At 61.9% G+C, this 56,802-nt stretch carries 50 protein-coding genes, 2 tRNA genes and 1 pseudogene (1 of these 53 only partly in view); 28 read left to right on the top strand and 25 right to left on the bottom strand.

The features are described from left to right. Positions 1 to 12: 12 nt before the first annotated feature. The 4 genes from KHO33_RS06895 to KHO33_RS06880 form a co-directional block, all read right to left on the bottom strand. Positions 13 to 1,239, bottom strand: coding sequence for an alpha/beta hydrolase family protein (locus KHO33_RS06895; RefSeq protein ID WP_054034606.1), 1,227 nt, complete (start codon positions 1,237 to 1,239; stop codon positions 13 to 15). A 141-nt stretch (positions 1,240 to 1,380) separates the two neighbouring features. After that, entirely contained in the window at positions 1,381 to 3,711 is a 2,331-nt protein-coding gene (locus tag KHO33_RS06890) for a condensation domain-containing protein (protein WP_200564483.1), read from the bottom strand. A 3-nt stretch (positions 3,712 to 3,714) separates the two neighbouring features. After that, on the bottom strand, positions 3,715 to 13,602 hold the full coding sequence (locus KHO33_RS06885) for a non-ribosomal peptide synthetase/type I polyketide synthase (protein WP_236062559.1): 9,888 nt from the start codon (positions 13,600 to 13,602) through the stop codon (positions 3,715 to 3,717). Between the two features lie 549 nt (positions 13,603 to 14,151). Next, complete coding sequence (locus KHO33_RS06880) at positions 14,152 to 14,862, bottom strand: 4'-phosphopantetheinyl transferase family protein (protein ID WP_200564485.1); 711 nt, start codon at positions 14,860 to 14,862, stop codon at positions 14,152 to 14,154. 202 nt (positions 14,863 to 15,064) lie between these two features. Between KHO33_RS06880 and KHO33_RS06875 the strand changes: the two are divergent. Together KHO33_RS06875 and KHO33_RS06870 are read left to right on the top strand one after the other, a co-directional pair. Further along, positions 15,065 to 15,320: pseudogene (locus tag KHO33_RS06875) on the top strand (hypothetical protein); the annotation flags it as partial. A gap of 204 nt (positions 15,321 to 15,524) precedes the next feature. Beyond that, complete coding sequence (locus tag KHO33_RS06870; RefSeq protein ID WP_054034604.1) at positions 15,525 to 16,469, top strand: glycosyltransferase family 2 protein; 945 nt, start codon at positions 15,525 to 15,527, stop codon at positions 16,467 to 16,469. A gap of 387 nt (positions 16,470 to 16,856) precedes the next feature. Here KHO33_RS06870 and KHO33_RS06865 read toward each other — a convergent pair whose 3' ends face one another. Beyond that, positions 16,857 to 17,591: a Crp/Fnr family transcriptional regulator gene (locus KHO33_RS06865; protein ID WP_054034603.1), complete on the bottom strand. Its 735-nt coding sequence runs from the start codon at positions 17,589 to 17,591 to the stop codon at positions 16,857 to 16,859. Positions 17,592 to 18,753: 1,162 nt separating this feature from the next. Between KHO33_RS06865 and KHO33_RS06860 the strand changes: the two genes are divergently transcribed. From KHO33_RS06860 to lepB, 5 genes are all read left to right on the top strand, one after another. Beyond that, positions 18,754 to 19,287: a GNAT family N-acetyltransferase gene (locus KHO33_RS06860; RefSeq protein ID WP_054034695.1), complete on the top strand. Its 534-nt coding sequence runs from the start codon at positions 18,754 to 18,756 to the stop codon at positions 19,285 to 19,287. A gap of 304 nt (positions 19,288 to 19,591) precedes the next feature. Continuing rightward, on the top strand, positions 19,592 to 21,130 hold the full coding sequence (locus tag KHO33_RS06855) for a mannose-1-phosphate guanylyltransferase/mannose-6-phosphate isomerase (protein WP_054034602.1): 1,539 nt from the start codon (positions 19,592 to 19,594) through the stop codon (positions 21,128 to 21,130). Positions 21,131 to 21,511: 381 nt separating this feature from the next. Then, the gene (locus KHO33_RS06850; RefSeq protein WP_200564486.1) at positions 21,512 to 22,228 is read left to right on the top strand and encodes a FadR/GntR family transcriptional regulator; all 717 of its coding nucleotides are present in this window, start codon (positions 21,512 to 21,514) and stop codon (positions 22,226 to 22,228) included. A 141-nt stretch (positions 22,229 to 22,369) separates the two neighbouring features. Next, positions 22,370 to 23,368: a Gfo/Idh/MocA family protein gene (locus tag KHO33_RS06845; protein WP_200564487.1), complete on the top strand. Its 999-nt coding sequence runs from the start codon at positions 22,370 to 22,372 to the stop codon at positions 23,366 to 23,368. 118 nt (positions 23,369 to 23,486) lie between these two features. Continuing rightward, complete coding sequence (gene lepB, locus KHO33_RS06840; protein ID WP_054034601.1) at positions 23,487 to 24,185, top strand: signal peptidase I; 699 nt, start codon at positions 23,487 to 23,489, stop codon at positions 24,183 to 24,185. 37 nt (positions 24,186 to 24,222) lie between these two features. Here the strand turns inward: lepB and KHO33_RS06835 are convergent, their stop codons facing one another. The 7 genes from KHO33_RS06835 to KHO33_RS06805 form a co-directional block, all read right to left on the bottom strand. Next, entirely contained in the window at positions 24,223 to 24,882 is a 660-nt protein-coding gene (locus tag KHO33_RS06835) for an amino acid ABC transporter permease (RefSeq protein WP_054034600.1), read from the bottom strand. 107 nt (positions 24,883 to 24,989) lie between these two features. Then, a complete protein-coding gene (locus KHO33_RS06830) occupies positions 24,990 to 25,784 on the bottom strand; it encodes a cystine ABC transporter substrate-binding protein (protein ID WP_054034599.1) in 795 nt (264 codons plus the stop codon). A gap of 115 nt (positions 25,785 to 25,899) precedes the next feature. Then, a complete protein-coding gene (locus tag KHO33_RS06825; RefSeq protein ID WP_234476839.1) occupies positions 25,900 to 26,877 on the bottom strand; it encodes a quinone-dependent dihydroorotate dehydrogenase in 978 nt (325 codons plus the stop codon). 162 nt (positions 26,878 to 27,039) lie between these two features. After that, on the bottom strand, positions 27,040 to 27,861 hold the full coding sequence (locus KHO33_RS06820; protein ID WP_093632564.1) for an arginyltransferase: 822 nt from the start codon (positions 27,859 to 27,861) through the stop codon (positions 27,040 to 27,042). 116 nt (positions 27,862 to 27,977) lie between these two features. Then, positions 27,978 to 28,715: a leucyl/phenylalanyl-tRNA--protein transferase gene (gene aat / locus KHO33_RS06815; RefSeq protein WP_054034598.1), complete on the bottom strand. Its 738-nt coding sequence runs from the start codon at positions 28,713 to 28,715 to the stop codon at positions 27,978 to 27,980. 9 nt (positions 28,716 to 28,724) lie between these two features. After that, on the bottom strand, positions 28,725 to 29,270 hold the full coding sequence (locus KHO33_RS06810; RefSeq protein ID WP_093632565.1) for an NUDIX hydrolase: 546 nt from the start codon (positions 29,268 to 29,270) through the stop codon (positions 28,725 to 28,727). A gap of 319 nt (positions 29,271 to 29,589) precedes the next feature. Beyond that, positions 29,590 to 29,666, bottom strand: a tRNA-Met gene (locus KHO33_RS06805). 259 nt (positions 29,667 to 29,925) lie between these two features. Between KHO33_RS06805 and KHO33_RS06800 the strand changes: the two genes are divergently transcribed. Together KHO33_RS06800 and KHO33_RS06795 are read left to right on the top strand one after the other, a co-directional pair. Continuing rightward, positions 29,926 to 30,423, top strand: a complete 498-nt coding sequence (locus KHO33_RS06800) for a heme-degrading domain-containing protein (protein WP_054034694.1) — start codon at positions 29,926 to 29,928, stop codon at positions 30,421 to 30,423. A gap of 10 nt (positions 30,424 to 30,433) precedes the next feature. Next, complete coding sequence (locus KHO33_RS06795; RefSeq protein ID WP_407673224.1) at positions 30,434 to 30,766, top strand: DMT family transporter; 333 nt, start codon at positions 30,434 to 30,436, stop codon at positions 30,764 to 30,766. A gap of 14 nt (positions 30,767 to 30,780) precedes the next feature. Here KHO33_RS06795 and KHO33_RS06790 read toward each other — a convergent pair whose 3' ends face one another. After that, positions 30,781 to 31,164: a hypothetical protein gene (locus KHO33_RS06790; protein WP_200564489.1), complete on the bottom strand. Its 384-nt coding sequence runs from the start codon at positions 31,162 to 31,164 to the stop codon at positions 30,781 to 30,783. Between the two features lie 63 nt (positions 31,165 to 31,227). Then, positions 31,228 to 31,419: a hypothetical protein gene (locus KHO33_RS06785; protein ID WP_054034596.1), complete on the bottom strand. Its 192-nt coding sequence runs from the start codon at positions 31,417 to 31,419 to the stop codon at positions 31,228 to 31,230. Positions 31,420 to 31,685: 266 nt separating this feature from the next. Between KHO33_RS06785 and KHO33_RS06780 the strand changes: the two genes are divergently transcribed. Further along, the gene (locus tag KHO33_RS06780) at positions 31,686 to 31,970 is read left to right on the top strand and encodes a DUF1488 family protein (RefSeq protein WP_054034595.1); all 285 of its coding nucleotides are present in this window, start codon (positions 31,686 to 31,688) and stop codon (positions 31,968 to 31,970) included. A gap of 73 nt (positions 31,971 to 32,043) precedes the next feature. Here the strand turns inward: KHO33_RS06780 and KHO33_RS06775 are convergent, their stop codons facing one another. Then, positions 32,044 to 33,054 carry an NAD-dependent epimerase/dehydratase family protein gene (locus tag KHO33_RS06775; protein WP_054034594.1) on the bottom strand — a complete coding sequence of 337 codons (1,011 nt, stop codon included), beginning with the start codon at positions 33,052 to 33,054 and terminating at the stop codon, positions 32,044 to 32,046. 135 nt (positions 33,055 to 33,189) lie between these two features. On the opposite strand from KHO33_RS06775, the gene KHO33_RS06770 reads away from it, so the two are divergent. Next, a complete protein-coding gene (locus KHO33_RS06770; protein WP_054034593.1) occupies positions 33,190 to 34,083 on the top strand; it encodes a TetR/AcrR family transcriptional regulator in 894 nt (297 codons plus the stop codon). 46 nt (positions 34,084 to 34,129) lie between these two features. Continuing rightward, positions 34,130 to 35,266, top strand: a complete 1,137-nt coding sequence (locus KHO33_RS06765) for an enoyl-CoA hydratase/isomerase family protein (RefSeq protein ID WP_054034592.1) — start codon at positions 34,130 to 34,132, stop codon at positions 35,264 to 35,266. 104 nt (positions 35,267 to 35,370) lie between these two features. On the opposite strand, the gene KHO33_RS06760 is transcribed toward KHO33_RS06765, so the two are convergent. Next, positions 35,371 to 35,796, bottom strand: coding sequence for a hypothetical protein (locus KHO33_RS06760; RefSeq protein WP_200564490.1), 426 nt, complete (start codon positions 35,794 to 35,796; stop codon positions 35,371 to 35,373). 520 nt (positions 35,797 to 36,316) lie between these two features. On the opposite strand from KHO33_RS06760, the gene ssuD reads away from it, so the two are divergent. The 7 genes from ssuD (at position 36,317) to KHO33_RS06725 (ending at position 40,872) form a co-directional block, all read left to right on the top strand. Then, positions 36,317 to 37,477 carry an FMNH2-dependent alkanesulfonate monooxygenase gene (gene ssuD / locus KHO33_RS06755; RefSeq protein ID WP_054034693.1) on the top strand — a complete coding sequence of 387 codons (1,161 nt, stop codon included), beginning with the start codon at positions 36,317 to 36,319 and terminating at the stop codon, positions 37,475 to 37,477. A 56-nt stretch (positions 37,478 to 37,533) separates the two neighbouring features. Next, positions 37,534 to 38,391, top strand: a complete 858-nt coding sequence (gene ssuC / locus KHO33_RS06750; protein WP_054034591.1) for an aliphatic sulfonate ABC transporter permease SsuC — start codon at positions 37,534 to 37,536, stop codon at positions 38,389 to 38,391. After that, positions 38,388 to 39,392, top strand: coding sequence for an ATP-binding cassette domain-containing protein (locus KHO33_RS06745; RefSeq protein ID WP_054034590.1), 1,005 nt, complete (start codon positions 38,388 to 38,390; stop codon positions 39,390 to 39,392). The genes ssuC and KHO33_RS06745 overlap by 4 nt, the downstream gene beginning before the upstream one ends. Before the next feature lie 47 nt (positions 39,393 to 39,439). After that, positions 39,440 to 39,655: a TOBE domain-containing protein gene (locus tag KHO33_RS06740; RefSeq protein ID WP_054034589.1), complete on the top strand. Its 216-nt coding sequence runs from the start codon at positions 39,440 to 39,442 to the stop codon at positions 39,653 to 39,655. A gap of 220 nt (positions 39,656 to 39,875) precedes the next feature. After that, a complete protein-coding gene (locus KHO33_RS06735) occupies positions 39,876 to 40,073 on the top strand; it encodes a hypothetical protein (RefSeq protein WP_200564491.1) in 198 nt (65 codons plus the stop codon). Between the two features lie 107 nt (positions 40,074 to 40,180). Continuing rightward, positions 40,181 to 40,423, top strand: a complete 243-nt coding sequence (locus KHO33_RS06730; protein WP_054034587.1) for a DUF6566 family protein — start codon at positions 40,181 to 40,183, stop codon at positions 40,421 to 40,423. Between the two features lie 68 nt (positions 40,424 to 40,491). Continuing rightward, complete coding sequence (locus tag KHO33_RS06725) at positions 40,492 to 40,872, top strand: glyoxalase superfamily protein (RefSeq protein ID WP_054034692.1); 381 nt, start codon at positions 40,492 to 40,494, stop codon at positions 40,870 to 40,872. Between the two features lie 135 nt (positions 40,873 to 41,007). Here KHO33_RS06725 and KHO33_RS06720 read toward each other — a convergent pair whose 3' ends face one another. Next, complete coding sequence (locus tag KHO33_RS06720) at positions 41,008 to 41,277, bottom strand: hypothetical protein (protein ID WP_054034586.1); 270 nt, start codon at positions 41,275 to 41,277, stop codon at positions 41,008 to 41,010. A 511-nt stretch (positions 41,278 to 41,788) separates the two neighbouring features. On the opposite strand from KHO33_RS06720, the gene KHO33_RS06715 reads away from it, so the two are divergent. Both KHO33_RS06715 and KHO33_RS06710 read left to right on the top strand, forming a co-directional pair. After that, the gene (locus tag KHO33_RS06715; RefSeq protein WP_054034691.1) at positions 41,789 to 41,974 is read left to right on the top strand and encodes a type II toxin-antitoxin system HicA family toxin; all 186 of its coding nucleotides are present in this window, start codon (positions 41,789 to 41,791) and stop codon (positions 41,972 to 41,974) included. A gap of 77 nt (positions 41,975 to 42,051) precedes the next feature. Beyond that, positions 42,052 to 42,471 (top strand): type II toxin-antitoxin system HicB family antitoxin, encoded by a 420-nt coding sequence (locus tag KHO33_RS06710; protein ID WP_054034585.1) that lies wholly within the window; start codon positions 42,052 to 42,054, stop codon positions 42,469 to 42,471. 167 nt (positions 42,472 to 42,638) lie between these two features. Here KHO33_RS06710 and KHO33_RS06705 read toward each other — a convergent pair. The 3 genes from KHO33_RS06705 to KHO33_RS06695 form a co-directional block, all read right to left on the bottom strand. Beyond that, a tRNA-His gene (locus KHO33_RS06705) sits at positions 42,639 to 42,714 on the bottom strand. Positions 42,715 to 42,816: 102 nt separating this feature from the next. Then, complete coding sequence (gene dusA, locus KHO33_RS06700) at positions 42,817 to 43,818, bottom strand: tRNA dihydrouridine(20/20a) synthase DusA (RefSeq protein WP_054034584.1); 1,002 nt, start codon at positions 43,816 to 43,818, stop codon at positions 42,817 to 42,819. A 114-nt stretch (positions 43,819 to 43,932) separates the two neighbouring features. Further along, positions 43,933 to 44,280, bottom strand: coding sequence for a hypothetical protein (locus KHO33_RS06695; RefSeq protein WP_128576093.1), 348 nt, complete (start codon positions 44,278 to 44,280; stop codon positions 43,933 to 43,935). Positions 44,281 to 44,631: 351 nt separating this feature from the next. Here KHO33_RS06695 and KHO33_RS06690 point away from each other — a divergent pair, with 351 nt between their 5' ends. From KHO33_RS06690 to KHO33_RS06680, 3 genes are all read left to right on the top strand, one after another. Beyond that, a complete protein-coding gene (locus KHO33_RS06690) occupies positions 44,632 to 46,224 on the top strand; it encodes a tetratricopeptide repeat-containing sulfotransferase family protein (RefSeq protein ID WP_200564492.1) in 1,593 nt (530 codons plus the stop codon). Continuing rightward, a complete protein-coding gene (gene cysC, locus KHO33_RS06685) occupies positions 46,221 to 46,796 on the top strand; it encodes an adenylyl-sulfate kinase (RefSeq protein WP_128576092.1) in 576 nt (191 codons plus the stop codon). The genes KHO33_RS06690 and cysC overlap by 4 nt, the downstream gene beginning before the upstream one ends. A gap of 107 nt (positions 46,797 to 46,903) precedes the next feature. Then, entirely contained in the window at positions 46,904 to 47,563 is a 660-nt protein-coding gene (locus KHO33_RS06680) for a trimeric intracellular cation channel family protein (RefSeq protein WP_200564493.1), read from the top strand. On the opposite strand, the gene KHO33_RS06675 is transcribed toward KHO33_RS06680, so the two are convergent. Continuing rightward, positions 47,549 to 47,761: a DUF3820 family protein gene (locus KHO33_RS06675; RefSeq protein ID WP_054034582.1), complete on the bottom strand. Its 213-nt coding sequence runs from the start codon at positions 47,759 to 47,761 to the stop codon at positions 47,549 to 47,551. The genes KHO33_RS06680 and KHO33_RS06675 overlap by 15 nt on opposite strands. 138 nt (positions 47,762 to 47,899) lie before the next feature. Between KHO33_RS06675 and KHO33_RS06670 the strand changes: the two genes are divergently transcribed. Then, the gene (locus tag KHO33_RS06670) at positions 47,900 to 48,952 is read left to right on the top strand and encodes an NADP(H)-dependent aldo-keto reductase (RefSeq protein ID WP_054034581.1); all 1,053 of its coding nucleotides are present in this window, start codon (positions 47,900 to 47,902) and stop codon (positions 48,950 to 48,952) included. Positions 48,953 to 49,029: 77 nt separating this feature from the next. Here KHO33_RS06670 and KHO33_RS06665 read toward each other — a convergent pair whose 3' ends face one another. Further along, positions 49,030 to 50,313 (bottom strand): MFS transporter, encoded by a 1,284-nt coding sequence (locus tag KHO33_RS06665; protein ID WP_054034580.1) that lies wholly within the window; start codon positions 50,311 to 50,313, stop codon positions 49,030 to 49,032. A gap of 72 nt (positions 50,314 to 50,385) precedes the next feature. Then, positions 50,386 to 51,798 (bottom strand): M20 family metallopeptidase, encoded by a 1,413-nt coding sequence (locus tag KHO33_RS06660; protein WP_054034579.1) that lies wholly within the window; start codon positions 51,796 to 51,798, stop codon positions 50,386 to 50,388. Between the two features lie 203 nt (positions 51,799 to 52,001). Between KHO33_RS06660 and KHO33_RS06655 the strand changes: the two genes are divergently transcribed. Next, complete coding sequence (locus KHO33_RS06655) at positions 52,002 to 52,961, top strand: LysR family transcriptional regulator (RefSeq protein ID WP_054034578.1); 960 nt, start codon at positions 52,002 to 52,004, stop codon at positions 52,959 to 52,961. Positions 52,962 to 53,153: 192 nt separating this feature from the next. Further along, complete coding sequence (locus tag KHO33_RS06650) at positions 53,154 to 53,576, top strand: hypothetical protein (protein WP_054034577.1); 423 nt, start codon at positions 53,154 to 53,156, stop codon at positions 53,574 to 53,576. An 863-nt stretch (positions 53,577 to 54,439) separates the two neighbouring features. Here KHO33_RS06650 and KHO33_RS06645 read toward each other — a convergent pair. Together KHO33_RS06645 and nodI are read right to left on the bottom strand one after the other, a co-directional pair. Then, positions 54,440 to 55,267, bottom strand: a complete 828-nt coding sequence (locus KHO33_RS06645; protein WP_200564494.1) for an ABC transporter permease — start codon at positions 55,265 to 55,267, stop codon at positions 54,440 to 54,442. 63 nt (positions 55,268 to 55,330) lie between these two features. Next, positions 55,331 to 56,245, bottom strand: coding sequence for a nodulation factor ABC transporter ATP-binding protein NodI (gene nodI, locus KHO33_RS06640; protein WP_054034576.1), 915 nt, complete (start codon positions 56,243 to 56,245; stop codon positions 55,331 to 55,333). A 274-nt stretch (positions 56,246 to 56,519) separates the two neighbouring features. Here nodI and KHO33_RS06635 point away from each other — a divergent pair, with 274 nt between their 5' ends. After that, positions 56,520 to 56,802: the 5' portion of a universal stress protein gene (locus KHO33_RS06635; protein ID WP_054034575.1), read on the top strand. Its footprint extends 185 nt past the window's final position; 283 of the gene's 468 nt are visible here — the first part of the coding sequence; it begins with the start codon at positions 56,520 to 56,522; the stop codon falls past the right edge of the window.

The following is a 56,802-nucleotide window of genomic DNA, read 5'->3' as shown; positions in this document are numbered from 1 at the left end:
ACGCGTTGTGATCTAAGGACAGCGGGATTGTGTGGAACCAGTGGCCGATGCCCGGTCTTGTGGCGGCGCCTGGTTCTCCATGAAGGGCCGTATTTCTGCGAACGGGGCTGGCTCCGTCAACAAAGGCTGATTCTCGCCTAGCAAAAAGCGGGTGAAGAATGCAACAACATAGCGATTGATTTCGGACCAGGTCTTCGCCCTGTTGATTGCAGTTTTGTCGAATGCGGCCTTCCATGGGGGCTTCGCGAGCTTGTCCGCGAAATCATCATGTACCGTACCCTTTACCGTGAAGGTCCAGTTGTTCGGGAGCGTGGCCTGGCGAATCTGGTGCGCAACTGACTCGACCGTCAGCACCGAGTTGATCCGCGTGGCGAAGTCACTATGCAGGAGTTCCTCGCAAGTCGGATAGGTCCAGCCACTATAGAACATCATGTAAGGCACCTCGACATTGCCGCGTTCAGGGCGCCCATACAAGGAGCCGTCAAAATTCACGACGGCCTTGATGCGTCGATCGTCGCTACTCATCTGCGCTGCCGTCGCGCCCCCGAACGAGAACCCGACGGCACCGACCTTCGCCATATCCACACGTTGTCCAAACACCGGAATATTCTGAAATGAGTCGATGATGGCAGAGCCCGATTTCGCCGCCAGTTCAGCCCGGAGGGCTGCGACAGGGCGATAAGCCTCGAAGCTTTCCATCGAATCGCCGGGGATCTCCGATGCCTGAGCTTCGCCCTCTCGTCCGGGAAGACGAGGGGCGTGCACGATGTCGTCCACCGTAGCGACGACGAAACCATGGCTCGCCAAATTTGCGGGCGTAAATGTGCTCTGTTGGCGAACACCGAACCATGATGGAAAGTAAATGATGAGTGGATACTTGGCACGGGCGTCGGACAGCTTTCCATTTCGCGTGAACGGCGGCGAGGTAGGATGTCCGACTGCTGCGATCCACTGCAGAATTGAGCGCCCAATGCCATCGCCGGGCACCTGCGCGGGGTACCAGATATCGACCGGAAGCGAAGGGCCGTCGCTCCCCGTTTTCACATCAACACTGGCGAAGCCGACGGCATAGGGCCCCTCCAACCGGGGCCTGTCTGTGTCGAGGAACATCACGGCACGGATCATTTCCTTCGGGTCGACAAGCCCTGCATACCAGGCGACGCCAATCACCGCCGCGACCACGAGCGCGACAAGACTGGAAGCGGCAAGAGCCCAGGAAGAAGGCGCTGCAGAAATCATGCGGATGCCTCGTCACTGTCAGGAAGCTGGGGAAAGGGACGTGTCCGTGTCGATTCCAGGGAAGTAACACGCTACGCAAACGCGACATAGCCCAACCGCCTTATCCAATCAGATCCGAAATGTATGGTATGCATCGCGGATCTAAGCCTCGGCACGGCTCAGGAATGTTGTCGGACCGTCCTGCTCGTCAGGGCTGGTTTCAACCCCGTTAGCTTCGATTCCGGCCAGGCGCTCACGCAGTTGCTTGCCGATGACAGCGGCGCCGGCCGAGCGGAAAATCTGGTCGTGCATGCCCGGAATCTCGGTGACAACCAGTTTGCCCGTTATCGCCTGATGCCATCCCAGGTCCCAGGCGAACAGGCGTCCGTTGAGCACCTGGCCGCTGCGGAAGATCTGGACGTCGCCGTCATAGGGAGCCGGACGGTACCGCGCCTGCTGAGCCAGCAGATATTCGATGTACCAGCGATTCTCGGAAACCATATGCTCGGAAGCATCGCCCCTGATCAGGCCGAGTTTGAGAGCAAGGTCTGCAATACCGAGCCAGCGAACGATCCGATACTGCTTGAGGAAGGAGACCATGGATGTCTCGCCCCGCATTGCCTTGCGGAAGTCGCGCGGGATGTTGTCCGCACGCACCTGCATCTTGCGCAACTGCCGGTCGTACCAAGGCATCAACTCGCGATAACCGGGGCACCAGGAATCGTTGAGGATGACGAGCTCCACCGTTTCGCCTTCGCGCCGTAGCTGATGTGCCGCCTCCAGTGCCATCGCGCCCAGCACGCAGTGCCCCATGAGGATATAGGGGCCTCTTGGCCGGGCCAGCCTGATCAGCCGCACGGCGTCCGCGGAGATATCCTGGAAAGCACGCTGCGGGAACTCGCGCGGGGCTCCTTCCGGCACCATAGAGATGTCGACGATCGGCCGATCGGAGCCGATTTGCTGAGCCAGTCCGAAGAGTACCGCCACGTTGTTGAGCGCGATGATGGGCGTTCCAGGCGCATCCTCGTTGAATCGAACGATATTGCGTGCTTTTGCCTCCAGCTCAGCCTGACTCATGAAACCGCTGACGCCGACGCCTCCCGCGACTTGCGCCGTGCCTCTCGCGGCAGCGGTCGCCGGCGGCCGCTGCGCCACGATTTCAACGGCTTCCAGCATCTCGCGCCACTTGGCCAGATGCCGGTCGATCGTCTCGACGTCGTAAAGGTCCGTGTCGCCTTCACAGGAGATGCGCCAGCCTTGCGGGCGCCGCACCATAAAGAAGTTGAGGTCGTAGAGCGCGCCTGCGTTGAAGGAAGGCGAGGTCGTCGCGGCGAAATCCTGCCGGCGAACCTCATCGCCCCCGCCGACGAAGCTTTGCTGCAGGGCGAAATTGACCGAGCATAGCGGCGGGCGATCCCCGTCGGAAACCTCACCCACCATTTCCATCATCTCTTCGAACGGCAAGTGGAGATGTTCGATGGCGTCGCTGAGCTTTGCACCGCACTGCGCTGTGACGGAGGCAATGGTGCTGTTTCGAGGAACGTCGAGGCGAAGTATCACCGTGTTGATGAGCGGTCCGACCACCCCCTCGAGTTCCTGCTGATCCCGCACCGACATCTGGGTGCCCATGGCTACACGGATCTGGCCGGTTGCCGTTTGCAGCGCCATCGCGAGGCCGGCGGCCGCAACGCTGAACAGGGTGACGCCTTGGGCCTTGGCAGCCGCAATCAGGCGGTCGCTAAGCGCGCTGGGCAACAGAATGGAGCGAATGACGCCCTGGAAGCGTCGCTCCTGCGACCGGGGACGATCGCCGGGAACGTCGAAGCGGCTGAAATCCTGAAGCTCCTGGCGCCAATGGGTGCGCGCGCGATCGAGCGCACCGCTGGCAAGGAACTCTTCCTTCCACAGCGCGTAGTCGCCATGGTGAAGGTCGACATCGGGGAATTCGGGATCATGGCCGGCATGTAATGCGGCGAGTCCTTCCACCAGTTCACGCACGAGGATTGCGAAGGACCAGCCGTCCATGACAAGCGAATGGAAGGTCAGTTGCAATTCACCCTGCGTGGTCGACCTGGGCAACCATACGGCCCGGAAGAAGGAGGGGGACGACAATTCGAAGGGCGTGCGAGCCTGCTCTCCACCGACACGCTCGGCCTCGGCTACGCCGGCCTTTTCCTCCAAACCGGTGAGGTCGACCACTTCGAGCCGAAAAGGAGCATGGCTCCAGACCTGCTGGCGTAGCCCTGCACCCGTCATCACGAAACGGGTACGCAATATCTCGTGTCGCGCGACCAGTTCGCCGAGCACCTGTTCGATGCTCGCGGCATCGAGCGGACCCGACAATTGCAGCCGGAAGGCGATGTTGAGGGCGGAGGCCTTCGGCGACGCCTTCTGCTCATGCCAGAACCGTACCTGGCAGGCGGTCGCCGGGAACAGGGCGTAGCCGGCTTCGATCTCGTGAGTCGGGGCGATATCCAAGGCTATCCCGTTCATCGCTCAGGCCCCTTCGGCAATTCTGCGTTTGAAGTTGAGGATCGATGGCCGGGCTACAGCGGGAGCCTCCATCAGTTCGTTCTCCTGCGTGCCGTCAAGGCTCGCCGCCAATTCGGCGATCGTAACGTTCTTCATGAGTTGACGGGCATCCACACCCAATCCGCGCTCGTTCATTCGTGCAACGATGCGGAACAGCTGGAGGCTGTCTGCGCCGAGGCTGAAGAACTGCTGGTCGATGCCGATATGCTGCAAGCCGAGCACTTCCCCCCAGATCGCCGCGATGGTGGCCTGAGTCGGCGTCACGGTTGCTGCTTCGGCCGGCACGGCCGGTAGTTCGATCGGCGTGGCCACTGATCCGGCCGGCATGGACGCCTGCGGAACCACCGTGAGAGCGGCGTGCGGCTGACGGACAGGTGTGGCCACCATGTCCGGTGTCGGCACGGGCAGGGCTTTACGGTCGAGCTTGCCATTGCTGGTCTGCGGCAGCGCGTCGAGCGTCATCCACAGGGTCGGCACCATGTAGGCCGGCAATTGCCCGGCAACATGCGCCGCGATCGCTCCCTGGTCGGTCTTGTCAAAGGCAGTCTCGACGATATAGCCCACGAGGCGAGGACTGTCGTTGACGGTATGCAAGGCGACGGCAGCCGCAGCAACGCCGGGCGCCTTACGCAAGGCTGCCTCGATATCCTCGATCTCGATGCGGAAGCCGCGCAGTTTGATCTGCTGGTCGCGACGGCCGAGGTGTAGCAGCGAGCCGTCGGCAAGCCGCTTGGCAAGATCGCCGGTGCGGTAGAGCCGGCGCGGCGCAGCACCCTCGATGGCAACCGGCCTGAAAGCGGCATCGGTGAGATCGGGACGGTTGAAATAGCCCTTTGCCAGGCCTTCGCCGCCAATCCACAGTTCGCCGCTGACACCTTCGGGCGCCAGATGCAGGTCGTCGGTCAGCACATGCAGGTCCGTATTGGCGATGGGGGCGCCGATGACCACGGGCCCGTTCGCAACAACACGCAAGGCAGAAGACCAGATCGTTGTCTCCGTCGGGCCATAGAGGTTCCACACCTGAGCGCCGGTCGCCAGCAGATCGTCGGCGAGATCGCGCGGCAACGGCTCACCGCCGCAAAGGATCTTGAAGCCCTTCGGTGCCTTGAAGCCGGCCTCCAGCAGCATGCGCCACAGCGATGGCGTGGCCTGGAGAACGGTGGCGGCCTCGTCCTTCAGCCGGGTCACCAACTCGTAGCCGGTGCGCACCTCGGCATGGCCTGCGATGAAGGTCTGCCCACCGACGATGAGCGGCAGGAACAGCTCGAGGCCGGAAATATCGAAGGAGAACGTGGTGACAGCGACGACGCGGTCTCTCGCCGTAAACCCCGGCGCTTGTGCCATCGACAACAGGAAGTTGCTCAGCGCGCGATGGCCGATCTCCACACCCTTGGGCTGGCCCGTCGAGCCCGAAGTGAAGATGACGTAGGCCGAATCTGCATCCGACACGACGGGCAAAGTCACGGCCTCGTCGCCGCTGTCCTCATCGTCGTCGCACTCCTCAAGGAGAGCCTCCAGTTCCAGCACGCGATGTTCACCCGGTTCCAGCACCGTCCGGCTTCCTGCATCGCTGAGGATGGCGGCGATGTCAGCACCATCGAGGATCTGGCGCAGGCGCGCAGGGGGCATCGTCATGTCGAGGGGCACATACGCGCAACCGGCGCGCCACACGCCAATCATGGCAGCCACGGTCATCGCAGTGCGGTCCATCGCAATGGCGACGCGTCCGCGCGGCGCTATACCCGCTGCCACGAGCCTGCGGGCGATCTGGCTGGCGCGTGCATCGAGCTCGCGATAGGCGAGGCTCTCCGCCTCATCCGACACGGCCGTCGTATCGGGGGTTTGGCGGGCCTGCGCGGCGATCATCGCCGGGACCGTCTGCGAGAGATCGTAGTCACGCTGGGACGCATTCAGCTCGTCGCGAAGGTGGTGAATCTCGGTTTCGCTCAACAGAGGGAGTGCCGCAACCGGCGTCGTGGCATCGTGGGCGATCGCCGCAAGCAAGGTTTCGTAGTAGCCGAGCCAACGCCCGACCGTCGACTCGTCATAGACGTCGGTGTTGAAGTCGCAATCCAGACGAAGACCCTGGGGCGATTCGATCACGTTCAGGAACAGATCGAAGTTGCTGTAGGCCTTCGCGTTCGGCGTAAAGTGCGTGGCCACGCCGGCCATGTCGAGCAGTTCGTCGACCTTCTCCAGATTGAACTGCAGATCGGTCAGCGGCAGTCGATTGAAATCGCGCTTGATACCGAGATCGCGCACCAGCGCGCCATAGGTGTAGTTCTGCCGGTCACCGGCGTCGAAGACATGATCACGCACTGCCTTCATGTGCGCGGCGAATGGCTGGTTGCGGTCGAACTTGACTCGCAGTGGCAGGAAATTGACGCAGTGCCCGACCAGAAGCGCTTCGCCGGCTTGAGACTGGCCGGCCATCGGGGCGGCGACGACGACATCGTCATTGCCGGATAGACGGCCAAACAACACCTGGAAGGCGCCTAACAGGGTGGCAAACAGCGAGCAGCCCTGCTTCGACGAAGCGGCTTTTACCTGCTTGAGAAGATTGGCACCCAGCTGGCGTGTGGTCGAGGCGCCGCGGAAGCTCTTGAACTCCGGGCGCGGGCGGTCGCCGGGCAAGTCGAGCTGCGGCGCGGGGTCGCGATGGAGGTTCAGCCAGAAGTCGCGCGTCTCCTTGTCGACACCGGCCTCATCCTGCGCCTTGGCGAAAGCGAGAAAACTCTGCACCTCGTCGAGCTCGGGCTCCTTGCCCGAAATCCCGGCCGCGTAGAGGGCGCCCAGGTCGCGCAGGATGATGTTGATCGACCATCCGTCGCAAACGATGTGATGCGCGGTGAAGACGAAGGCCCACTTCTGGGCTTCCAGACGCACCAGCGCGGCGCTCACTAGCGGAGCACGAGTGAGATCGAAGACCTCACGCGCTTCCGCATCGATGAAGGTCTGAAGTTCTCCGGTCGCATCGGGGTGGCCGGAAAGGTCGATCTTTTCCAGCGGAACGGTAGTCGCAGCATCCGCGAACATCTTGTCGCCGACGCGTGAGAAGCGAGCGCGCAACGCATCGTGGCGGGCAATCGTCGCCGCGAAGGCGCGTTCGAAAGCGGCCTCGTTCAAGTGGCCCGTGAGCTCGAGGGTGAAGGACTCATTGAACGCGAGCGATGCTTCATTGCCCAGTTGAGCCGACATCCAGATTTCTTTCTGAGGCTCGGTGAGCGGAGACTCCACGAGGGGCTTCTGTTCGGCCGGCGGTGTCAAAGCGAGGGCGTCCTTCGTGCCGCCGAGAATACCTACGCTTTGGAGTGCGGAAATACTTTCGACGAAGGCATCGCCGATCTTGCGGATGTCCTCATCCGAATGGCTGGTCGTCAGGAAGCACGGGAAGCCTTCCATGATGTGGACGCCGAGGTAGCGCATATAGGCATAGAACAGACTGCCCAGGCGGTCTTCGCCTGCAAAACTGATATAGAACCAGCTCGAGAAGGATTCCGCCCGCGTGGCGATGCCGACTTTCTCCAGATGGGCATTGATGCGTTGGACGAGGCCGTTCATGCGGGCGCCAAGCGATTCCTGCAGCGCCGGGCCTGCCTCCTTGAGGTGCAGGAGGACGGCTTTCATCGCCGCCAGCACCACGGGATGGCGCACGAAAGTGCCGGCGAAGAAGGTCGGCGGGACTTCGGGAACCGAGGCGTCGCCGAATTGCCACTGGCCACCGTCGAGCGCATCCATGAACTGCGCGCTGCCGGCGAGCACGCCGACGGGCAGGCCGCCGCCGACCACCTTGCCGTAGGTCGCCATGTCGCCCTTGATACCCCAATAGCCTTGCATGCCGGCCGGATGGACGCGAAAGCCCGTCACGACCTCGTCGACGATAAGGGCGGACTCGTTGGCTGCCGTGACTTCGCGCAGTTGCTGCACGAATTCCTTCGGTCGCAGATTCGGATGGCGCGACTGCACAGGCTCGATCAGGACAGCGGCGATATCGTCGATATTGGCTTTGATCCACTCGAGGCTTTCGGACCTGGCGTAGGGCAGCACGACCATGTTGCCAACGGAGCTCTGCGGGATGCCGGGCGCGAGTGGGAAAGCACGCGGCACGCCGGCCTCGCTGCCCGGCTTGACGAGGACTTCGTCGAACTGGCCGTGGTAGTCGCCGTCGAAGCAGACGACCTTCTCCTTGCCTGTCACGGTGCGCGCGAGACGCATCGCTGCCATCACGGCTTCCGAACCGGTATTGCAGAAGGTGACGCGCTCGTGCCCGGTCATCTCGGCGAACATCTGGGCGACCTCGCCTGCCAGCGGGGATTGCGGGCCGATGGCAAAGCCTTCCGCCATCTGCGCGTTGACCGCCTCCACCACGAAATCCGGCGTATGGCCGAACGCGGTCTGACCGTAGCCGTTGACTACATCGATATATTCATTGCCGTCGACATCCCAGATCTTCGAGCCCTTGGAGCGCTGGGCGACGATGGGATAGACAAGCTCCTTCCATTCCTCGCGGAAGCCGCTGGCGGTACGCGGATCGGCAAGCACAGAACGGTAGGATTGCGTACGAGATTTGGAAGTGGCCGTCCTCGCCGAGTAGCGAGCCGACAGATCGGCGATGAACGCCGTCTGGGCATCGGTGATCTGCGCCGAGCCTGTAGCGCCAGGCTTGTACGCGTTAAAGCGCGTCGGCCGGTTCTCCTCGAACTTGATCTCGGGGCCGGTGGGCTGCGCGGAAGCCGCGGCCGGTGCGGCCGGTGCGGCCGACGCGAGCGCGGCGCTCGGAGCGGGGGCCTGGATTGCCGCTGCAGGCTGCTGGAGCGCTAGCGGCGCGCCCTGGAGCACCTCGAGCTGACGCGACATCAGGGACTGCATCGCAGCGAGCTGGTCGCGGAATACCGATTGGATGTCGCCCGTGGCCGGGGTAGCGGCCATGATGGGGGCGGCCAGTCCCGCAACGGCGACCGGCGCAGCGCCGATGGGAGCGGCTGATGCGGCAACGGCAACTGGCGAAGCCTCGGCTGCGGCCGGCGCGATCTGCGGTTCCGGATCAGGCGGCAAAGCGCCATCGAGGAACTGCGCCAGGGCGGGCAGCGTCGGATAGTCGCTCATGATCTGCCGGAAGCTGATCGTGACGTCGTAGCGGCGGCGCAACTGCCGGGAGACTTGTCCCATGAACAGAGAGTCGTATCCGAGATCCCAGAAGGTCACGTCCGGATTGGACGTATCCGGCGCTTCGCCGGACATCTCGGTGAGAAGCGACGCCAGTTCGGTAATGAGACGCGGTTTGCGGTCGATTTGGACGGCTTGGGTCATGGCGGTCTGGGCAATGTGGGTTATGGCGTCGGACGAGACTGGAGCGGCAATCGCCGCCGTGGCCGTCGTCGGGTGGCTTGAAGAGGCAGTTGCAGGGGCGTCAATCCAATGCCGTTCCGGTTCGAACGGATAGGTCGGTAGCGAGACACGGCGGGCGGCTTCGGCCTGGACGGTTTTCCAGTTCGGCGTGACACCGTTCAGCCACAACCGCCCGGTCGCCTCGGCGAGGACGGAAAGTTCCCGCTCGCGTATCGCGAAATCAGGCAGGGAGGCAATCGCGCCCAGATATCGGTCCTTGGGCAATCCCTGCATGGCAAACGTCGACAGCGTCCGGCCAGGGCCGATTTCGAGGAGAAGGGGTTTGTCCTGCGCTGTCACCGTGGCCAGTGCGTCACTGAAGCGCACCACGTTGCGGCAATGACTGGCCCAGTAACGTCCGGGCACCGGCTGATCCATCGCCGCCCACTCGCCGGTCACGGTGGACACGTACGGGATCTTCGGCCTGGCGAAAGAAAGGGTGTCCGCAAGCCGGGCAAGATCTTCAACGACGCCGGACATCATGCGCGAGTGGAAGGCATGCGAGGTATGCAGACGTCGATGCTCGATATCGCTCGCCTTCAGCGTGGCCTCGAAAGCCTCGATGGCCGCGAAGGGGCCCGCCACTACGCTGAGCGACGGCGCATTGACTGCAGCGAGGTCGACATCGTCGGGCAGGATGGGCCCGAGATCGGCCTCCGACAGACGCACGACCAGCATCGCACCCGGTTCGGCCGACTGCATGAGCGCGCCACGCCGGGCGATCAGGTACAGCGCATCCTCGAAAGCGATCGCCTCGGCCACGCAGGCTGCGACCAGTTCGCCGACGCTGTGGCCGATCATCGCCGTCGGCTTGATGCCGCGTGAGATCCACAGCTGCGCCAGCGCATATTCGACCAGGAACAGGGCCGGCTGCGCGTAGATCGTCGAACGGATGGGGTGGGGCGTGTCGTCGCTTTCCGGGACCTCGCTGAACAGCAGGGTCCGGATATCGAGTCCGACATGCGGAGCCAGCGCTTCGGCACCCTTATCGATCCACTGGCGATACACCGGCTCGGTGCGATAGAGCGCTTCGCCCATGCCCGGATACTGGGCGCCCTGGCCGGGAAACATAAAGACCACCGCGGGCGTGACCTGAGGGGCCTGGGCTTCGATGGCCCCCTTTTGGAGCTTCGCCTGAGCCTGATCGAGACTCTCGGCGATGACCACGGCGCGGTGGGTGAAGGAGCGGCGGCCCGTTTGCAGCGTCGCGGCCACGTCGGCGAGCGAGAGACCGGAATGGGCTGCCAGATGGCTGGCGAGATGGGCCTTGGTGCGTTCGAGCGCTGCCGCGCTCCGCGCCGAGAGCGGCAATATCTGCAGTCCCTCTTGCGGCGCTTCTTGCGACTCACAGGCGGCGTTGGCGCGGCAGGGCGCTTCCTCCAACACCACATGGACATTCGTACCGCCGACGCCGAAGGAACTCACGCCAGCGCGACGCGGTGCGGGGCCATCGGCCCAGGGACTCGCAGCCGCGTTGAAAAAGAACGGGCTGTTAGCCGAGTCGATGGCCGGATTGGGCGAACGGAAATGCAGGAGCGGCGGCAAGACACGGTCGCGCAAGGCGAGTGACGCCGCGATGAAACCCGTCACGCCGGCCGCCGCGTCAAGGTGCCCGACATTGGCCTTCGCCGAGCCGAGGGCACAGAACTGGCCGCCCTCGACGCCGCCCAGGCGGAACGCCTGCACCAGGCCGGCGAATTCAATGGGGTCTCCAAGCGGCGTCGCCGTACCGTGGGCCTCGACATAGCCAATGGAGGCCGGATCAATGTCGGCTTCGGCGTGTGCGATGGCAATGGCGCGGGCCTGAGCATCGACGCTGGGAGCCGTGAAGCCGACCTTGTCGGAGCCGTCGTTGTTGATGCCGACACCACGGATCACGGCATAGATCGGATCCTCGTCGGCGATAGCGTCCTCGAGACGTTTCAGCAAGACAACGCCGGCGCCGCTACCGAACACCGTGCCGCTGGCCCCGGCATCAAACGGGCGGCAAACCCCATCGGGCGCGCCCATTCCGCCTTCCTCATAGAAGTAGCCGCGCTTCTGCGGGAAGGTGACCGACACACCGCCGGCCAGCGCCATGTCACAGCGTCCCGATCGCAGGTTCTCCACGGCCAGGCCAATCGCGGTCATCGAGGTAGAGCATGCCGTCTGTACCGATATGGCCGGCCCCGTGAGGCCGAGCTTGTAGGCGGTGCGGGTAGCGACGAAATCACCGGCCCCCACCAGCTTTTGATACTCGCCGATCTGAAACTGGCTCGTGAACTCGTCGATCACGCCACGATCGGACAGGACATGCTTGAGGAAGTAGGTATTCATCGAGGTGCCGGCGAATACCCCGACGGCGCCGGCGATCGTCGCCGGATCATAGCCGGCGTCTTCGAACGCCTCCCAGGCGATCTGGAGGAAAAGGCGCTGCTGTGGGTCGGTCAGTGCCGCTTCGCGCGCTAGCATCCCAAAAAAACCGGCATCGAAGCGGTCGACGTCAGAGAGTATCGGCTTCGCCTTGACGTAACGCTCTTCGCGGCGAGAGCCGTCGTCGAAACTGTCTTCCAGTTCCGTCACGTCGAAATGCGTGATGCAGTCTCGCCCCGCAAGGATGTTGGCCCAGAACTCGGAGACATTGCGCGCGCCCGGAAACCGTCCTGACATGCCGATGACTGCGATAGCCCCGCCTTGCGTGTCCCGGCGCAGCCGGATTGCCTCATCCTTCACCACCCCGAGAGTGGCACGCAGATGCGTGGCCAGCGCCTCGACGTTAGGATGGCGAAACAGATCTACCAGCGCAACCTTGGCCGCCACGTCGCGCATGATGATGGCGTGCGCCTTCATCAGATCCAGCGAGCGCAATCCAAGGTCAAAGAAATTCGACCGGCGATCGACGGGGTTGCCGAGGAGTCCCTCGAACACAGCCGCCAGCTTTGCGGCGATGTCGTCGTCCATCGGCTCGGGTGCGGCCGGTGCGGCGGCAGGTGTATCGAGCCCCGCAAGCAGGGCTTTGCGGTCGACCTTGCCATTCGGTGTCAGAGGAAAGGCCGGCAGGATTCGCAACTCCGCCGGCATCATGTAGTCAGGCAAAGCAGCCTTGAGATAAGCGCGTATTCCGTCCAGCAGGACGGCCGCAGCCGCCACATCGGCCTTCACGAAGCCGGCGATGGATTTCCCCCTGCGGCCCTCGAACGCCGCCACGGCCGCATCCGCTACGCCGGGAGCCGCACGCAGGGCATGTTCGACTTCATCGAGCTCGATGCGTTTGCCGGCGATCTTGATTTGCCGATCGTTGCGGCCCAGGAAATCAATGGCGCCGTCCGGGCGCCGGCGGACCAGGTCACCGGTGCGGTAGAGCTTGGCGCCGGGGGTGAAGACGTCGTCGACGAACTTCTCCGCCGTCAGTTCGGGGCGGTTGAGGTAGCCAAGTGCAACGCCGTCACCGCCCACGACGAGCTCACCCACTTCTCCCTCGTCGACAGGCGCAAACTTATCGTCCAGGATGTAGACGCGCGTGCCCGCGATGGCGTCGCCGATGGGAATCGCGTCGCCATTTGCCAGGGCCTCGCCGCCGCGCGGAATGCGGTAGCAGCAGGAGAAGGTCGTGTTCTCGGTCGGGCCGTAGCCGTTGACGATCTGTATCCCGGCATGGGCCTCGATGACCTTGCGTACATGCACCGGCGATAGCACGTCCCCGCCTGTCAGCACTTCCTTGAACGGAACAAAGGCTTCCAGCCGATAGTCGGCGAGCGCATTGAAGAGGCCGGCCGTGAACCAGGCATTCGTGACGCCGAGTCGCGCAATCTCAGAGGCGATGGTGTCGAGCGAAGGCTGAACCTCGTTGATGATAGCGGCACAGCCACCGTTCAGCAGCGGCCCCCAGATCTCCAGCGTACTTGCATCGAACGCGAGCGGCGCCAGGTTGAGGAAGCGCGTCTGCGCCGACAGGTCAGCGAAGGTCTGGCCATGCACCAGGCGCAGAATCGCGCGGTGCGGCACGATCACGCCCTTGGGTTTGCCGGTCGAGCCGGAGGTGTACATGATGTAGGCAGGGTCGTCGCCACCGCACGCCTGGAGCAGAGCGGGATCAGCAGCCTCCGACGATGCCACGAGATCCGCCAGATCGACCAGCGCTCCATTCAGGTCGCCAACGCTGGCGAGAGCGGCCCCTTCTGCGACGATGAGCTTGGGCAAGCAATCGGCAACGATGAAATCGAGTTGCGCCCGGGGATAGGCCGGATCCAGCGGCACATAGACGGCTCCCAGACGCAGGATCGCGAGGATCAAAGCCAGCGTGTCCCGGCTGCGCGGAACCATGATGGCGCAGCGCTCGCCACGCTCCAGTCCCATGCGGTACAGGACAGTTGCAAGACGGGCCGAACGTTCGCCGAGGGCAGCATAACTTTCTTCACCCGTCGTATCGATCGCAGCAAGATGATTGCCAAACGCCGCACATACGGCATCGAAGCGCTCTGCCACGCCAGGTACATGACCGGGCCCGCTCGGCAAGTCGCCTAAATATCCATCTCTGTGTGACATTTGCCGATCTCCAATAATTTAGATGAAGGCCTTGTACTGAGCCACGCCTCGCGATAAGCGCGCAGCGAGTGCACATAACGGCGGCCGGTCACGTGAGGCGCAAGCAGCACGAGGCTATCCACGCCAGGCCCGTGCCTAAAGCGAGAAATTTGCTGTAAGTGGAAGTTAATCTTCCGCGGCTTGCGTATCCGTACGCCGTCGCACACACGAACGATGCAACAACACATCGCTCCCGAAGAGTTCGCGCGCCCGGAGCGTGTCGGGCACGTTTGCTTAAACCTGGAAGGTGGCGGGAGGACAGACCGCACGCGATATTCGCGTGACGTTTCGGAAGGAGAATGGCGCCAAACCGCTCGATATGGCGCAAGCAGATGTGTTGTGGCGCGTTGTGGCGCGCTGTGGCGTATACGGTTCTAACTATGTGCGCCAGTGCAGGTTACTGAGGCGCCTTGACAGGGCGGGCCGTTTCTCTGACGCAGACGCCGTCCGTCAATTCTTTTCGACAATCGACCAGTCCGTGCATCGGGCCGCTACCGCTCCTGCACAGGTCGGACTGGATGACAGGGCGCAAATGCGCCAATGCGTCGATTCCTCTGCCTTGCCGCCGACGAAGCGGGGTGCCGTGTCGCCGCGAATGGAAAGATCGAACTCGAAATGGGCCGGCGGCAGGGTAAAGCCGGTGCCGAGCGCTTTCAAGCAGGCCTCTTTGCGCGTCCAGCTTTCAAAGAAGACATTTTGCCGTTCTGTATCCGGCAACGCGGCAAACTCCGCGCGCTCCCGGGTGGAGAATACGTCGAGCGGCATACTCTCCTCGATCGGGCGGACTTGTTCTACGTCGATGCCGACCTCGAAACCGCTCGAGATTGCGAGAGCTGCTGCATTCTCGCTGTGACTGAGGTTGAAGCAGATCCTCCACCCAGGAGGCTGGCTCGTGCAGAAAGGTTTGCCATCCGAACCATAAGCAAGGGCGACCTCCCGCGGTGATAGCCCGAGATAGCGGCTGAGGAGCCGCCTGAGTTCGCCGCGTCCTGCCACGAAGCGACGGCGATGCCGTTCGAAGCGGAATTTGTCGGCGCGCTCGCGCTCTTGCGCCGATAGCATTTCCCAGTACTGGTCAACATCGCTACTGTAGACATCGAGATCCCACTGCCAGACATGCACTTCTTGCGCAGACGGCGGTGTAAGGAGAGAAGAGGACATTGAGAGCCTGGATTCGACTGGCGCTGGGGCTGCCTGATTCTACAGGATCGACATCAGGGGGCGGCGTGCCCCCTGATGTCGATCAGCCTTCAACCGCGACCCGCCGGGCGCAATTTACGCGGGATTGTTGGGCAACCCACGGAACGGGGCGGGGAAGCCGTTTTACGATCCGTCACAGCGTATCGCACCGCCGATTGACGCGATGGCGCTGCACGGCTTGCGTGGCTCGAACGAGCGCAAGTACGTTGCGACGACGAATGCGAATCATGGCTTGCCGGTCGCGCCGAATCTGCCGGCGCGCAACTTCACCGCGGCAGACAGGCGACTTCACCTACATGGCGACGGCCGAGGGCTGGCTTTCCCCTAAGGACACTTCCTTCCTGGCGTACCTGACCGTCGCCATCGACCTGTTCAGCCGGCAGGTGGTGGGCTGGTCGATCCACCAGCATATGAGGGCTTAATCCGACATAGAACCGTGTCAGCAACATCATGTTCGAGAAGAACGGGATCGCAATTCAGTAACGGAAAGCGATTTGACAGAATTTATTGTGTTATTCGTAAAATATTAGAATGGCAGATGTAATTAAGCTGCCTGCGAGATGAAATTGGATAATTTTTTATTTGCGTGAGGAATCTTTCAAAATTTATATCTGAGGTGTGGGATGGGGCGTGATTTTGGCGATGTCTGTGATGTTAGTGTGATAATTCCGCACTACAATAGCCCTGATTTGCTTTGGGTGGCTATAGAGTCAGTATCTGGCCAAACAGTTGTTCCGCGAGAAGTTATTGTTATAGATGATGCATCGGGTTTGCAGTTCGACTTGCCGGGTCATTGCGGAGATGGGATTGCATTGCGCCTGATTCGCGAGACCGTGAATCGTGGGGCGGCGTGGTGCCGAAACAAAGGCATTGAGGAAGCGACCGGCGATCTGATTGCTTTTCTGGACGCCGATGACCGATGGCTCCCGAACAAGCTCGAACGGTGCATCGCCGCGTTCGGCCCCAAGCCTCCTGAGAATGAAGTGAAGGTGTTGTTCAGTAACGTGATGCTAACCGACGGGAGTCAACGCATCCCGGGCAACCGGTCTCCATATGATGGTCAACCGATGCTTGACTTCATTTTATTGGATGGAGGATATATTCAAACTTCATCTATTATGATGTGGCGTCATCAGTATCCGTTAATTAGCTTCGATGGATCTTTGCGTCGCCATCAGGATTGGGATTTTGCCATTAATGCTGAAATGGCTGGCTGTGCATTCATATATTTGCACGATCCTCTGGTGGAGTATTATCTGAGTGGCGGTGCCAATAGAATATCGGGGAAGGCTAATAGTGAGCCAAGTCTGGTGTTTTTTGAAAAATATAATAAATTCATGTCAAGAGGGCATGTTTCTTCGCTGGTGTTTAATGTTTTGATTTACAAGAACCTGAATATTTTCTTAAGGTTTAATATTGTCGGCGGAATAATATTGAAAGAGATAAAAATTCCGAGTAAGGGGTGGATGTTGTTGTTTGTACGGCTGATTATCGGCAGGGGCGGGGTGAATTTAATAAAACAGTTGCGGCGGAAAATTCAGATTCCAAGGCAGCGACCGCTGCCGTGACGCGCGGCAACACGGTTCGGTTTCAGTTGATGGTTTGCGGGTCGTTTTCGACGGGAGCAACCGCATCTTCTACGCGATTGCGAGCCTTGGCAGTATCTTCGGGATTTGCGGATATTGCCCTGGTGGGATTGCTGCGACGTGGCTTAGGGGCGTGGCTTAGGGACGTAGCTTAAGGACGTGGCTTAGCGGCGCGGCTGAAGACCCGGCATGCCGAAGACGATTGCGGCCAACAGGCAGTTACACGTTCATTCCGGCAGCGTGTACTCGCCTGATGGCTGCGTCCAGGGACAGGGGCGTCCCTCTGCGAAGCAAAGATATTGAAGTCAATATTCGACAAGCACGATGCCGGCTTCGCTGCGGCGCTTGACGAAGGACGAATGTGGCCGCCTAGCTCACCGTCTCGGCCTGGTGCAGGCGCGGCAGCAGCCGGTCGAACTCACGCTTCACGAGCCCATAACATTCGCATGCGCGCGATTCCAGCGCCTTGCGGTCGAGCACCTTGATATGGCCGCGGCTGTGATGAATCAGGCCTTCGTCATGCAGCTTGCCCGCTGCTTCGGTGATGCCCTCGCGGCGTACGCCAAGCATATCCGCGATCAATTGCTGCGTGACGGTCAGCTCGTTCGAGGCGACGCGATCGATTTCGATCAGCAGCCAGCGGCACAACTGCTTGTTCAGCGAGTGATGGCGATTGCAAGCGGCTGTCTGTGCCACCTGGGTCAGCAGCGCATGCATGTAGAGCATCATCAGGCGGCGCACCAGGTCGGAGCGCATGAACTGCTGGCTGAGCGCTTGCGCGGTCATACGGTAAGCGAAACCGGCACTTTGCACCTGCACGCGGTTAGGCATGGTTTCGCCACCCGTCAATACCGGAACGCCTGTCATGCCTTCTCGTCCAACCGCAGCAATCTCGACCGAGCTACCGTCTTCCATTGTCGACAACATCGAGATGATGGCGGTGGTCGGAAAATAAACGTGATGGATTCGTTGCCCGGAGTCGCACAGGAGTTGCTCAGTGCGCAGATGAACGAGTTCGAGATGAGGGGCCATTGCTTGCCACTCGTGGGAGGGCAGTGCGCCAAGCAAATGATTGCCGTGCAGATCGGATTGAAGTGTGAGCATGATCGGTCCTCGCGCGGAGCCGCGTGAGGCAGCTCCCTGATTTTCTACCCGTCGCTGCGTCCGTATCGTGCTGCCGCCTGGCGAGCGGCTATGGATATGCAGTGCGGGCCCCGTATGGCCTTTGCGCGCCGACGTTGTCTTGGGTTATGTACGCTGGCGCTCGTGTTGCGCTTCTCATTTAGCGAGGATTGTGCCAGTGAGGTCAGAAGCGAGCACTGGTGCGGCGCAGCGAAGCGGACGATGACGCGTTGCGCTGCAAAATATGCGTTTTTGTTTCAGTTCTGCACCAGGCCCCCGCCAGCCCGGTTCCGCGCCGAAGGTATTTTCTTGGTCCAAGTCATTGATCGGATTGGGATAGCACGTGTCAGACAGGTGGCGGCGCGGCGCGAATCAACGGCTGGACGCTAGCTGGACGGGCATTAAGCCAGCTCGTCCAGGATGACTCAGAAATGATTCAGATGTGTTCCACGGGTTGAGTGGGTTGACGCACGGAAGCGATTTTTGGCGAGCTATTCGATGTCTGCGCAACCTTTTTGGGGTGGCCGGAACGAAACGTATAGAACGAGGTTTTATGCGCGTTACGGGGCAGTTGGGCGCTCCGGCGGATAGCGTCAGAGGCAGAAAAACGGTGTGTCAGGATTGATTCCGCCCACCTCGCGTTCAGGTGCGGCTTCTGTATCGTCCGCGTTAAACGGCGCCCTTGGGATCGCTCCCGGACAACCCGGCGGCAAACGGACCCCGTCTGCAGCAGCACGAAAGTGCGCGTCCGCGATATGAGCGAGACACATAACGCGCGTTGTTTCGACGATTAGTTCCCGGCCGCCAACCGCCAGCCGCTAGCGGTCGCTCCGGGCGTCGCCGTGAGGCCGGGGTGGTGGCGCGCAATGGCGCTTTGATTGTGCAGATGAAACGCTTGCGACCAGGCTGTCGGTTGGCCGGATCGCGAAGTGTCGCACTTATGCACTGTTTCCCGCGCGGCGTGAGGCCGATCGTGCGGGTTGCCGATGCGACCTTGATCACTCCGTTGCTCCGGCATTCAAGCTCACGTTGCGCTCGCGACGGTGCGCTTGCGCACCGAGCTTGACAGGTTGGCCGGCGTACCTTGCGTGCATGGCAACGGCCAACAACGGCCAACTTCTGTCGAATCGCTGGGGAAATCGTGATCAGCTGGAAAACGCTCGAATTCGAACAGTGCACGGTACGTGAGTTGTATCTGATCATGCGCGCACGTAGCGCGGTGTTCGTTGTCGAACAGTCACATTTGTGTCTCGATGCCGACGGGCGCGACGAAAGCGCACTCCATATTTTTGCGGCCGAAGATATCTCTCGCCCGATGCCCATCATTGCTTACGCACGGGTCCGGCCTGGCGATGAAGAATACCCGCAAGTGGTGCTTGATAAGGTGCTGACAAGTCCGGCGAGGCGCGGCGACGGCACGGCTGAGCTGTTGATCGAGCGGGTTCTACGGGCGACGGCGGAGCGCTGGCCAGGAACCGTTGTACGAGTGAATGCACCAGTCAGCCTGTGTGCCTTCTACGAACAGTTCGGCTTTCGCAAGGTAGAAGGGCCGTTCCTCGACTACGGAGCGCCATCCGTCGGTTTGACATGCAGGGCGCGTAGCGATCGCGCGCCGCTGGCCTGCGGGCGGCGCCAGCGTGGCATATTGCCGGGCGTTTCTACGTTTGAGAAACGGTAACTTCGCTGGGTTGTCCGGCATCCGGCGCATCGTCTGATACCACCCTTCACGGTCCGTCCAGTCGGTTAGGAATATTGACTAATTTAAATGTCTGATCGTGGTCCATGGATGAGTGAACGTTGCGTCAACAAGCCTTTGCTGGGCGTTCAAGGCGATGAATGCCTGCTACGCCAGCGTGGCAGTGTTGGGGTGCGAACAGATATAAGCCGCTGCTGCATGCTCCAATCAACCTGTGATGCTTGCTGTGCCGGGTTCAATCCTCGTCGCGAGGGGCCCGGAGTGTTGTGCATTGGGAGAGATTCGAATGAACGATTTTGCATTGCCGGTCACGCAGGAGGCGCTGGCACGCGAGGCGCTGGCGTACTGCACCGTCCAGCCGGTGATTCTCGCAGGTGGCTCGGGCACGCGGCTATGGCCGCTGTCGCGCGAGCAAAGTCCCAAACAACTGATCAGCCTGTTCGGTGACGAGTCGCTGCTCGAATCGACAGTGCATCGGCTGGACCGGCTGTTTGCGGGGGACCCCAACACGCACGCCGCACCGCGTTTCGAGCGGGCGGCGCCCATTGTCGTATGCGGCGCCGAACTGCGCCTCGCGACCGTCGAACGGCTCGAGCGCTGCGACGGTGGGCCTCGCCTCCTGCTTGAACCTTCGCCGCGTAATACAGCGCCCGCGCTGACGCTCGCCGCGCTTGCCGCGCAAGCCGATATGCCGGACGGCCCGGACCCCGTGCTCATCGTGATGCCGGCCGACCACATGATTGCTGATAACGCTGCGTTCGTCGCTGCGCTCGCGCAGGCTGTGTTTCATGCCGCGCAGGGCGCGATTGTGACACTCGGCGTGCCGCCCGAGCGGCCGGAGACGGGCTATGGCTACATCCGCACCGGCGTGCCGGTCGGGCGGCAGGGGGAGCGTGCGATCGATGGCTTCGTCGAGAAACCGGATCGAGAACTGGCCGAGCGATATGTCGCCAGCGGCGAGTACTGGTGGAACAGCGGCATTTTCGTTATGCGTGCTTCGGTATGGCTAGCTGCGATCGCGCGTTGCTGTCCCTTGATCGCCTCGGCATGTGCGGAGTCGTTTGCGCGGGCCTCGCTTGACAGCGCCGGCGCACTTCATCTCGATCGCGCTGCTTTCGATGCCTGTCCCTCCGATTCGATCGATTACGCAGTGATGGAGCATCTTGGTTCTGACGTACGGCTGACCGGTGTAGTCGTGCCTCTGGTTGCCGGCTGGTCCGACGTCGGTGCATGGGACGCGGTCTGGCAGTTGTCCGAGAAGGACTCCGATGGCAACGTCGGCCGCGGCCGGGTACTGTTCGAAGGCTCGGCCGACAGCTTCGCGCATTCGGACGGCCGGCTGGTCGCATGCGTCGGCGTGACAGGCGTCGTGGTGATTGAAACGGCCGATGCGGTGCTGGTCGCCGCGAAGGACCGCGTGCAGGAGGTGCGCGCCATTGTCGGCCGTCTGAAAGCGGAGCATGGGGCGGAAGTTCATGAGCACCGCAAGGTCCAGCGGCCCTGGGGCTTTTACGATTCGATCGACCGCGGCGAACGCTTTCAGGTGAAGCGCATTGTGGTGCAACCGGGTGGCCGGCTCTCATTGCAGATGCACTTTCATCGCGCCGAGCACTGGGTGGTGGTGTGCGGCACGGCGCGCGTCACGCGCGGCGAGGAATCCTTTCTGCTCTCGGAGAATCAATCGACCTATATTCCGCTCGGCGTCACGCACCGGCTCGAGAATCCGGGCAAGATTCCGCTAGAAATCATCGAGGTGCAATCAGGCGGCTATCTCGGCGAGGACGACATCGTGCGTTTCGACGATCAGTATGGCCGCAGCCAGTAGACCGGCAAAGCAGGCCCGGACATTTCCCGCTAGTAACCCACAGAAGTCGGCTGGCGCGCCTGTTGCCTGCCGGCCCATTCCCCACCCCGTGTTGCGGATCAGACAAATCGATTCACTACGTGCGTCTTCGCACTATGCAAATTTCGCAACGCAGGCACGCTTGAGACGCAAGCTTATGGCCCGTCAAAACATGCGGCGTTACATGAACGAAACAATTCTTCAGAGGGATAACCCTCTCCGGACGTTTCCCAACTGGCGCAACCGTTTCGAAGCTAGCAACGTATCGTAAAAGAACAATCAGACCTACATAAAACGACACACGAGGGCTGCTTGATCAACAGGCTACGCGGGGGCAAACACCGCTTCGGGGAGAGTATCAAAATGGAACAGGCAAATAAGGATCGATCGCTGGTCAGCAAAGTCATGGATGGACTCGTGACCGGCATCGTGGAAGAGAAGTACGGCGCCATCCTGCCACCGCAGGATGTGCTGTCCAAGGAGTTCGACGTCAGCCGCACCGTCATGCGCGAGGCGCTGTCGATGCTGCTCGCGCGCGACATGCTGGACGTGCGGCCGAAGATCGGCACGCGCATCCGGCCGATGAGCGATTGGCGAATGATCGACGAGGACGTCGTGAACTGGCGTTTTCGCGCGAAACCCGATCCGCTGTTTCTGCGCGACGTGATCGAGTTCCGCATCCTGATCGAGCCGCGTGCTTCGGCGCAGGCGGCCGCGCGCGGCAGTGCGGCCGACATCGCGGCGATTCGCGAGGCCTTCGAGGCGTTCCGCGTGATCCGGCCAGGTGAGGCCGGCTATCAGGCGGCAGACGAACTGTTCCATGCTCGCATTGTGGTGGCGAGCGGCAATCAGTTCTTCAAGCAGATGGCGGCGATCATTCGCGGCGCGCTGTCGACCGTCAACCCGATCGTCAATCAGAAAGACGGTCTGTGGGAGAAGGCCGTGAGCACGCATCAGCGCGTGGTCGAAGCGATCGAACGGCGCGATCCGAAGGAAGCCGAAATCGCCTCGCTGGCGATGATCGACTACACCGCGGAAGAGATCGGCAGCAACTTTACGTCGGAACCCCCGGTGCGCTGAGCGCGGCCGCTACGGCGGCAACCAGGGGCGCCTTCCTGCTGGGACCTTGCATAACGAACGGCGCGACAGCATGCCTGCGCATGCGCGCGCGGCTTGCGTCACAATAGCGCCTGTTCTGAACTGCACGGACTCGAAGGAACGATGACAATTGCAACGCAGGAAGCCCCGGCGGGCGGCATGATTCGCTGGGGGATCGTCGGGACGGGCCGCATTGCCCGTCGCTTTGCTCTTGGACTCACTCATGTGCCGCAGGCGTCGCTGAGCGCGCTGTGGTCACGCCGCGCCGAACCGGCCATGGCCTTCGCCGCGGAATTCGGCGGCGAGGTGTGCGCGAGTTTCGACGCGCTGCTCGCAAGCGGTGTCGACGCGCTTTATATCGCCACCGTTCAGGACAGTCACGCGGATTACGCGATCGCCGCGCTTAAAGCCGGTCTGCACGTGCTGTGCGAAAAACCCGCCACCATCAACAAGCCGCAGCTCGAACATGTGCTCGAGGTTGCGCGCGCCGAACACCGGCTTTTCATGGAAGCCATGAAGCCGCCGTTTTATCCGCTCTACAGAAAGTTGCGCGCGCATCTGGATGCCGAACCGATCGGCGACGTGGGGCTCGTGCGCGCCGGCTGCTCGGTGCCGGGCGTTCCGGACGATCACCCGTCGCTGTCGTTCGAGCATGCGGGCGGCGCGCTGCTCGATATCGGCGTCTACGAGATGTTCCTCGCGGTCGACTGGCTCGGTGCCCCGCGTGAGGTGCAGACGCTCGGGCGGCTCGGCTCGACCGGCGTCGACACATTCGCGAGCCTGAACAGCCAGCATGAACGCGGTATCTCCCAGTTGTTCTGCGGACTCGATCTGCACGGCAAGGGCGACGCGTTGCTGATGGCCACGAGCGGCCATGTCACGATTCATGAGCCCTGGTGGAATCCGTCGCGCGCGACGATCCGCTACGGCGACGGTCGTGTGGTCGAGCTCGACGAGCCGTTCGAAGGCGGCGGTCTGAACTACGAGACCGCGCATTTCTGCGAGCTGATTCGAGCGGGGCAGATTGAAAGCCCGTTGATGCCGCACAGCAAGTCGCTGCAGATGATCGAGATGGCCGACGCGGCGCGCGCCGCGTTGGGACTCAAGTTCGCAGGGGAGTGAGAGTCCGTCGCAGCGTTGCTTCCCACGGCGGTGGTACGATTTGCGCGGGCGCGTGGACTCGACAAAAAAGGGCCACGCACCCACAGCTTTCGATCACCTTCCACTGGAGCCGCCTGCGATGCGCATGCTTGGAAAACTGTGGCGCGACAACAAGAGCCTCGTCGCCTTTCTGTTCCTGATGGTGCTGTTTCGCAGCGCCGTGGCCGACTGGAACGTCGTGCCGAGCGGCTCGATGTTGCCGACGATTCGCGAAGGCGACCGGATTTTCGTCGACAAGATGGCCTACGATCTGCGCGTGCCGCTCACCCACATCACGATCGCGCATCTGCACGATCCGCAGCGCGGCGACATCGTCACGATCGATTCTTCGGCCGCGCATGAATTGATTGTCAAGCGTCTGATCGGCTTGCCCGGCGACAGCGTCGCAATGCGCGACAACGTGCTGTATGTGAATGGCGTACGGGCCGATTATCAGCCGCTGAAACTCAAGCCACTGCCGGGCGATGCGACATCTCCCGGCGACTATCTGACCGAACGCTTCGATGGCGTGACGCACACGGTGCGGCTCGCGCCTGACGCGCCGAGTCCGCGTAATTCGTTCGGTCCGGTGCTCGTGCCGCAAGGCGAGTATCTGATGCTCGGCGACAATCGCGACAACAGCGCCGACTCGCGTTACTTCGGCTTCTTTCCGCGCAAGGAGCTGATGGGCCGCACGCGTCATGTCGCGTATTCGCTCGACCCGGATCACTACTACAAACCGCGCTTCGAGCGCTTTGGCGCGCCGCTGGATACGGCGTCGCTAGCTGCCAGCCGGTAGGCAGCGCGGCGGCGTAGTTGGTCCAGTTGGGTTCAGTTCAGTGACGTGACGGCAGCGCGAGGCGCTTTTCGTACCAATGCTGTACCCACTCGAGCACCTGGCACAGCACCCAGTAGACCGCGGCTGCCGCGAGGTACAGGGGCAGCGGCTGATAGGTCGATGCGATGATCTCCTGCGCGCTGCGCAGCAGTTCGGTCACGGTAATCACCGACACGAGCGACGTATCCTTGATCAGGCTGATCAAGCTGTTCGACAGACTCGGCACGGCGATGCGCAAGGCCTGCGGCGCGATCACGTAGCGCAGCGTCTGACGCCGCGAGAGCCCCAGGCTATAGGCGGCCAGCCATTGGCCGTTGGGAATGCCGAGAATCGCGCCGCGCATGCTCTCCGACAGATACGCCGCCACGTTCGCCGACAACGCAATCACGCCAGCGGGCGTGGGGTCGAGCGAAATGCCGAGACTCGGCAAGCCGTAATAGATCACGAAGATCTGCACCAGCAGCGGCGTGCCGCGGAACACGCTCACATAAACGCGCGCGATCCAGTTCAACGCGCGGTTGTGGCTGACGCCCATCACCGCGAGCACGGCGCCGGCAATCAGGCCGAAGATCATCGACAGAACCGCGAACTTGACCGTCAGGACGGCGCCCTGTGCGAGCACAGGAAGCGATTGGACGAGCAGGGAAGTGGTGGACATGAGCGGTGGGTAAGGTTGGCGCGCAAAGTGCGCATGGGCGCACATGATAGACAAAAGCGAAGGGCGGCATCGTTGACGATGCCGCCCTTCGTTTCATCCAGCGTGCGTTACTTGATCGGCTTGCTGACGTCGATGCCGAACCATTTGTCCGAAATCTTCGAGAACGTGCCGTCCGCTTCGAGTTGGGTCATCGCGTCGTCGATCGCCTTGGCGAACTTCGGATTGCCCTTTCTGAACGGAATGCCCGACGGGTTGCCCGCACCGACCGTCGCGCCGGTGCGCAGCGGCAGTTGCGAGTTCTTCATCAGATACGCGAGCATCAGGCGATCGTTCAGCGCCGCATCCAGACGGCCGGAGGCCAGATCACGCAGGTATTCAGGTGCGCCCGGATACGTCTTCACGTCGATGCCCGGTACCGACTTCGCCATGTCCATGTAGTTCGTGCCCAGACCGACGCCGAGCTTCTTGCCCTTCAGATCGTCGAGCGATTTGAACTGGCGCGTGTCGTCTTTACGCTGGATCAGTTGTGCGGCCGAATACGTGTACGCCGGTGAGAAGTCGAGTGCCTGCTTGCGTGCGTCGGTGATGCCGACCTGATTCACGATCACGTCGAACTTGTTCGCCTGCAGACCGGCGATGATGCCGCTCCACTCGGTCGTGACGAATTCCGGCTTCACGCCGAGCTTGGCTGCAACGGCCTTGGCGATGTCGACGTCATAGCCGACCAGTTCGCCCGACGGCGCTTTCGAATTGAACGGGGGGAAGGTGCCTTCCAGGCCGATGCGCAGCGTGCCGCGTTGCTTGACCTGGTCGAGCAGGTCGTCCGCGTGGGCGGTGAGCGCAGTGAACGACGCGCCGATCAGGCCGGCGACGAGCATCTTTTTCAGCAAGCCAAATTTCATCGAATTCCTTTTTGTTCGTCTGGCGTTTTAACAGACGAAAGCATAACAAAACAGACTATCGAAACCTAAATACCGTTTGTTTATGTCTATATTACGGAGGCGGGTCGGGGGCGGCTTAGCGCAGCGCCTGCGCGCATTCGGCCACCAGCGCGGGTCCGCGGTAGATGAAGCCGGTATAGAGCTGCACCAGCGCAGCGCCTGCCGCGAGCTTGGCGCGCGCATCTTCGCCCGAGAAAATCCCGCCCACGCCGATGATCGGCACCGTTTCGCCGACTTCGGCGCGCAGCTTGCGGATCACTTCGTTCGACGCGTCGAACACCGGCTTGCCCGATAGGCCGCCGGCTTCATCGCCGTATTGCATGCCGGTGACGGCGGTGCGCGACAGCGTGGTGTTGGTGGCGATCACGCCTTCGAATTTATGGCGCAACAGCGTATCGGCGATCGATTTGATCTGTTCGTCGTCGAGGTCCGGTGCGATCTTCAGGGCGAGCGGCACCAGCTTGCCGTGCATGTCGGCGAGACGCTGCTGCTTGTCCTTGAGCGCCGCGAGCAGCGCGTCGAGTTCGCCTGCGCCTTGCAACTGGCGCAGATTCTTCGTATTCGGCGACGAGATGTTGACCGTCACGTAGCTCGCGAACGGGTACACGCGTTCGAGGCAGTACAGATAGTCTTCGGCGGCGCGCTCGATCGGCGTGTCGGCGTTCTTGCCGATGTTCAGGCCGAGAATGCCGCGATAGCGCGCGGCCTGCACGTTCTTGACGAACTGGTCGACGCCCGCGTTGTTGAAGCCCATCCGGTTGATCACGGCATTCGCCTCGGGCAGGCGGAACATGCGCGGGCGCGGATTGCCCGGCTGCGCGCGCGGCGTGACCGTGCCCACTTCGATGAAGCCGAAACCGAGCGCCGCCAGACCGTCGATGCACGCGCCGTCCTTGTCGAGGCCCGCGGCGAGCCCGACCGGGTTCTTGAACGTCAGCCCCATTACGGTGCGTGGCGAATCCGGCACGCGTGGCGCGAGCGCGCTTGCGAGGCCGGTGCGGCCCGCGGCGCCGAGCGCACGCAAAGTCAGGTGGTGAGCGTCTTCCGCGTCCATGCGAAAGAGTTGGGCGCGTACGAGCGGGTAGAGGGAACTGAACACGGGACGAAGCCGGGCGGCCGGAAAATGGGAACCCGCCATTTTACCGGCTTTGCGGCATTAATGAGACTAACTGGCAGGGACCGCTATGGCCACGTGATGGTCACCTTATGGCCCACGTTAAGGCCGCAGCGGCCCGCGCCTGCCCTGAATCGCCAGATCGACTGGCGGCAGATCGATGCTGGTTGGATCAAGCACCTTCCAGACACCGTCGATCAAACCTTCGAGCGGCCGGAAATTCGCCTTGTAGGCCATCTTCGGACTCTCGCGAATCCAGTAGCCGAGGTAGACGTAGGGCAGCTTCAGGCTCCGCGCCTGCTCGATCTGCCAATAGATGTTGTAGGTACCGAAGCTGGTGTGCGGCAGACCCGGTTCGAAGAACGTGTACACCGACGAGAGCCCGTCGCCGAGGATGTCGATCATGCTGATCATGCGCAGAATGCCCGGCGCTGACGGATGGTCCGGCAGCGGCTCGCGGAATTCGACCAGCCGCGAGTTGATCCGGCTCTGCAACAGGAACTGTTCGTACTGGTCGCGGCTGTCGCGGTCCATGCCGCCGCCGGCATGCCGTGCCGACTGATAGCGCATATAGAGCGCGTAGTGCTCTTCGTCGTAATGCAGTGGGGCGACCGTTGCGATCAGCTCGCCGTGCTTCTTCCAGACCCGGCGTTGCGTGCGGTTCGCCTCGAAATGATCGACCGGCACGCGCACCGGCACGCAGGCGCGGCAGCCATCGCAATACGGGCGGTAGGTGAATACGCCCGAACGACGGAAACCGGCTTTGACAAGATCGGTATAGACGTCGGAGTTGATCAGATGACTGGGCGTGGCGACTTGCGAACGCGCGATGCGTCCATCCAGATAGCTGCAGGGATAGGGCGCCGTTGCATAAAATTGCAGCGCTGAAAGCGGAGAAAGAGGCAGCTCGTTGGGATGAGTCACGTTGGCAGCTCTCGAAGCGTCTCTGGTATTGCAAACCCGGCGCCTTGCGGTTTGAAACCCGCGGCTCGTGACCCGCGGCTCGGTAGGCGACGGATCCGGATTCGGCCTGATTCTTCCTACGCCGCCGGCGCGACGACATCGCGCAAGACGGTCTTGTCGAAACGCCAGGGAATCGGCGGTGCGTCGACAGACGCGCGAACATGCGCGATGAACGCTTTGCGCGCTATCTCGCGACCGCCCAGCGACGCCAGATGCGACGTGTTCTGCTGGCAGTCTATCATTTCTATTTCGTGACAGCGCAAGTGTCCGACAAGCGCGGCCAGCGCCATTTTCGACGCATCGGTAACCTCGGCGAACATCGATTCGCCGAAGAACATCCGGCCGAACGAAACCCCGTATAAACCGCCTACGCGCTTGCCTTCGAACCAGGTCTCGATGCTGTGCGCATCGCCTACCCGGTGCAGCGACGAATACGCTTCGACCACGTCCGCGGTGATCCACGTGCCGCGCTGGCCGCGCCGCGGCGCCTGCGCACAGGCGCGCATCACGGCGGCAAAATCATGGTCGACACGGATTTCCCACGCGTCCTCGCGCAGCACGCGCTTGAGCGTTTTACGCAGCGACGGCGAGAGTTTGAACTCGGCGGGGCGCAGGATCATGCGCGGATCAGGACTCCACCACAAGACCGGCTGGCCGTCCGAATACCAGGGGAATATGCCGCGCCGATAGGCGTCGATCAGCCGCGACGGCAGCAGGTCGCCGCTGGCGGCGAGCAGGCCGGGTGCGCCGCTTGCCGCGCCGAGCGCGCGCTCGACGGAGGGAAACGGATCGTCAGGTCCGAGCCAGGGAACCATGCGCGCCGCTCAGCCTTCGCGCAGCGAGCGGAAGATGTCGCCCGTGTGCAGGCCGTAACTGCCGGCCGCACGGTCGGCGAAAAAGAAGCGCAAGGTCTGGCCGACGGTGGGGAAGGCGATCTCGTCCCACGGAATCTCGTGTTCCTCGAAGAGTTTCACTTCGAGGCTTTCCTCGCCGGCTTCGATGTCGAGGTCGAGCAGGCGCGCCATATAGAACAGATGCACCTGATGCACGTGCGGCACGTTCAGCAGCGAGAACAGGCTCTGCACCTCGACGCGCGCGCCGGCTTCTTCCAGCGTTTCGCGCGAAGCCGCTTCGGCGGTGGTTTCACCCATTTCCATGAAGCCTGCCGGCAGCGTCCAGTAGCCGTAGCGCGGTTCGATCGCGCGACGGCACAGCAGCACTTTGTCGTCCCAGACCGGGACGGTGCCGACCACGTTGCGCGGATTCTGATAATGCACCGTGCCGCAACTTCCACACACGAAGCGCTCGCGGTTGTCACCCGGCGGAATGCTCAGGCTGACGCCGTGGCCGCAGACAGAACAGAATTTCATAGGAAGGGGACGAGAAAGGGTGATGGGAGTTTATCACTGGGGCGAGCTTTGTCGGCAGCGGGCCATGGCGGTGTGGGCCAGGCGGTGAGGGGTGGGGAGATTTCGCTGATCAGGCGCGAGTAGACGCGACGGTATTGCGAATACCGTAGAGGAAAAATGCGGATATGTTTGGAGTCCGGATCAACGAGTGCGAAGCACGGGCGGCCGTATGAGCGCGCAATCTCGAAGCGGAAAGCGGGAGACAGAAAACAAAAAAGGCCTGCCGGTTGGGCAAGCCTTTAAAGTTTTTTCGACGTCTTCGAACCAATTTAGTGCTACTTGGTTGCGGGGGTAGGATTTGAACCTACGACCTTCGGGTTATGAGCCCGACGAGCTGCCAGACTGCTCCACCCCGCGTCCGTCGAAGAAAAGATTATAGAACAAAGCTGAGACCAACGCAATAGCTAGTTAAGGGGCGGCTTCAATACGCGCCGCTGCGGGCGAACTTCAAAGCGGAACATCAAAGCGCAGCAGCCTCCAAAGTCGCGGCATGAATTGCCGGCGTCGCATGCCGGAAGGCCCGCGTTGCACGCTGCGCTAGAATCCAGGTTCTCTTCGCGCGCCGGGATGCATGCACTACGGCCTGCGCTTCACTTCTTACCTTGTTCAGAACTCCATGGATATCGCTCACGATCTACAGGTGATTGCCGCTCAGGAACAAGCGCTGGTGTTCCCGCAATTCGATGCCGACCGTGCCTGGCAGATCGGCGCCTATCTGCACGAGGTCGCGAAAGCACGCGGCATTGCCGCGGCCATCGACGTGCGCACCTTCGGTCAGCCGCTGTTCTTCAGCTTGCTCGAAGGCGCGACGCCGGACAACGTCGACTGGGCGCGTCGCAAGGGCAACACGGTCGCGCATTTCCGGCGCAGTTCGTATGCGATTGGTTTGAAGATGCAACAGGCGGGCAGCACGCTCGCCGACAAGCACGGCTTGCCGGTCACGGAATATGCCTCCCATGGCGGCGCGTTTCCATTGACGGTGGCGGGCGCCGGCGTGATCGGCTCGATCACGGTGTCCGGTTTGCCGCAACGCGCCGATCATGAGCTGGTGGTGGAAGCGCTGTGCGCGCACCTCGGCCACGATTACAGCAAGCTCGCGCTTGCAAAGGTCTGAGGCGATGCGGATGCCTCCTTATGCACTGCTCGCCATTGCGATCGTTGCTGAAGTCATCGCGACCTCCGCCATGCGGGCCTCGGAAGGTTTTTCGCGGCTGGTGCCCGCAGCGGTCGTAGTGATCGGCTACGGCATCGCGTTCTATTGCCTGTCGCTCACGCTGAAGACTATTCCGGTGGGCATCGTCTACGCAGTGTGGTCAGGCGCCGGCATCGTACTGATTACGCTGGTCGCGGTCGTGATGTACCGGCAAGTGCCGGATGTGCCGGCCATCATCGGGCTCGGGCTGATCATTGCCGGGGTCGCCGTGCTCAACATGTTCTCGAAGATGCAGGCGCACTGAGCGTCCACTGAGCGTTACTTGCAGCGCACGATCATCGAACGGTTTTTCACGTTAGCCGAAACGACGTTCGTGACGCTGCCGCCCGCGGCGCCCCCTTCGTCGTTGTCTTTCGACACGATGTCGTAGCCGGTCGCGCCACATGCCTTGCCGGCCTGCACGTAGCAGGAGGCCCAACTGGACGCGGCGTCGGCGCCGCTGCAGTTCACCGCAAAACCGGTCTGGCCGTTCGGCAGATTGATCAGCGAGGTGGTGTTCGACGATGCGCAGCCGGCGAGGCCCGCGCCAAGCAGCACGGCGGCGGGCAGGGCGACAGACAGGGACGCCCTGCGGACTAAGACAAGCGCGGCGCTGCTGGGTCGGAAGCGGCCGGAGCGGCGCAGTTGCGTCATGAAATGCATCGTGATATTTCCTTTCAAATAGGTATCGAGACTCGCCACGCACACCGGAGTGTGCCCGCAAGGTTAAGGCGTTTCGATCGTGATGCCTGCCGCGCTGACCATTTGGCGGCTTTCCGAGCCGCTTTCGGTCGCTGCGTCTTCCCAGATGCTGATGGCTTTCGGAATGTCGATGCCGTGGCTTTCGGCGTAAGCAAACCAGGTGTTTGCCGCATCCGGCTCAGGTAGTTCGTGGTTCTGCAGAAAATATTTTCCCATACTGTGCTCGTTGACCTCGAAATGGCGTCTTTGCGTCAGCACGGATCGTGCCGGTGAACCAGTTCGACAGACGCAGTAGGCACAAGTGCAATCCGGTGTGTCGATTTGCATTCGTAGCTTACGGGCATGGGGCGCGCGCCGTTGATCGGGCAGACGCTGGAGGGTGGACCGCGGTCCAGTCGCGCGAGTACCATATCGGGCATATCCGGGGGCGGCCGGTTCTCCCCGGTGTCCATTTCCTGCCGGATCCTTCTGATGAGGCGACCATGGAAATTCGGTTTCCCGCGGACGCGCCCGCTTACCGCGACTCCAATCTGACGGTGGTCTTTCGCGCGCTCGTGGACGGCGAGCCGGTGCCGTGCGCGATCTCGGTCGAGGCGCTCGAAGATCACTTCGGCGCGTACACAGAGGATCTCGAAGGCTGGATGCGCGCGTTCGACGCCGGGCGTCCGCGTATCGAGGCGGTTGCACGTGAGCATTTGCAGATCAGCAATGGCACGCCTGTCCTGCTCAAGAGCGGCCACTTTCCGCCCGGTAACGTGGCGGGCTGATCCGGTTCGTTCGCACACCCACGAATCACGTGCTTCAAACCCGCTCGCTTGCGCGAGCCGTCCACATCGACAATCAGGCGGTTTTCGCGGCGTCCCGGTGCGTGTCCGTACTCGCCGATGCCGCTGCGCGCGCGGCCTCGAACGCATGCCGGATACCGTCTTTGTACGAGGTTTTGGCGATCGGGCCGATCAGTTGCGTCAGTGCCGAGTCGTCAAGCACAACCGGCTCGGTCATCAGGTAGTTCATCTCCACCAATTCGCGCATTATCGGATTGAAGAGGCCGAGCACGCGCAGCAGCGTCTTGCCGGCCACCATCAACTTTGGCTCGCGGCCCGCTAGCGCATAGGCCTGTCTCGCCACTTCGCGCTGCGTGATCGTGCCCGTGCCGGCCAGATGCCACCAGCGGCCGTACGCTTCAGGCGTACGTGTGAGTTTCTCGACCACCGGGCCGATATCCGGCAAGTAGATGAATTCGTGCGGCACATCGACCGGCCCGATTACCTGCGCGCGCTTGCCGTGCGCCGCGCCCTCGAATATGCCGTTGATCAGGCTGCGTTCGATGCAGTGACCGTAGAAATCCGGCAGGCGCAGCACCAGCGTCGACAAACTGGTCGACCCGCTCGCCCGCCCGTGTGCCGCCAGCACCAGTTTTTCCTGCTCGAGCCGCATCTTGCCTTTGAACGTATGGGGCTCACGCGGATGATTTTCGCTAATCGGATTGCCGCGCGCTCGGCCGTACGGATACACGGTGCCGATCAAGATGAAGCGTTCGACGCCTGCCGCCGTCACGCCGTCGAGGGTTTTTTGCATGAGCGGCGGATGTGAGGCGAACTGATCGTAGGGCACGCCCACCAGGTAGATCACGGTCTGCAAACCGGCCGCCGCGGCGCTGATCGAAGCCGGGTCGTCCGGATTCCACGTGACGATTTCCGCATGCGGGTCGTGGCCGAAGGCCGCCTCGAGCGGCGCGCGCGAGCGGCCGACTACCCGATAATCCCGACCCGCCGCGCTTAGCGCCGCTCCGATGATTTGACCGGCGGCGCCCGCAGCACCGAATAAACCCACTTTCCCTATAGCTTGCATGAACGACTCCTGAAGACGGCGCCGTACCGCGCCTGGATGAGCTTGTCTGACCGACGGGAATTTAATAAACACTGTTCAGTAAACGGTGTTCAGTTTAATTTGACTTTTCAGTTTGTCAAGCCGAAAATGCCCGGCATGGGAATCGTCGAACGAAAAAGCCGTCAGAAACAGGCGCTGCGCGAACGCATCCTCGATGCAGCGCGGCGCATCGTGATGCGCGAAGGCTTTGCTGCGCTGTCAATGCGCAAGATTGCCGACGCCATCGAGTATTCACCCGCCACGCTGTACCTTCACTTCGCGAGCCGCGATGAAATTGCGCAGGCCTTGTGTGCGGAAGGTTATGCGCAATTGCTGGCCACCTTTGTGCCGCTCGCGCAGATCGCCGATCCGGCTGAGCGCTTGAAGGCGCTTGGGCGTGCTTATGTGGCATTCGGGGTTGCGCATCCGGAGACCTACCGGCTGATCTTCATGGAAGACCCGAGCTACACGGGCGCGGCGCTGGGCGGCGCGGCTGGTGCGGCTCGCAAGGGCGAGGATGGGGCGGTGGCTGCGGTCGCCGGTGCGGGCGCCGCGAACGAAACGGTGGAAACCGCGGCCGCTGAGGCAACGGCAGCAGGAACAACCGCAGTGGTTTCCGCGTCTGGGAAATCGAACCTTGCGCCGGCGAAACCCGACGACGACCCCGGCGACGCCGCGTTACACATCATGCTCCGCGCGCTCGAAGAGTTGAAAGCAGCAGGGCGCTTGTCCGCATCAATGGACGTGGCCGTGTGGGCGGAGGCGTTCTGGGCGACCCTGCACGGCATCGTCGCGCTCAACCTCACATGCCCCGTGTTTCCGAGCGCGCCGCTGGATACGGTGGTGGGCGTCGCGCTTGATACCTGGCTCGGTATGCAACCCGCCGGGCAGGCGCAAGGCGCCGCAAAGTCTACGCGTGCCGGCAAGAAAAAATCCGCTGACGCGCCTGCAGAATCTCACGCTGAGAGAGGCGTCAAACCCGCCACCAAGCCCAAAGCCGCGAGCGCGTGATAACGTTCAGTTCCGGTTCATTTCGCGCCATCGCGCCTAGCTCTCCATGTCTATTTCCGCCTCGCCCGCCGTCAGCGACGAAGTCGCAACTTACGTAGCCAACGGCATCGGCTTCATCGAACTGGAAAGGCCGAAGGCGCTCAACGCGCTGTCTACCGGCATGATTCGCGCGATGCACGCGGCGCTCGAGCAGTGGCGCGAAAATCCCGACGTGCTTGCCGTGGTGGTGCGCAGCCAGCATCCGCGCGCGTTCTGCGCGGGCGGCGATGTGCGCTTTCTGTACGAGTCGGCGCAGCGCGGTGAGCATGACGCGCGCGATACGTTTTTCACCGAGGAATACCGGCTCAATCACGCGATTTTCACGTACCCGAAGCCGTATATCGCCTTGACGAACGGTGTCGTGATGGGCGGCGGCATGGGGATTTCGCAGGGAGCGCATCGTACCGGCGGCCTGCGGGTGGTGACGAACTCGACGAAGATGGCGATGCCCGAGACCCGCATTGGCCTCTTTCCCGATGTCGGCGCGAGCTGGTTTCTGGCGCGCACACCGGGCGCGCTCGGCCGCTATCTGGCGGTCACGGGCGAGACGATCGGTGCAGCAGACGCGCTCTACGCAGGTCTCGCCGACGCCTATATCGACGACGCGGCATTGCCCGCGTTAGTCGATGCACTGCGCAGCGAGCCGTTCGAGCGAGGTGCCGACGTGGTGGCGTGTATCGAGCGTGAGGCCGCTAAGCATCAAGTAGTACCAGAACCCGACGCTTCACCCCTTGCGAGCACGCGCGCGTTGATCGACCGGCATTTTGCGTTGCCCGACATGACGCAGATTCTCGCGTCGCTGGAGCAGGAACGAGCGCACGGCGGCGATTCCGCCGATTGGGCTGAGCAGACGATTGCCGTGTTGCGCGAACGTTCGCCGTTGTCGATGGCCGTGTCGCTGGAAGTGGTGACGCGCGCAGAGGGTTCGATGGCCGACGTGCTGCGCGGCGATCTCGATCTGACGCGTACGTGCTTCGCGCAGGGCGACACAATCGAAGGGATTCGTGCGCGCATCATTGATAAGGACAACGCGCCGCGCTGGCGCTTTGCGCGCATCGAAGACGTGAGCGTTGCCGACGTAGCCAAGATGTTCGAAAGCCCGTGGCCGGCAAGCGAACACCCATTGCGCGATTTGCGCGGTTAAGCGGGATCGGGCCGCAACGTTAGCTACGTTAAAGCAATCGAAGCAGCAGGGCTATGCCGGGCGTGGCCTCGGCATGGCAAAACGAGCAGACACCAGGAAGACCCTCAGTCTTCGTCTTCACTCGCCATGAATGCGCGCATGAACACCAGCGCGCCCCAGCCCCACATCGCGTTCGCCGCGAAACCCACCGCGAGGCGCGGCAGCATGTTGCCGCTCGGCCAGATGCCGCGCAACGGATCGACCACAAACACGCTCGCCGCCGTCAGCGCAAGACCGCCGAACACGAAGGCGGGCACCCACGGTGCCCGGCGTCCCGGCGCAACTCGCAAGAGCCACGCCATCAGCACAGCCCAGAATGCGCTCCAGATCGCGTTCGCAATAAACTCCGGCAGCCCAAGCGGCAAAAACGGCGTGGTCGAAAAACCGGTTGGGTCGATCAGACCGGCTGCGTGCAGCAGCGCCAAGGTCGATTCATGAAAAAACAGGGAAGCCAGAAAACCGGCGACGAACGGCAGGATGAGTTTTTGCATGCATTGCACCGCGAGAGATCAGGCGGCGCGGTTCACGCGGCCTGCACCGGATTATTGGAAACGTGGCGCCATTATATATAGGGGTACCCCGCTTCCAGCGTAGGTAAGGCGCAACATCCGTATGCTTTAGCGTCGGGCTAATCACGAAAGTGGAAAACCTAAGCTAAAAAAAATCGTTCAAAAGCCGCGCCTCGATCCATAGACTGTTTCTCCATGCAGACGGTGTTTGCCGCCGTCGCCCATTTAATCGAGCGCATCACGCGCACGTCTGGTCGAGGGAAGCCGTCGCGATGTCCTGCCTGATGCCGATCTTCAGCCGCTCCATGGCACACACGCGCTTGCGGATGCGCTGTCGGAACTAGTCCCGCAACTAGTCCGCTTTTCGCCGCAGTTTTTCCGTTCCTTTTTTGCGCCCGCATCGCCGGCTCTTGTACCGGAGGGATGCGTGCGGCCGGCGTGTGCGCGTTCACTCGACGCACCGTTTCTATTCAATCCAGTTTCGAACAAGCAGGAGCAGCAAATGAATGTGTTCTGGTTCATTCCGACTCACGGCGACAGCCGCTATCTCGGTACGTCCCAAGGCGCACGCGCAGCGGATTACGACTACTTCCAGCAGATCGCCGTCGCCGCCGACACGCTCGGCTATGAGGGCGTGCTGCTGCCGACCGGCCGTTCGTGCGAAGACGCATGGGTCGTCGCATCGAGCCTGATCGCCGCGACCAAACGTCTGAAGTTTCTGGTGGCGATCCGTCCGGGCATCTCATCGCCGGGTCTGGCGGCGCGCATGGCGGCAACCTTCGACCGTTTGTCGAATGGGCGTCTCCTGATCAACGTCGTGACCGGCGGCGATTCGGCTGAACTGGAAGGCGATGGCGTGTTCGTCGATCACGACACCCGCTACGAAATCACCGATGAATTCCTGCATATCTGGCGCAAGCTGCTGACCGCCGCGCATACCAACGAAGCGATCGATTTCAACGGCAAGCATCTGACCTCGAAGGGTGGCAAGGCGTTGTATCCGCCGGTGCAGAACCCGCATCCGCCGCTGTGGTTTGGCGGTTCGTCGGCGGCTGCGCACGACATCGCGGGCGATCACATCGACACGTATCTGACGTGGGGCGAGCCGCCCGCGGCCGTCGCGAAGAAGATCGCCGACATTCGCGCCCGCGCCGAAGCGCGCGGCCGCAAGATCAAGTTCGGCATTCGCTTCCACGTCATTGTGCGCGAAACCGAAGAAGAAGCATGGGCCGCCGCCGACAAGCTGATCAGCAAGCTCGACGACGAAACCATCTCCCGTGCGCAGGCTTCGTTCTCGAAGATGGATTCCGAAGGACAGCGCCGCATGGCCGCGTTGCACGGCGGCAAGCGTGGCGGACGCGCGGAACTCGAGGTGTATCCGCATCTGTGGGCGGGCGTCGGTCTCGTGCGCGGTGGTGCCGGGACGGCGCTGGTCGGCAATCCCGAGCAGGTCGCGGCGCTGATGAACGAGTACGCGGCGCTCGGTGTCGACACGTTCATCCTGTCCGGCTATCCGCATCTCGAAGAGTCGTATCGCTTCGCTGAGCTGGTGTTCCCGCTGCTGCCGGGCCATCAAAGCAAGGTCGCGGGTGGTCCGCTATCGGGGCCGTTCGGCGAGATCGTCGGCAACAACTATCTGCCGAAGGCGGCGAGTTCGAGCTGAGCGCTTGCGCCCGGTTCGGCAATGACGCCTATCGATAAGCAACGAGGACAATCATCATGGCTCAATCCACTGTGAGTGCGGAACGAGGCACACAGGCTGGCTCGGGCGCGGCTTTCGGCGCGGGCCTCGTCGGCGCATTGCGCCGCATCGGCGCGCCTCTGGCGCCGTGGCTCGTGCCGCTGGCGATTCTGCTGGCGTGGGAATTCGCCGCGCGCAGCGGCATTCTCTCGACGCGCGTGTTGCCCGAACCGCTCGCGGTCGTGAAGGCTGCATGGTCGCTGATCCAGTCCGGCGAAATGTGGGCGGACGTGAAGGTCAGCACGTGGCGCGCGGTGTCGGGCTTTACGATCGGCGGCGGCATCGGACTCGTGCTCGGTCTCGCGACGGGTCTGTTCAAACCGGCCGAAATCGCGCTCGATTCGACCGTGCAGATGGTCCGCAACATTCCCGCGCTCGCGATGATCCCACTCGTGATCCTGTGGTTCGGTATCGAGGAAGAGGCGAAGGTATTTCTCGTCGCGCTGGGTGTGTTTTTCCCGGTCTACGTGAACACGTTTCACGGTATCCGGTCGGTGGATGCCAACCTGATCGAAATGGCGCGCAGTTATGGCGTGAAGGGTTTCGCGCTGTACCGGCATGTGATTTTGCCGGGGGCGTTGCCCTCGATTCTGGTCGGCGTGCGGTTCGCGTTCGGGCTGATGTGGGTCACGCTGATCGTCGCTGAAACCATTTCCGCGCAGTCGGGCATCGGCTACATGACGATGAACGCACGCGAGTTCCTGCAAACCGATGTGGTGGTGGTGGGCATCCTGCTGTACGCGGCGCTCGGCAAACTTGCCGACGTGCTGGCCAAGACTCTCGAGCGTGTGTCGCTGCGTTGGCATCCTGCCTATCAACGAGGAGCGAAAACATGAGCGCAACGACATTGTCGGCTTCGTTCGGCGGCATCGCGGGCAGCGATCTCGAGGCCGAACTGGCGCAACCGCGCACTGCCGATCACAACGCGGACGAGGAGGCTGCCGGCTTCGACCGTGCGGATTCAGCGCACGATCGCCAGCGTGCGGCGGGCTTGCCCTCCGCGACCGGTGCGTCGGCGCGTAACGACGCACGCCGCTCTGGCGATTTTTCGGTCGAGTTGCGCGGCGTCGGCAAGCAGTACGGCGAGCGCACGGTGCTGTCCGATTTTGATTTGTCGATCGAGCGTGGCAGTTTCGTGGCGATCGTCGGCCGCAGCGGCTGCGGGAAATCGACTTTGCTGCGCCTCGTTGCGGGTCTGGAGAAGGCGACGTCGGGCGTGCTCGAAAAGCGCAGCGAAGACGGCCAGCCGCTCGACACGCGCATCATGTTCCAGGACGCGCGGCTTCTGCCCTGGAAGAGCGTGCTGCAAAACGTGATGCTCGGCCTCGGCCGCAGCGCTCGTGAAGATGCGCGCGCCGTGCTCGACGAAGTCGGCTTGCTGGAGCGCGCCAACGACTGGCCCGCGCAGCTCTCCGGCGGTCAGCGTCAGCGTGTGGCGCTCGCGCGTGCGCTGGTGCATCGGCCGCAATTGCTGCTACTGGACGAACCGCTCGGCGCGCTCGACGCGTTGACGCGCATCGAAATGCACGCGCTGATCGAACGCCTGTGGCGCGAACATCAATTTACCGCGCTGCTCGTGACGCACGACGTGCACGAAGCCGTCGCGCTCGGCGACCGGATTCTGCTGATCGAAGAAGGGCGCATCGCGCTCGATCAGCCGGTGCCGCTGGCGCGCCCGCGGGCGCGTGCGTCGGCCGGTTTTGCCGCGCTGGAAGAACATGTGTTGCAACGCGTACTGAAGACGGCGCCGAACGACGACGCGCTGTCCCATCGCGCTTACGACGCACGTGACGAGGGCCGCCTCACGCGGCCGACAGACGTCCGCTGGGCCGTCTGACATCCCTTGACTGACTGTTTTCAATCGCTTTTCTGGAGTCACTCGATATGACCATTTCCGCAATCAACGTACGCAATCAGTTCAAAGGCAAGGTCAAGGAAATCATCCGCGGGTCGGTGGTGTCCGAGGTCGATGTGGAGACGCCGTTCGGTATCGTCACCTCGGTGATCACTACGCGTTCGGTCGACGAACTCGACCTGAAGGTCGGCTCGGAAGTGGTTGCGCTGGTGAAGTCGACGGAGGTGTCGATCGCGCGTCTGTAAGCGCGACTGCACTATTCGCATTGCTTGGACCGTCTCGCGCGCCAACGCTATTTTGCGTTGGCGCCGCTTCGCTTGATCTCTTCCTCCTTGCTGATTCCGCTAGCGGGTTTGCTGCCGCCACGCATCCGTGCGGCACCACGCAACCCGTATGCCTCGACGTGCCCCTGCGTCCTCCCGCGAAACTTGCTACGATGAACTGAGCACCACGACGGAGACGGCCATGTCGAAGTCATTAAGTCCGGAAGCGGTTGAAGCGTTGCGGCGCCTGAACGATGTTGGCGTCGGACAGCCCATGCCGAAGTTTGAGCAATCCGTCACGGCGGAGTTGCTGACGAACGGGCTCGCCGCCGAAGCAAGCGGCGGCGAAGTCGAAATCACCTGTAGCAGCCGGCAGTACCTTTCTGGCGATTGCGACTGATCGTCAGGCGAGGGCGGGCCGGTGCATGCTCCGAGCCGTAACGACGGCCCGGCGGAAAGGCGCGGCCGCTGACATTCAAGGGCACGCAAGACACCAAGGAGGCGATCATGGAGCCGAAAGGCCTCGACATGGGCGACTACCAGGAGCGCTATCGGGACTACGAGATTGAAGTCGCGGTTGAACAGGTGGTCACCGGCGTCAAAGCGCATTTCCGGGTGTTGCGCAACGATGCGGTGGTCGTTGACTGGCGGCTCGTGCACATCGACACGCTGTGGTCCACCGAGCATGCCGCGGCTCTCGCGGGCTTCAAGGCGGCGCGCGAAACGATCGATGGCGGGCTTGCCGCATAGCCACAAGCACGTAAGCCGGCGAGCGCATTCGATTAAGCTGGCGATCTTTCGACTTGCTGGAGACCGCAGTGCACCTGTCACCCGCCATTCCGATCATCCGTATCTTTTCTGAAGAGAAAGCCAGGGAGTTTTACGTGGATTTTCTCGGCTTCACCATCGACTGGGAACACCGCTTCGAGGACAATTTTCCGCTCTATGCGCAGGTGCGCCGGTCCGACCTGATTTTGCACCTGAGCGAACATCACGGCGACGCGACGCCCGGCTCGACGATTTTCGTGCCGGTGCGCGACATCGACGCGCTGCATGCCGAACTTCAGCGCAAAGACTACAAGTACGGGAAACCAGGCGTTGAAGCGTTGCCGTGGGGGAAAGTGCTGGAGACGGTCGATCCGTTCGGCAACCGGATTCGTTTTTGCGAATCGCCGAAAGAGGATATGCGCGGGGCGTGATGAGGTAGCGGCAGGGGCTTGACGCCGTGAGCGCGGCCGCCGTGTAAACGGAACCGGGCGCCGGCATGCATTGCTGCATGCGCGGCGCCCAGTTCGGCTGCCGTCTTGTGAACGGCAACCTTCAACGGCGACAGATTAGTGGCCGAAGAAAACCGATTGCGGGCCCGATTCAGCCGGTGCACGCGTACCCGATTGCGACGACACGGTGTTCACGCCACCGTATGCATTCGAATCGGCATTAGCGCGTTCAGCTGCAACGGTTTGCTCGTTCTGGCCTTGTTGCGAAGCCGGTGCGCCGACCGACGGACGGTAGAACGGTGCCGGGCCGTAGCCGCTAGCGAATGCGGGAGCAGCGATCGAGGCAGAAACGGCAACCAACAGGGCGGCGATGAGCTTGGTCTTCATGGTGTGACTCCGATAAGTTTCGATTTCATTCAGGAAGGCGTCGCAGGAGCCGGTGAGGTGTGTCTGCAACGTCGATGGAAGGCAGTGTATACCCCTACTATTGAAAATTTGTACCGATAATCTGAAATTACTATTCTCAGTATTGAAATAATCGGTCGGAGGGTTATGCGACAGGCGTGAGCGGCGGTCTGACCCCGCCTGTCAAGCGTTTTCGGCGGGCGAAGACCCGGTTGGGAGGGCGGTTATCTGTGGTGTTTGCTGGCGTGCCGCGCTTGGATTTGACGCTTGGGATGCCGGCCGTCCAGACCATAAGTACGCTGATTTGCATCGCGGCGCGTCTAGTGGCCGCAGCGCACGCCGACGCTGCTTGGGGCTATTGACCAAGCCCAATGTTCCCTTTCATGCCGTGCTTACATCCCAAAAAAATACAACTTAGATGTTGTGTTTTTTGGTTTTTTGATACAACATTTGTGTTGTATTCTTCCTCGTCTTGCTCAAAAAGAGGAGGAACATGAAGTACAGCGAGTTTAGGAAGTGGCTGAAGAAACAAGGTGCGACTTTCGAAAAGCACAGGAGCGGCTCAAGTCACTACCGGGTCACGCTCAACGGCAAGACAACCATCTTCCCGGATCACGGCGCCAAGGAAATGGGTACCCATCTCGTCGCGGCGATCAAGAGGCAGCTTGGTATCAAATGAGCAGGAGAGGCTGACTGCCTCTCCCGATACTCGCGGGCTTTGTGTTTTTCTTGAAGCAGTCCCACTGGAGAACCGTAATGTTGTCGTACCCCATCGAGCTGACGCCGGATTCCAATGGCACGCTCCTCGTCACGTTTCCGGACGTGCCTGAAGCGATCACCGTTGGAGAGAACGAAGATGATGCAGACGTGCAGGCCCTCGACGCACTGGAGGCCGCACTTGAGATCTACTTTTCGGAAAAGCGGTTCATTCCTTTGCCGTCGAAGGCAAAGCGTGGCCAGCGCGTCGTAACGCTTCCTGCTCTCGTGACCTCGAAGGTCCTGCTTGCAAACGAAATGCTGCAACAGAACGTGCGTAAGGCGGAGTTGGCGCGTCGATTGAAAGTCAACCAGGTGCAGGTCGATCGTCTTTTGAATTTCCGCCATTCATCGAAGATCGAGATGGTCGAGTCTGCATTTGCCGTTCTTGGCAGGCGCCTGGAAGTGCGGCTGGTTTGATCCGCGTCTCTTTCCCAATTGAAACCCTCGCGCCGACGAGATTTTCAATTGGGAAGTCCGCCGAACAAGAGTGCGCTTCGCGGCGTGGCAAAGCGCGAGATAAAACAAAAACGGCGTTGTGATTTCTCACAACGCCGTTTGATCAAACTTTTACTGCTTGAATTCTTTGGGGTGGCTGATGGGGCTCGAACCCACGACAACAGGAATCACAATCCTGGACTCTACCAACTGAGCTACAGCCACCACTGACATCTGCTTGACTTGCTAGCAACTCATTGCTGAGAAACTTGGCTCGTCGATGAAGAAACGAGATTATACGAACAAGAATCCCGTTTGCCTAGTCCTTTATTCAAAAATTTCGACGGGCTCACGCAGATGCTGTCTTGCCTCATCGAAGATGGTCAGGTCGCGCGCCGCCAGACGCTTACTATCGGACAGCACGCGACGCCATCCGCGTGCACCGGCTTCGCCACGATAGAGACCAAGTGCATGACGCGTGATCGAACCAAGGTACGTGCCGCGTGCCATTTCAGCCGCGCAATATTCGATCAGCTTGGTTTCGACCTGCTCGCGTGTGAGCGGCGCATCTGTCGAACCATAGAAGCGCGCATCGACGTCGGCCAGCACATAAGGGTTGTGATACGCCTCGCGCCCAAGCATCACGCCATCGATATGCTGAAGATGCGTCTCCACCTCATCAAGCGTTTTGATGCCGCCGTTGATGATGATCTCCAGATGCGGGAAGTCGCGCTTCAACTGATACGCGTAGTCGTACTTGAGCGGCGGAATCTCGCGGTTCTCTTTCGGGCTCAAGCCCTTAAGAATCGCGTTGCGCGCGTGCACGACGAACACGTTGCAACCGGCGTCCGCGATTGTGCCGACGAAGTCTCGCACAAAGCTATAGTCCTCGACCTCATCGACGCCAATCCGGTGCTTAACCGTGACCGGCACGGAGACCGCATCTCGCATTGCCTTTACGCAATCGGCAACGAGTTTCGGCTCGTTCATCAGGCAGGCGCCGAACGCACCGCGCTGCACGCGCTCGGACGGACAGCCGCAGTTCAGATTGATCTCGTCATAGCCCCATTGCTCACCCAGCTTGGCCGAGCGCGCGAGGTCGTCAGGCTCACTGCCGCCGAGTTGCAACGCGACCGGCGCCTCTTCGGGCGTAAACGCCAGATGGCGCGGCACATCGCCGTGCAGCAACGCGCCGGTGGTGACCATTTCGGTGTAAAGCCACGTATGACGCGAAATCACGCGATGCAGCGAGCGGCAGTGGCGATCGGTCCAGTCCATCATGGGCGCGACGGAAACGCGGCGTGGACTGGGAGTTTGAGCTGAAGACATGGGGCGGGCGGACGGCATCTATCAAAACCCGATTTTACCGCAACGCACGAAACTTCCCGTTTGGGCCGAAGACCCGCAGCGCCGGAGAGGGCAGGCCGGCCGGTGGCCACCGCATCAATGCCCATGCCCCCCATTGCCGCCGCTGCTCCACGAGCTGCCCCCGCCGCCGCCGTGGGAGCCACCCCCGCCGCCATGCCAGCCGCCGCCTCCGTGCCAACCTCCACCATGCCACCCGCCGCCGTGCCAGTACCCGCCACGTCCATGGTAATAACAGCACGGACCACCCCAACCACCCCAGATGTCCACCGTACCGTAGGCCGGTCCATACACCGGTCCATAGGCATAACCGTAGCCGGGGTAATAGGGCTGCGCGTAGGCGTAGTCGTATCCCGGCGCGACCACGCAACCGGTGAGACTTGCCGCCACGGCCAACATCGCGACTGATGCAATGAGCCTGCTCACGATTTTCTCCCTCGTATGAGATTGAGAAAAACGGCGCACCCGGGAGTTCAGCAGGATTTGTGTCCGCAAATTACGGCCCGGATTTACCACCGGGCTTCCGTGACGCATGCGCCGCAATCCAACGCCATAGCGGCCGCCCGTTACGCGAACCTTCCAAACTATGACGGATTCATCGCGCTGTAACAGTTGGTTAAATTTTCGCAACGTAACTGTAGGGCGCGCCTGATACTTTCCCGTCAGACAATTTCCCTTTGAATCCAGACTCATGCTGGTGCTGACGCTGGACGAAGAAGAACGCACTCCACATTGCCCGGGCCGCCTGATGCGAAGCCTGCAAGAACCTGGCCGTCAATGAAGCACGATCCACAGCCTGCGACTGCATCAGCATGGCGCGCCGAAGGCGACGCCTGTGCCGCTCGCGGCGATCTTCCGGCCGCACTCCAATGTTTCGAAGCAGCGCGCTCACTCGATCCCGCCGATGTCGTCGTCCTTGAGCGTCTCGCCGCGACGCTCGCCGCGCTGAACCGTTTTCCCGAAGCCGTCGTTCGCTATCACGAAGGGATCGGGCTCGATCCGCGCAACACCGATTTGCGTCACGGCCTCGGCTGGTCGCTCGAGCAGATGCATCGACTCGAGCAGGCGGTAGACGCGTATCGCGAAGCAGTCCGGCTGAATCCCAAAGCCGACGGTTCGTACAACAACATGGGCAACTGCCTGCAGTCTCTCGGTCGTTTCAACGAGTCTCACGAAGCCTATCGCCGCGCGATCGAGGCCGCTCCGCAGGTGCCGCTGTATTACCGCAACTTCGTGCAGTCCAAGCGCCTTGGCGCCGACGATCCGGTGTTCGCCACGCTGGAGCAACTCGTCGGCGAGGCCGCCTCGCTCACACCCGCCAATCAGGCGGAGATTCACTTCGCGTATGGTCAGGCGCTGTCCGATTTGGGCCGCAACGACGCGTCGTTCGATCACTTCCTGAAGGGCAACGCGCTGTACCGCGCCGGCGTGCGTTATGACGAAGCCGCGTCGCTCGGTCTGTTCGCGCATTTGCCGGAACTCCTGACTTCAGAGGTGCTGGCGGCGAGGCGCGGTCAGGGCGATGCGTCGGACGCACCGATCTTTATCGTCGGCATGCCACGCTCGGGGTCGACACTGATCGAACAGATTCTCGCGAGTCATCCGCAGGTTTTCGGCGCGGGTGAGCGCACGGAATTCGGCGAGGCGCTGGTGAACTGCATCGGCCGCGATCTCGACGATCCCTTGCGTATCGATATCGAAGCCTTGCAGGGCGTCGGCCCCGCGCAATTGCGCACGCTCGGCGCCGACTATTTGCGCCTCATGCGGACGTCGCTCCCGGAAATGCAAAACGCAACGCCAGGCTACGCGCGCTTCACCGACAAATACCCGTTCAATTTCATCAACGTCGGGCTGATTCATCTGGCGTTGCCGAATGCGCGCTTCATTCATAGCAGCCGCTCGCCGTTGCAAAGTTGTCTGTCGATTTTTTCTCGAATTTTTCATGACGTGCCGTTCAGCTACGATCTTGGTGAACTGGGCCGCTACTATCGTGCGTACGACGCATTGATGGCCCATTGGCAGCGCGTGTTACCCGAGGGCACGATGATCGAAGTCAAATACGAAGAATTGATCGAAGATTTCGAAGGGAATGTCCGCCGCCTGCTCGCGCATTGCGGGCTCGACTGGGACGAGCGCTGTCTGGCGTTTCACGAGACTACGCGGCAGGTGAACACGGCAAGCGCGGCACAGGTGCGCCGTCCGCTCTACAAGACGTCGCTGCAACGCTGGCAGCCGCAGCAGGCGTTGCTGCAGCCCTTGTTCGACGGTCTCGGACCAGAATTGGCGCCGGCAGGCAGCGTCAGCGGGCAGGAGCGGGCGCCTTTGGCAAATGCCGGGACAGCGGGCAACCGGACGGAGCGGAAATCGTGAGCGCAACGCGTGGAGCCGTCATCTGGATGACCGGCTTGTCCGGCGCCGGTAAATCGACCGTGGCCGAGGCGTTGCATCAGCGTCTGAAAGAAGCCGGACATGTTTCGATCGTGCTCGACGGTGACGTGCTGCGGCGCGGCCTGACCGCGGGCCTCGGCTTCACGCCCGAGGATCGCGCCGAAAATCTGCGGCGAATCGCGCAAGTCGCGGCGTTGGTCATGCAGCAGGGCTTCATCGCGATTGTCGCGGTGATCTCGCCCGAGCATGAACATCGGCGCATGGCTCGCGAGATCGTCGGCGCTGGCTTTGTTGAAGTGTTCGTTAATGCGCCGCTGACGGTGTGCGAAGCGCGTGATGTAAAAGGTCTCTACGTGCGTGCGCGGCGCGGTGAGATACCCAATTTCACGGGGGTTTCAGGACCGTACGATGTGCCGCTTGACCCCGACGTCATGATCGAAACCGATCGCGTGTCGATCGAAGAGGCAGTAGGCCGCCTGCTTATGCACCTGAGCGCCATGGGTTGCCTGCCGAGGGAAGAAAGCGGGCTCGGCAGACCTCGTCTCGCGAAATAGTCAGCGCGAGGCGTGTGCCTGTATTTGGCCACGCAAATTTTCCACCCGGCGCGGCGCGTTTCGCTATACCTTTTCGCCTACTCGTAGACGGAAATGGTGATGCGTCGATGCCGACATTGTCGATACAAAAAATAAAGCCGAAAGTCGAAACGCTCGTTCTCGCGGCCGATCTGGCCGGCACGGTTGTTTTCGCAATCGAGGGAGCGCTGAGCGCGATGCGCGGCGGTCTCGATCTGCTGGGCGTGATGGTGATCTCGTTTGTCGCGGCGCTCGGCGGCGGGGTGATCCGCGACTTGTTGATCGGCGATTCACCGCCTAACGCGATACGCGACTGGCGTTATCCGGCCTTGACGTTCGTCACCGGTCTGCTCACGTTCATTTTCCATTCGACAGTGCAGCAATTTCCTGTCGCGCTGATTACCGTGCTCGACGCCGCCGGCCTCGCGCTCTTTGCCGTCGCGGGCGTAGAGAAAGCGCTGCTGTTCGGGATCCGTCCGTTTATCGCGATGCTGATGGGCACCATCACCGGTGTGGGCGGCGGGGTGATCCGCGACGTGCTGATGGCGCGCGTGCCGCTGGTGCTGCATGCCGACATCTATGCGACCGCTGCTTTTGCCGGCGCATTCGTTGTGGTGATCGCGCGGCGCGCCGGCTTGCCGCCGGGCGTCGCGGCTTTGGCAGGCGGCGCGGTGTGCTTTGTCTTGCGCGTGCTCGCCGTCACCTATGGCTGGCATCTGCCGAAGGCGTCGCTCTCAGCGGTTGCGTAACGGCTCGATCAGCGACGACAGACCGTTGTGGTCGATCTCGTGCATCAACGCCAGCAGTCGGCCGATTTCCCCTGGCGGAAAGCCCTGGCTCGCAAACCAGTTCAGATAGTGGCCGGGCAGATCCGCGATCAGCCGGCCTTTGTATTTTCCGTAAGGCATCACGCGCGTGACCAGCAGTTCGAGGTGTTCGGGATTCATCGCAAGTGGGTCGACGGAAAGTTCATTGAGCGAGGTGGTGTGAGCGCTCGCTGAAGCAGCATTTTAGCTGCGCTGCAGGCATCGCGCGGGCATGGTAACGTCAGCGTTTCCGTTTTCACAATCAACAGGACAGGTTCGATGGAATACCGCAGACTCGGCGACTCGGATGTGAAGGTTAGCCTGATCGGTCTCGGCACCATGACATGGGGCGAGCAGAATACCGAGCAGGAAGCGCACGCGCAGATCGATTACGCGCTCGATCATGGTGTCAATCTGATCGACGCCGCGGAAATGTACCCGGTGCCGCCACGTCCCGAGACGCAAGGCTCGACCGAGCGCTATATCGGCACGTGGATCGCACAGCATCGCAGCGCGCGCGAGAAGATCGTGCTGGCCACCAAAATCGCCGGCCCGGCGCGTCAACCGCACAATCCGCGCCATATTCGCGGCGAGGGCAACCAGTTCGACCGCAAGAACCTGACCGAGGCGCTCAACGATAGCTTGAAGCGTCTGCAAACGGACTATGTCGATCTGTATCAACTGCACTGGCCGGATCGCAGCACGATGACGTTCGGTCGTCCCGCCTATCCGTGGGTCGATGACGAATATACGGTGCCGATCGAAGAAACGCTGTCGGTGCTCGCCGAATTCGTCAAGGCAGGCAAGATTCGCCATATCGGCGTGTCGAACGAAACGCCTTGGGGCGTCGCGCAGTTTTTGCGCGCGGCGGAAAAGCTCGGCTTGCCGCGCATCGTCAGTATCCAGAATCCGTATAGCCTGTTGAACCGCACGTACGAAGTGGGTCTGTCCGAATACGCGCACCGCGACAACATTGGTCTGCTTGCGTATTCGCCGCTGGCCTTCGGCTGGTTGTCGGGCAAGTATGAAGGCGGCGCGCGTCCGGATGGCGCCCGTATCACGCTGTTCGAGCGCTTTCAACGCTACAGCAAGCCGCAGGCGATTCAGGCAACCACGCGCTATGTGGAACTGGCTAAGCGTCACGGTTTGTCGCCCGCGCAGTTCGCGCTGGCCTTCGTCAATAGCCGGCCGTTCCTGACGAGCAATCTGATCGGCGCGACGTCGCTCGATCAGTTGAAGGAAAACATCGGCAGTGCTGAGGTGAAACTCTCGCCCGAAGTGCTCGCGGAGATCGACAAGCTGCATGAGTTGCAGCCGAATCCGGCGCCTTGACGTAGCTGCAGGGGCGGCAAGGCGAGTTGATCCGCGCCTTGCTTGCCTCGAGTTTAATCAACGTCGCCGAGGCTCGCTCAGCGAATCTTCAGCGTCGAGCGCACTGCATTGAGCGCCAGCAAACTCACCACCGCGCAGAACATCAGATAGAAGCCGGGCGCGAGCTTGTTGCCGCTCGCGTCGATCAGCCAGGTGATCACGAAGGGCGCAAAGCCGCCGAACACCGTCACGCCGATGTTGTAGCTGACCGCGAGACCGGTTGCGCGTGTCTGCGTCGGGAAAATCTCCGACATCAGCGCGGGCAGTGCGCCGAAGTACGTCGCCTTCAATACGCCGATCCAGATCAACGCCAGCAGCATCGTGGCGAATGACGGATGCGCATTCATATATACGAAGGTCGGATAGACCGTGAACAGCATCAACGTCGCGGCGACGGCCATGATGCGGATGCGTCCCATGCTATCGGACAGATGGCCGGCGAACGGCGTCAGCACCGTTAGCACGATTCCCGTTGCGAGTGTCGCCGAGAAGCCGGTCGAAGCGGGCAAATGCAGTTGCTTGATCGCATAGGTCGGCATGTACAGAATCATGTAGTTGGCCGCGGTCGAAATGACCAGCGAGCCGACCGCGAGCAGCATGCGGACCTTCTGCGTGCCGAACAGATCGCGCAGCGGCGTGCGGGTTTTCGGCTCCGTGTTGAACTCGGCGCCTTCATCCACGTAACGGCGAATATAGAAGCCGACCGGGCCGATCGCGAGGCCGAACAGAAACGGAATACGCCAGCCCCACGATTCGAGTTGCGCCGACGTGAGCTGGCTCGTCAGCAACGCGCCGAAGCCGGAGGCGAGCAGTGTTGCCATGCCCTGGCTGGCGAACTGCCAGCTGCCCATGAAGCCGCGCCGCTCGGGTGCATGCTCGACCAGAAACGCGGTGGAAGCGCCGAACTCGCCGCCCGCCGAGAAGCCTTGAACGAGCCGCGACAGCATGATGCCGGCCGGCGCCCACAAACCGATTGCGGCATACGGCGGCATCACGGCGATCGTCAACGTGCCGATCATCATCAAGCCGATCGACAACAGCAGCGACACTTTGCGCCCCGCACGATCCGCGAGGGAGCCGAGCACGAGTCCACCGAGCGGCCGGATCATGTACGAGATGCCGAAGGTGCCGAGCGTGAGCATCAAGGAAATCGCTTCGGTGCTCGCCGGGAAAAACAGCTTCGCGATCGTCACCGCGAAAAATCCATAGACGACGAGGTCGAACCATTCGAGCGCATTGCCGATCGACGCCGCGAGAATGATGCGATGGGCCTTTGCGGCGGACGGCCGCGCGGCGCTGGCTTGCAAGGTGGACGTGCTCATCGTGGCGTGCCTCGTGGCGGATGCGGCTAACAGTTAACGGCGGATGGGCGGCAGGCGTACTGCGTTGATCGCTCAGGCCGCGGCTTGTGGGGTCGTTGCGGTTGAGTGCGGCGAGTTCTCGCCGAGATCCCAGAAGAGCCCCGCCATGATCTGCAGACCCTCGCGCACCACCGGTCCGAGCAGATGCTCGTTCGGCGCATGCTGGGAGCAGGCCGGGTACGAATGCGGCACCCAGATGGTCGGCAGGCCGAGCGTGTCGGCGAACACTTCGTTGGGCAGCGTGCCGCCGAGATTCGGCAGCACTGCCGTTTTCTTACCGGTGGTCTGTTCGAGCGAGGCGATGGCCCACGTGACCCACGGATCGTCGGGATTCAGACGCGTGGCCGGCGCACCGCGCTCGACGCTGATCTCGACGAACGAGAAGCCATTCGCATCCAGATGCTTGCGCAGGTGCTGTTCCAGGTTTTCCCAGTCGGTGCCGACCACGAAGCGCAACTGGCAATGCGCGAACGCGGACGACGGAATCGCATTGACCGGGTTTTCGGGGTTGCCGGCCTTGAACGCCAGCACTTCGAAGCTGTTCCAGCCGAACACACGTTCTGGCGGCGTGAGGCCGGGTTCGCCCCAGTTATCGTCGACGGCCGGATCGTTCGGACCGCCGCCTACCGTGATATCCGCCAATGCGCGACGCACCGCTTCCGGAATCGGCGGCGGACGCAAGCCGTCGACAGCGATTACGCCACGCGCATCGACGAGGCTTGCAAGTACGTTCGCCAGCACGGTGGCCGGGTTGCGCAGCAGACCGCCCCAGTTGCCCGAGTGGTGCGCGCCGTCGCGCAGATTCAGCGAGAGCTTGAAGTTCACCGAGCCGCGCGAACCGAGGAACACGGTGGGGCGGCGCGCGGCGAGGCGCGGACCGTCGGAGGCGATCAGCACATCCGCGGCCAGTTCTTCTTTATGTTTGTGGCAGATCGCGTCGAGCCCCGGCGAGCCGGTTTCCTCGCCCATCTCGATCAGCAGCTTTGCGTTGAAGCCGAGCTTGCCGTCACGCGCGGCCAGCACGCTCGCTAGCGCGGCGAGATTGATGGTGTGCTGGCCTTTGTTGTCGGCGGTGCCGCGGCCATACCAGCGTTCGCCTTCGATCGTCACGGCCCAGGGTGTAAGCGGCGCGCGCCACTGGCTGTCATAGCCGCGCACGACGTCGCCGTGGCCGTAGATCAGTACGGTGGGCAGATGGTCGTCTTCGTGACGATTGGCGAACAGGAACGGCCCGAATCCTTCCGCCGGGTTATCGACGATGCGTGTGCTGAAGCCGAGCCCTTCGACTTCGGGCGTGATCTCGTCGGTCAGGTACGACAGCAACGTAGCCGCGCGATCGTTTTCCTGACTCTCGGTGCGAAATCCGACGCGCCGGTTGAGCTTCTCGAGGAAGGCGCCTGATTCAAAATGATGCGTTGCGTGTTCGATGGCCTGATTGCGGCTCATATCTGTCTCCGATGCGGGGTACGGGGGATGGCGGCGACGCGGCACCGTGCGTGGCACGTCTGGTTCGCGGCCATCAGCTTCGAAACGATTCTAGGAGGCCGTTATTTTTGTCACAATGATCGTCTTTCGAAGCTTGTGTTGCCGAAAAGGCAAAGCTCGATACACTGATACACGGCCACATCAGCTTGCAAAAGGCATCGCCCATGGCACTTTCATTACACGGCATCGCATTGCGCTATTTCGTCGAAGTGGCGCGCACCGGCTCGATTAGCGACGCGTCTGCGCGGCTGCATGTGGCCGTGTCGGCGATCAGCCGGCAGATCGCGCGGCTCGAAAGCGATCTCGGCGTCGCGCTGTTCGAGCGGCGGCCGCGCGGCATGTCGCTCTCCGAGGCGGGCGAGCGTCTGCTCGCCTACGCGCAGCGCAGCCTGCTTGAGGCGGAGCATGTGATGAAGGAGATCGGCGGCCTCGAGGCCTTGCACGGCAGCATGATCAAGGTCGCCAGTTCGGAGGGGTTCGCCGCGGATTTCCTGCCCAGCGCGATGGCGGCGTTCCGCCATCACTACCCCGGGATCGACTTCACGCTCTCCGTGATGCCGCCGGGCGAGGCCACTCGCCGGGTGCGCGATGGCGACGCCGATCTCGCGCTGACGTTCAGTCTCGCGCCGGAAAAGGGCGTCAAGGTCGAACACACCGAGCGGGCGCCGGTGCTGGCGCTGCTGCGCGCCGATCATCCGCTGGCCGGGCGCGCGAAGGTGTCGCTCGCTGAACTGCAGCGCTATCCGCTGGTGCTGCCAGAGCCTGGCACGACGATCCGGCAGTTGATCGATATCACTTGCGCGCTTGAAGGCGTGCTGCTCGAGCCCGATCTCACCTGCAACAATAGCGGCGCGATGTACCGTTACGCGCAGAAGTCCGGGGCGATCATGTTCACGGGGCTGCTGTCGGTGCGCGACCGTTACGCCGGCGACGGCTTCGTCGCGATGCCGCTGACGCATCCACAACTGCGCCAGCGCAGCATCCAGGTGCAGACGATGGCTGGACGGGAGTTGCCGCCGTCGGTGAAGGCGTTCCGCGACCACCTCATCGCAGAAATCGGCGGCGCCAGGCCCACGAATGCTGCAGTGCCAAAGCCGGCTCGAAAGCGCGGCGAAGCGCGTTGAAAGGCAAATCTCCCTGCCGGACGGCGAATCACGACCTAAACTGTGGGGACGGGGCGGGTTGGTCGGCCTCTGCTGCGCGGCTGGCGGTGCTGTGGCCCATACCAGTGGTAGGATTCAGCCCGAAAAATGGAGCACGGTGCGTGATGAACAGGCGTGCCGTCCACAACAGAGCGATAGGACTCAGGACATCGAATGGCGCAACAAAAAACAAACCCAAAACTTGAGCAGGCGCTGACGCGCGGGGATCTTGCAATTCGCCAGGCCAACTCGGCACGGGCGACGGCGTTGCTGCGCGCGTTGGGCAAGATGATCGTCGAGGCATCGGCGACGATTGGCGTGGAGGCATTCACGCTGATTCCGGACGGCGACAAGATTTACGATCCGACTGATGGGTTGTGGCCGCAGGAATTGCAGGTGTCGCTTGATGGCCCTGTCGAGGAGCAGGACCCGGATGAGGTTCGGACGGTGCGGTTGATTGCCGATGATCCGGCGACGGTGTTCAGAGTTGAATGGCAACGGGCTGATGGGAAGATCGGGCGTCAGGATGGGGGGCCGTTTGCGACGGTGGCTTTTATTTCTGATGTTGATATTCCGTGGACGGATGATGAGGATTAAGGTTTGAGGTTTTTTGCCTGCGTGGCGCTTTTGTCAGTGTTCTTAGGGCTTTGGCCTTTCCTTGATTTGTTAGTGGTCTATTAGCGTTGCCCCTGTGCGGGGCGGCACCTACTTTTCTTTGCCGCCGCAAAGAAAAGTAGGCAAAAGAAAGCGGCTAGAAACCCCTGCTAAGCGGGTCCCGCAGCTCGCTCAGGGTAGTGGTGCATCTGGAATCTGTGTTCGTGCACCTGCACGCGCCAGTGACAAGGGCGTCATACTTCCGGCGGCGCTGCGCGCGCCGAAGAGTACTTCTTAAAACCACCCGCTACGTTTTGGCGCTCATGCCTTGCCATCGAGCCGCGGCTCGTCATTGCACAGCCACTGTGATTGCAACCGCAACCGCAACTGTGACTGTGACTGCGACTGCGACTGCGATAGTGATCGTGCCCGTGATTGCGGCATACCGACATATGATTTTAAGTAGGGTTTCCGTGTGAGTGCAGGGGCGTGTCGCCGAGGCGAAGCCGACGGCCCCCACGGACCTCAACCGAAGCCCGTGGTTTCCCATGCAAACCCGTCCGCGACGCACGCAGTGCGGAGTGGGAGCTGATGACACCTTTGTCACTAACGCTGAACGCGCGAGAACACGGATTCCAGATGCACCACTACCACTTGCAGGCTACGGTGCCCACTTAGCATTGGCGGTTTGAGCCGCTTTCTTTGCTTATCTTTCTTTGCTGCGGCAAAGAAAGTAAGTGCCGCCCCGCACAGGGGCAACACTAATAGACCACTAACAAAACAAGGAAAGGCCAAAGCCCCAGGAACACTGACAAAAGCGCCGCGCAGGCAAAAAAAAACCGGCCATAGGCCCCAACCCCAAACCCCTACTTCATCATCCTCCGCCGAAACAAAACCGCCGAAACAACAAACCCACCCACCGCATAAACCACCAGCACGGCAACATGCAAAACCGCCCCATCAACAGGCCGCCCCAGCATAGCCGGCCGAATCAGATCAACTGCATGCGCCAACGGCAAAAGCCCAGTCACTACCCGCGCCGCAGCCGGCAACTGTGAAACAGGAAAGAACACCCCAGACAACAGCAACATCGGCGTCAACACCAACGTCTGATAAAACATAAAAAAGTCATACGACGGAGCCAGCGCCGTCACCACCATCGCGACACTCGCGAACGCGAGCCCCGTCAGCACGATCACCGGCAACGCCAGCAACATCGATGGAAAATTCGCATAGCCGAGACCCCCAGCGACCAGCATGATCGCCGCGCCCGATAGCATCGACTTGCTGCCCGCCCACATCACCTCGCCAAGCACGATGTCGCCGAGCGTGAGCGGCGTATGCATGATCGCCTCCCACGTGCGCTGTACGTGCATGCGCGAAAAACCCGAATACATCGACTCGAAACTCGCCGACATCATCACGCTCGATGCCACCGTGCCCGCAGCAAGAAACGCGATATACGACACGCCGTCGACGTGCCCGACCATCAGCCCAAGTCCAAAACCCAAGCCGAACAGGTAGATCATTGGATCGGCAAGATTGCCGAACATCGACGCAATCGCGAGCTTGCGCCAGACAAGATAGTTGCGGCGCCACACCGCAATCCAGTTGACGGCGTTGGCCGGGAAAGCGGCGAAGGTCTCCTGCTTCGGCGGTGTCTCGCCGTGCGGTTCGTAAGTGCGTGCGTCCATTGTGTCTCTTGCCGTGTCGTTATAGCTGTAGAGGATTGCGAGCTGAGCCGATGTCGGTACGCGTCAGTCCTGCATTTCGCGCCCGGTCAGACGCAGGAACACATCTTCCAGATTCGCGGGACGATGCAGGTAGCGCAGATCGGCGCGTTGCTTGAGCCGGGCATGCACGGGCTGTGCGTCGTTCACATAGCAGAAGAGCGTCTCGCCACTGATCTCGGTGCGCTCGACAAGCGGCGCCAATTCGTCGCGCAACGCAACCGGATCGGGTCCGAAGATTTCGATCACATCACAGCCGATCTCGGATGCGATCAGTGCCCTCGGCGCGCCTTCGGCGATCTTGCGGCCTTCCTCGATTACGCAGAGGCGGTGGCACAGCCGTTCGGCTTCTTCCATGAAGTGCGTGGTCAGAAGAATGGTCTTGCCACGTGCAAGCAGCGAGCGCAGCCGTTCCCAGATCAGGTGGCGCGCTTGCGGATCGAGGCCGGTGGTCGGCTCGTCCATGATCAGCACGTCGGGATCGTTGACGAGCGCGCGAGCCAGCGTCAGGCGCCGCTTCATGCCGCCCGACAGTTCGCTCACACGTGCATCCGCCTTGCTCTCGAGTCGCGCGAATTCGAGCAGCGACGGCACCATCTCGCGGCATTGCGCGGCGCTCAGACTGAAGTAGCGGCCGAACACCAGCAGGTTTTCGCGGACTGTGAAATCGGGATCGAGATTGTCGAACTGAGGCACGACGCCGACACGCGCCCGGGCCACACGCGCGCGGCCGGGAATCGGCTCGCCGCACAGGCGGATCGTGCCGGCATCCGGTGCGGCGATGCCGAGCAGCATGCGCAACGTGGTGGTCTTGCCTGCGCCATTCGGGCCCAGCAGGCCGAAACATTCGCCGGCGTTGACATGAAACGACAGTCCGTCGACGACCGTCTTATCGCCGTAGCTTTTTTTAACCTGGTGGAATTCAATGGCGGCTTCAGACATGGATCGATCGAGGCTCCGGGAAAAGACGCAAATGGCCGGCAAGGCCGCTCATTCTATGGCATCGGCAGCGAGGAATTGATCGCCACCGGATGCGCCGGCGGCGTTTCTTGCGCTGCGGCAAAGGCTCGTGGGTGACTCAAACCCAGCCCAAACCCGCCACAAATCCAGCGCGCACCGGTTTAGGGCGCACTTAGCGTTTTCCATCCCTTGCAACCTGAATTGCGGCGCACCATGATTCATTCAGACCGCGTTCCTCGCGGATGGGAGAAAAATCATGGCGAGCTACCAGAAAATCCTGCTGTGCTACGACGGCTCGCGCGAAGGCCGCAAAGCGTTACGTTGCGGCGCCGACCTGGCGTTGGATCTGAAGGCGGAAACGCACTTACTATCAGTGGTCGACATGCGCTCGAGCATTGCGCAAAGCGCGGGCCTGCTGACCGATGTGGCCTGCGGCAGTTTCGAAAAAACAGCTCGCGACATCCTGCAGGAAGGGGTGGACTGGCTCACCGAACGCGGCGTGACCGCGCAAGGACATTTTGCGTTTGGCCATCCGATCG

The sequence above is a fragment of the Paraburkholderia nemoris genome, assembly GCF_905221015.1.
GTDB lineage: Bacteria > Pseudomonadota > Gammaproteobacteria > Burkholderiales > Burkholderiaceae > Paraburkholderia > Paraburkholderia nemoris.
The sequence above is the reverse complement of the archived record's forward strand: the minus strand, read 5'-3'. Positions and strand labels throughout refer to the sequence as shown.

What these genes read in the sequence shown, in the direction of transcription:
- KHO33_RS06895 (WP_054034606.1), bottom strand. Translation starts at nt 1,239, where the DNA reads ATGATTTCTGCAGCGCCTTCTTCCTGGGCTCTTGCCGCTTCCAGTCTT.
- KHO33_RS06890 (WP_200564483.1), bottom strand. Translation starts at nt 3,711, where the DNA reads ATGAACGGGATAGCCTTGGATATCGCCCCGACTCACGAGATCGAAGCC.
- KHO33_RS06880 (WP_200564485.1), bottom strand. Translation starts at nt 14,862, where the DNA reads ATGTCCTCTTCTCTCCTTACACCGCCGTCTGCGCAAGAAGTGCATGTC.
- KHO33_RS06870 (WP_054034604.1), top strand. Translation starts at nt 15,525, where the DNA reads ATGGGGCGTGATTTTGGCGATGTCTGTGATGTTAGTGTGATAATTCCG.
- KHO33_RS06865 (WP_054034603.1), bottom strand. Translation starts at nt 17,591, where the DNA reads ATGCTCACACTTCAATCCGATCTGCACGGCAATCATTTGCTTGGCGCA.
- KHO33_RS06855 (WP_054034602.1), top strand. Translation starts at nt 19,592, where the DNA reads ATGAACGATTTTGCATTGCCGGTCACGCAGGAGGCGCTGGCACGCGAG.
- KHO33_RS06850 (WP_200564486.1), top strand. Translation starts at nt 21,512, where the DNA reads ATGGAACAGGCAAATAAGGATCGATCGCTGGTCAGCAAAGTCATGGAT.
- KHO33_RS06845 (WP_200564487.1), top strand. Translation starts at nt 22,370, where the DNA reads ATGACAATTGCAACGCAGGAAGCCCCGGCGGGCGGCATGATTCGCTGG.
- lepB (WP_054034601.1), top strand. Translation starts at nt 23,487, where the DNA reads ATGCGCATGCTTGGAAAACTGTGGCGCGACAACAAGAGCCTCGTCGCC.
- KHO33_RS06835 (WP_054034600.1), bottom strand. Translation starts at nt 24,882, where the DNA reads ATGTCCACCACTTCCCTGCTCGTCCAATCGCTTCCTGTGCTCGCACAG.
- KHO33_RS06830 (WP_054034599.1), bottom strand. Translation starts at nt 25,784, where the DNA reads ATGAAATTTGGCTTGCTGAAAAAGATGCTCGTCGCCGGCCTGATCGGC.
- KHO33_RS06825 (WP_234476839.1), bottom strand. Translation starts at nt 26,877, where the DNA reads ATGGACGCGGAAGACGCTCACCACCTGACTTTGCGTGCGCTCGGCGCC.
- aat (WP_054034598.1), bottom strand. Translation starts at nt 28,715, where the DNA reads ATGGTTCCCTGGCTCGGACCTGACGATCCGTTTCCCTCCGTCGAGCGC.
- KHO33_RS06810 (WP_093632565.1), bottom strand. Translation starts at nt 29,270, where the DNA reads ATGAAATTCTGTTCTGTCTGCGGCCACGGCGTCAGCCTGAGCATTCCG.
- KHO33_RS06800 (WP_054034694.1), top strand. Translation starts at nt 29,926, where the DNA reads ATGGATATCGCTCACGATCTACAGGTGATTGCCGCTCAGGAACAAGCG.
- KHO33_RS06795 (WP_407673224.1), top strand. Translation starts at nt 30,434, where the DNA reads ATGCCTCCTTATGCACTGCTCGCCATTGCGATCGTTGCTGAAGTCATC.
- KHO33_RS06790 (WP_200564489.1), bottom strand. Translation starts at nt 31,164, where the DNA reads ATGCATTTCATGACGCAACTGCGCCGCTCCGGCCGCTTCCGACCCAGC.
- KHO33_RS06785 (WP_054034596.1), bottom strand. Translation starts at nt 31,419, where the DNA reads ATGGGAAAATATTTTCTGCAGAACCACGAACTACCTGAGCCGGATGCG.
- KHO33_RS06780 (WP_054034595.1), top strand. Translation starts at nt 31,686, where the DNA reads ATGGAAATTCGGTTTCCCGCGGACGCGCCCGCTTACCGCGACTCCAAT.
- KHO33_RS06775 (WP_054034594.1), bottom strand. Translation starts at nt 33,054, where the DNA reads ATGCAAGCTATAGGGAAAGTGGGTTTATTCGGTGCTGCGGGCGCCGCC.
- KHO33_RS06770 (WP_054034593.1), top strand. Translation starts at nt 33,190, where the DNA reads ATGGGAATCGTCGAACGAAAAAGCCGTCAGAAACAGGCGCTGCGCGAA.
- KHO33_RS06765 (WP_054034592.1), top strand. Translation starts at nt 34,130, where the DNA reads ATGTCTATTTCCGCCTCGCCCGCCGTCAGCGACGAAGTCGCAACTTAC.
- KHO33_RS06760 (WP_200564490.1), bottom strand. Translation starts at nt 35,796, where the DNA reads ATGCAAAAACTCATCCTGCCGTTCGTCGCCGGTTTTCTGGCTTCCCTG.
- ssuD (WP_054034693.1), top strand. Translation starts at nt 36,317, where the DNA reads ATGAATGTGTTCTGGTTCATTCCGACTCACGGCGACAGCCGCTATCTC.
- ssuC (WP_054034591.1), top strand. Translation starts at nt 37,534, where the DNA reads ATGGCTCAATCCACTGTGAGTGCGGAACGAGGCACACAGGCTGGCTCG.
- KHO33_RS06745 (WP_054034590.1), top strand. Translation starts at nt 38,388, where the DNA reads ATGAGCGCAACGACATTGTCGGCTTCGTTCGGCGGCATCGCGGGCAGC.
- KHO33_RS06740 (WP_054034589.1), top strand. Translation starts at nt 39,440, where the DNA reads ATGACCATTTCCGCAATCAACGTACGCAATCAGTTCAAAGGCAAGGTC.
- KHO33_RS06735 (WP_200564491.1), top strand. Translation starts at nt 39,876, where the DNA reads ATGTCGAAGTCATTAAGTCCGGAAGCGGTTGAAGCGTTGCGGCGCCTG.
- KHO33_RS06730 (WP_054034587.1), top strand. Translation starts at nt 40,181, where the DNA reads ATGGAGCCGAAAGGCCTCGACATGGGCGACTACCAGGAGCGCTATCGG.
- KHO33_RS06720 (WP_054034586.1), bottom strand. Translation starts at nt 41,277, where the DNA reads ATGAAGACCAAGCTCATCGCCGCCCTGTTGGTTGCCGTTTCTGCCTCG.
- KHO33_RS06715 (WP_054034691.1), top strand. Translation starts at nt 41,789, where the DNA reads ATGAAGTACAGCGAGTTTAGGAAGTGGCTGAAGAAACAAGGTGCGACT.
- KHO33_RS06710 (WP_054034585.1), top strand. Translation starts at nt 42,052, where the DNA reads ATGTTGTCGTACCCCATCGAGCTGACGCCGGATTCCAATGGCACGCTC.
- dusA (WP_054034584.1), bottom strand. Translation starts at nt 43,818, where the DNA reads ATGTCTTCAGCTCAAACTCCCAGTCCACGCCGCGTTTCCGTCGCGCCC.
- KHO33_RS06690 (WP_200564492.1), top strand. Translation starts at nt 44,632, where the DNA reads ATGAAGCACGATCCACAGCCTGCGACTGCATCAGCATGGCGCGCCGAA.
- KHO33_RS06680 (WP_200564493.1), top strand. Translation starts at nt 46,904, where the DNA reads ATGCCGACATTGTCGATACAAAAAATAAAGCCGAAAGTCGAAACGCTC.
- KHO33_RS06675 (WP_054034582.1), bottom strand. Translation starts at nt 47,761, where the DNA reads ATGAATCCCGAACACCTCGAACTGCTGGTCACGCGCGTGATGCCTTAC.
- KHO33_RS06670 (WP_054034581.1), top strand. Translation starts at nt 47,900, where the DNA reads ATGGAATACCGCAGACTCGGCGACTCGGATGTGAAGGTTAGCCTGATC.
- KHO33_RS06665 (WP_054034580.1), bottom strand. Translation starts at nt 50,313, where the DNA reads ATGAGCACGTCCACCTTGCAAGCCAGCGCCGCGCGGCCGTCCGCCGCA.
- KHO33_RS06660 (WP_054034579.1), bottom strand. Translation starts at nt 51,798, where the DNA reads ATGAGCCGCAATCAGGCCATCGAACACGCAACGCATCATTTTGAATCA.
- KHO33_RS06655 (WP_054034578.1), top strand. Translation starts at nt 52,002, where the DNA reads ATGGCACTTTCATTACACGGCATCGCATTGCGCTATTTCGTCGAAGTG.
- KHO33_RS06650 (WP_054034577.1), top strand. Translation starts at nt 53,154, where the DNA reads ATGGCGCAACAAAAAACAAACCCAAAACTTGAGCAGGCGCTGACGCGC.
- KHO33_RS06645 (WP_200564494.1), bottom strand. Translation starts at nt 55,267, where the DNA reads ATGGACGCACGCACTTACGAACCGCACGGCGAGACACCGCCGAAGCAG.
- nodI (WP_054034576.1), bottom strand. Translation starts at nt 56,245, where the DNA reads ATGTCTGAAGCCGCCATTGAATTCCACCAGGTTAAAAAAAGCTACGGC.